The organism is Citrobacter sp. Cb041 (assembly GCF_030336655.1).
GTDB lineage: Bacteria > Pseudomonadota > Gammaproteobacteria > Enterobacterales > Enterobacteriaceae > Citrobacter > Citrobacter braakii.
This window is the reverse complement of the sequence record NZ_JAOWDD010000043.1, coordinates 287526-345196: the sequence shown is the minus strand read 5'-3', so window position 1 is coordinate 345196 and position 57671 is coordinate 287526. Positions and strand designations below refer to the sequence as shown.

Annotated in this window: 47 protein-coding genes, 1 tRNA gene and 3 pseudogenes; 27 read left to right on the top strand and 24 right to left on the bottom strand. The window is 51.3% G+C overall.

The window, feature by feature from the left end:
• Window positions 1-59: 59 nt before the first annotated feature.
• The 3 genes from galS to folE form a co-directional block, all read right to left on the bottom strand.
• The gene (gene galS / locus OGV52_RS22440) at window positions 60-1085 is read right to left on the bottom strand and encodes an HTH-type transcriptional regulator GalS (protein WP_016153720.1); all 1026 of its coding nucleotides are present in this window, start codon (window positions 1083-1085) and stop codon (window positions 60-62) included.
• Between the two features lie 144 nt (window positions 1086-1229).
• Complete coding sequence (gene yeiB, locus OGV52_RS22435) at window positions 1230-2387, bottom strand: DUF418 domain-containing protein YeiB (protein ID WP_049281981.1); 1158 nt, start codon at window positions 2385-2387, stop codon at window positions 1230-1232.
• A 14-nt stretch (window positions 2388-2401) separates the two neighbouring features.
• Entirely contained in the window at window positions 2402-3070 is a 669-nt protein-coding gene (gene folE / locus OGV52_RS22430; RefSeq protein WP_003027410.1) for a GTP cyclohydrolase I FolE, read from the bottom strand.
• Window positions 3071-3391: 321 nt separating this feature from the next.
• Here folE and fghA point away from each other — a divergent pair, with 321 nt between their 5' ends.
• The gene (gene fghA / locus OGV52_RS22425) at window positions 3392-4228 is read left to right on the top strand and encodes an S-formylglutathione hydrolase (RefSeq protein ID WP_016153722.1); all 837 of its coding nucleotides are present in this window, start codon (window positions 3392-3394) and stop codon (window positions 4226-4228) included.
• Between the two features lie 349 nt (window positions 4229-4577).
• Entirely contained in the window at window positions 4578-6563 is a 1986-nt protein-coding gene (locus tag OGV52_RS22420; RefSeq protein WP_016156980.1) for a ligand-gated channel protein, read from the top strand.
• 65 nt (window positions 6564-6628) lie between these two features.
• Here OGV52_RS22420 and lysP read toward each other — a convergent pair whose 3' ends face one another.
• Entirely contained in the window at window positions 6629-8098 is a 1470-nt protein-coding gene (lysP, locus tag OGV52_RS22415; RefSeq protein ID WP_047500979.1) for a lysine-specific permease, read from the bottom strand.
• A 203-nt stretch (window positions 8099-8301) separates the two neighbouring features.
• Window positions 8302-9174, bottom strand: a complete 873-nt coding sequence (gene yieE, locus OGV52_RS22410) for a DNA-binding transcriptional regulator YeiE (RefSeq protein ID WP_016153725.1) — start codon at window positions 9172-9174, stop codon at window positions 8302-8304.
• 244 nt (window positions 9175-9418) lie between these two features.
• On the opposite strand from yieE, the gene OGV52_RS22405 reads away from it, so the two are divergent.
• The 3 genes from OGV52_RS22405 (at window position 9419) to OGV52_RS22395 (ending at window position 12488) form a co-directional block, all read left to right on the top strand.
• Entirely contained in the window at window positions 9419-10468 is a 1050-nt protein-coding gene (locus tag OGV52_RS22405) for a YeiH family protein (protein ID WP_016153726.1), read from the top strand.
• A 71-nt stretch (window positions 10469-10539) separates the two neighbouring features.
• Entirely contained in the window at window positions 10540-11397 is an 858-nt protein-coding gene (gene nfo, locus OGV52_RS22400; RefSeq protein ID WP_046275457.1) for a deoxyribonuclease IV, read from the top strand.
• Window positions 11398-11399: 2 nt separating this feature from the next.
• Window positions 11400-12488, top strand: a complete 1089-nt coding sequence (locus tag OGV52_RS22395; protein ID WP_047416236.1) for a sugar kinase — start codon at window positions 11400-11402, stop codon at window positions 12486-12488.
• Between the two features lie 43 nt (window positions 12489-12531).
• Here the strand turns inward: OGV52_RS22395 and OGV52_RS22390 are convergent, their stop codons facing one another.
• The 4 genes from OGV52_RS22390 to hypT all read right to left on the bottom strand — a co-directional run bounded on the left by OGV52_RS22390 (window position 12532) and on the right by hypT (window position 16958).
• Complete coding sequence (locus OGV52_RS22390) at window positions 12532-13782, bottom strand: NupC/NupG family nucleoside CNT transporter (protein WP_047359178.1); 1251 nt, start codon at window positions 13780-13782, stop codon at window positions 12532-12534.
• Window positions 13783-13878: 96 nt separating this feature from the next.
• Window positions 13879-14814: a pseudouridine-5'-phosphate glycosidase gene (locus tag OGV52_RS22385; RefSeq protein ID WP_016156984.1), complete on the bottom strand. Its 936-nt coding sequence runs from the start codon at window positions 14812-14814 to the stop codon at window positions 13879-13881.
• On the bottom strand, window positions 14802-15743 hold the full coding sequence (locus OGV52_RS22380; protein WP_287109185.1) for a pseudouridine kinase: 942 nt from the start codon (window positions 15741-15743) through the stop codon (window positions 14802-14804). The genes OGV52_RS22385 and OGV52_RS22380 overlap by 13 nt, the downstream gene beginning before the upstream one ends.
• A gap of 303 nt (window positions 15744-16046) precedes the next feature.
• The gene (hypT, locus tag OGV52_RS22375; protein WP_019077233.1) at window positions 16047-16958 is read right to left on the bottom strand and encodes a hypochlorite stress DNA-binding transcriptional regulator HypT; all 912 of its coding nucleotides are present in this window, start codon (window positions 16956-16958) and stop codon (window positions 16047-16049) included.
• 353 nt (window positions 16959-17311) lie between these two features.
• Between hypT and cuyB the strand changes: the two genes are divergently transcribed.
• Together cuyB and OGV52_RS22365 are read left to right on the top strand one after the other, a co-directional pair.
• Window positions 17312-18031 (top strand): cysteate racemase, encoded by a 720-nt coding sequence (cuyB, locus tag OGV52_RS22370; protein ID WP_016153734.1) that lies wholly within the window; start codon window positions 17312-17314, stop codon window positions 18029-18031.
• Window positions 18032-18107: 76 nt separating this feature from the next.
• Entirely contained in the window at window positions 18108-19406 is a 1299-nt protein-coding gene (locus tag OGV52_RS22365) for an anaerobic C4-dicarboxylate transporter (protein ID WP_287109183.1), read from the top strand.
• 79 nt (window positions 19407-19485) lie between these two features.
• Here the strand turns inward: OGV52_RS22365 and fruA are convergent, their stop codons facing one another.
• The 3 genes from fruA to fruB are packed head-to-tail and all read right to left on the bottom strand — an operon-like array spanning window position 19486 to window position 23259.
• Window positions 19486-21174 carry a PTS fructose transporter subunit IIBC gene (fruA, locus tag OGV52_RS22360; RefSeq protein WP_016153736.1) on the bottom strand — a complete coding sequence of 563 codons (1689 nt, stop codon included), beginning with the start codon at window positions 21172-21174 and terminating at the stop codon, window positions 19486-19488.
• Window positions 21175-21190: 16 nt separating this feature from the next.
• Window positions 21191-22129 (bottom strand): 1-phosphofructokinase, encoded by a 939-nt coding sequence (gene fruK / locus OGV52_RS22355; RefSeq protein WP_003834544.1) that lies wholly within the window; start codon window positions 22127-22129, stop codon window positions 21191-21193.
• Window positions 22129-23259: a fused PTS fructose transporter subunit IIA/HPr protein gene (gene fruB, locus OGV52_RS22350; RefSeq protein ID WP_016156988.1), complete on the bottom strand. Its 1131-nt coding sequence runs from the start codon at window positions 23257-23259 to the stop codon at window positions 22129-22131. The genes fruK and fruB overlap by 1 nt, the downstream gene beginning before the upstream one ends.
• Window positions 23260-23627: 368 nt before the next feature.
• Between fruB and setB the strand changes: the two genes are divergently transcribed.
• Window positions 23628-24809, top strand: a complete 1182-nt coding sequence (gene setB / locus OGV52_RS22345; protein WP_016153738.1) for a sugar efflux transporter SetB — start codon at window positions 23628-23630, stop codon at window positions 24807-24809.
• On the opposite strand, the gene OGV52_RS22340 is transcribed toward setB, so the two are convergent.
• On the bottom strand, window positions 24806-25060 hold the full coding sequence (locus OGV52_RS22340) for a YkgJ family cysteine cluster protein (RefSeq protein WP_287109181.1): 255 nt from the start codon (window positions 25058-25060) through the stop codon (window positions 24806-24808). The genes setB and OGV52_RS22340 overlap by 4 nt on opposite strands.
• Window positions 25061-25217: 157 nt before the next feature.
• Between OGV52_RS22340 and yeiP the strand changes: the two genes are divergently transcribed.
• Window positions 25218-25790 (top strand): elongation factor P-like protein YeiP, encoded by a 573-nt coding sequence (gene yeiP, locus OGV52_RS22335; protein WP_287109180.1) that lies wholly within the window; start codon window positions 25218-25220, stop codon window positions 25788-25790.
• Between the two features lie 56 nt (window positions 25791-25846).
• On the opposite strand, the gene torD is transcribed toward yeiP, so the two are convergent.
• Genes torD through torC form a run of 3 tightly spaced genes read right to left on the bottom strand, consistent with a single transcriptional unit; the run spans window position 25847 to window position 30110 of the window.
• On the bottom strand, window positions 25847-26479 hold the full coding sequence (gene torD / locus OGV52_RS22330; RefSeq protein WP_287109178.1) for a molecular chaperone TorD: 633 nt from the start codon (window positions 26477-26479) through the stop codon (window positions 25847-25849).
• Entirely contained in the window at window positions 26469-28967 is a 2499-nt protein-coding gene (torA, locus tag OGV52_RS22325) for a trimethylamine-N-oxide reductase TorA (RefSeq protein WP_287109177.1), read from the bottom strand. The genes torD and torA overlap by 11 nt, the downstream gene beginning before the upstream one ends.
• A 3-nt stretch (window positions 28968-28970) precedes the next feature.
• Window positions 28971-30110, bottom strand: coding sequence for a pentaheme c-type cytochrome TorC (gene torC / locus OGV52_RS22320; protein ID WP_131346415.1), 1140 nt, complete (start codon window positions 30108-30110; stop codon window positions 28971-28973).
• A gap of 165 nt (window positions 30111-30275) precedes the next feature.
• On the opposite strand from torC, the gene pdxR reads away from it, so the two are divergent.
• The gene (gene pdxR, locus OGV52_RS22315) at window positions 30276-31748 is read left to right on the top strand and encodes a MocR-like pyridoxine biosynthesis transcription factor PdxR (RefSeq protein ID WP_200046864.1); all 1473 of its coding nucleotides are present in this window, start codon (window positions 30276-30278) and stop codon (window positions 31746-31748) included.
• Between the two features lie 45 nt (window positions 31749-31793).
• On the opposite strand, the gene uxuA is transcribed toward pdxR, so the two are convergent.
• Window positions 31794-32984: a mannonate dehydratase gene (gene uxuA / locus OGV52_RS22310; protein WP_287109173.1), complete on the bottom strand. Its 1191-nt coding sequence runs from the start codon at window positions 32982-32984 to the stop codon at window positions 31794-31796.
• Between the two features lie 202 nt (window positions 32985-33186).
• On the opposite strand from uxuA, the gene OGV52_RS22305 reads away from it, so the two are divergent.
• From OGV52_RS22305 to yejF, 9 genes are all read left to right on the top strand, one after another.
• Window positions 33187-34653 carry a mannitol dehydrogenase family protein gene (locus tag OGV52_RS22305; RefSeq protein WP_287109172.1) on the top strand — a complete coding sequence of 489 codons (1467 nt, stop codon included), beginning with the start codon at window positions 33187-33189 and terminating at the stop codon, window positions 34651-34653.
• Window positions 34654-34773: 120 nt separating this feature from the next.
• Complete coding sequence (locus tag OGV52_RS22300; protein WP_287109170.1) at window positions 34774-35760, top strand: CobW family GTP-binding protein; 987 nt, start codon at window positions 34774-34776, stop codon at window positions 35758-35760.
• Between the two features lie 35 nt (window positions 35761-35795).
• Window positions 35796-36509 (top strand): phosphatase PAP2 family protein, encoded by a 714-nt coding sequence (locus OGV52_RS22295; protein WP_019077242.1) that lies wholly within the window; start codon window positions 35796-35798, stop codon window positions 36507-36509.
• Window positions 36510-36922: 413 nt separating this feature from the next.
• Window positions 36923-37492, top strand: coding sequence for a bifunctional murein DD-endopeptidase/murein LD-carboxypeptidase (gene mepS, locus OGV52_RS22290; RefSeq protein WP_003027474.1), 570 nt, complete (start codon window positions 36923-36925; stop codon window positions 37490-37492).
• Window positions 37493-37664: 172 nt separating this feature from the next.
• Window positions 37665-39224: a cyclic di-GMP phosphodiesterase gene (locus OGV52_RS22285; RefSeq protein ID WP_235116891.1), complete on the top strand. Its 1560-nt coding sequence runs from the start codon at window positions 37665-37667 to the stop codon at window positions 39222-39224.
• Window positions 39225-39323: 99 nt separating this feature from the next.
• Window positions 39324-41138, top strand: a complete 1815-nt coding sequence (locus OGV52_RS22280; RefSeq protein WP_287109168.1) for an extracellular solute-binding protein — start codon at window positions 39324-39326, stop codon at window positions 41136-41138.
• Window positions 41139-42233 (top strand): microcin C ABC transporter permease YejB, encoded by a 1095-nt coding sequence (locus OGV52_RS22275; protein WP_287109167.1) that lies wholly within the window; start codon window positions 41139-41141, stop codon window positions 42231-42233.
• Complete coding sequence (locus OGV52_RS22270) at window positions 42233-43258, top strand: ABC transporter permease (protein WP_287109166.1); 1026 nt, start codon at window positions 42233-42235, stop codon at window positions 43256-43258. The genes OGV52_RS22275 and OGV52_RS22270 overlap by 1 nt, the downstream gene beginning before the upstream one ends.
• Window position 43259: 1 nt before the next feature.
• The gene (gene yejF, locus OGV52_RS22265; RefSeq protein ID WP_287109164.1) at window positions 43260-44849 is read left to right on the top strand and encodes a microcin C ABC transporter ATP-binding protein YejF; all 1590 of its coding nucleotides are present in this window, start codon (window positions 43260-43262) and stop codon (window positions 44847-44849) included.
• Window positions 44850-44852: 3 nt separating this feature from the next.
• Here the strand turns inward: yejF and OGV52_RS22260 are convergent, their stop codons facing one another.
• The 3 genes from OGV52_RS22260 to rsuA all read right to left on the bottom strand — a co-directional run bounded on the left by OGV52_RS22260 (window position 44853) and on the right by rsuA (window position 47444).
• On the bottom strand, window positions 44853-45197 hold the full coding sequence (locus OGV52_RS22260; protein ID WP_029139605.1) for a YejG family protein: 345 nt from the start codon (window positions 45195-45197) through the stop codon (window positions 44853-44855).
• A gap of 333 nt (window positions 45198-45530) precedes the next feature.
• Entirely contained in the window at window positions 45531-46721 is a 1191-nt protein-coding gene (locus OGV52_RS22255) for a Bcr/CflA family multidrug efflux MFS transporter (RefSeq protein WP_016153755.1), read from the bottom strand.
• Window positions 46722-46736: 15 nt separating this feature from the next.
• Complete coding sequence (gene rsuA / locus OGV52_RS22250) at window positions 46737-47444, bottom strand: 16S rRNA pseudouridine(516) synthase RsuA (RefSeq protein ID WP_016153756.1); 708 nt, start codon at window positions 47442-47444, stop codon at window positions 46737-46739.
• A gap of 150 nt (window positions 47445-47594) precedes the next feature.
• Between rsuA and radD the strand changes: the two genes are divergently transcribed.
• Both radD and rplY read left to right on the top strand, forming a co-directional pair.
• Entirely contained in the window at window positions 47595-49355 is a 1761-nt protein-coding gene (gene radD / locus OGV52_RS22245; RefSeq protein ID WP_287109163.1) for a DNA repair helicase RadD, read from the top strand.
• Between the two features lie 124 nt (window positions 49356-49479).
• Window positions 49480-49764: a 50S ribosomal protein L25 gene (gene rplY, locus OGV52_RS22240; RefSeq protein WP_016153758.1), complete on the top strand. Its 285-nt coding sequence runs from the start codon at window positions 49480-49482 to the stop codon at window positions 49762-49764.
• Window positions 49765-49883: 119 nt separating this feature from the next.
• On the opposite strand, the gene yejK is transcribed toward rplY, so the two are convergent.
• A complete protein-coding gene (gene yejK / locus OGV52_RS22235; RefSeq protein ID WP_016157002.1) occupies window positions 49884-50891 on the bottom strand; it encodes a nucleoid-associated protein YejK in 1008 nt (335 codons plus the stop codon).
• A 134-nt stretch (window positions 50892-51025) separates the two neighbouring features.
• On the opposite strand from yejK, the gene OGV52_RS22230 reads away from it, so the two are divergent.
• From OGV52_RS22230 to OGV52_RS22215, 4 genes and pseudogenes are all read left to right on the top strand, one after another.
• Window positions 51026-51253 (top strand): YejL family protein, encoded by a 228-nt coding sequence (locus tag OGV52_RS22230; RefSeq protein ID WP_003027506.1) that lies wholly within the window; start codon window positions 51026-51028, stop codon window positions 51251-51253.
• A 31-nt stretch (window positions 51254-51284) separates the two neighbouring features.
• Window positions 51285-53045, top strand: coding sequence for an LPS biosynthesis-modulating metalloenzyme YejM (gene yejM / locus OGV52_RS22225; protein ID WP_065554077.1), 1761 nt, complete (start codon window positions 51285-51287; stop codon window positions 53043-53045).
• Window positions 53046-53119: 74 nt separating this feature from the next.
• Window positions 53120-53196: transfer RNA gene (locus OGV52_RS22220), tRNA-Pro, on the top strand.
• A gap of 377 nt (window positions 53197-53573) precedes the next feature.
• Window positions 53574-54222: pseudogene (locus OGV52_RS22215) on the top strand (P22AR C-terminal domain-containing protein).
• Between the two features lie 270 nt (window positions 54223-54492).
• On the opposite strand, the gene OGV52_RS22210 reads toward OGV52_RS22215, so the two are convergent.
• Together OGV52_RS22210 and OGV52_RS23605 are read right to left on the bottom strand one after the other, a co-directional pair.
• Complete coding sequence (locus tag OGV52_RS22210) at window positions 54493-55272, bottom strand: stealth family protein (protein WP_448839126.1); 780 nt, start codon at window positions 55270-55272, stop codon at window positions 54493-54495.
• Window positions 55185-55493, bottom strand: a complete 309-nt coding sequence (locus tag OGV52_RS23605; RefSeq protein ID WP_448839127.1) for a stealth family protein — start codon at window positions 55491-55493, stop codon at window positions 55185-55187. The genes OGV52_RS22210 and OGV52_RS23605 overlap by 88 nt, the downstream gene beginning before the upstream one ends.
• Window positions 55494-56035: 542 nt before the next feature.
• Here OGV52_RS23605 and OGV52_RS22205 point away from each other — a divergent pair.
• Window positions 56036-56143: pseudogene (locus OGV52_RS22205) on the top strand (DinI-like family protein); the annotation flags it as partial.
• A 49-nt stretch (window positions 56144-56192) separates the two neighbouring features.
• Here the strand turns inward: OGV52_RS22205 and OGV52_RS22200 are convergent.
• On the bottom strand, window positions 56193-56702 hold the full coding sequence (locus OGV52_RS22200) for a hypothetical protein (RefSeq protein ID WP_287109161.1): 510 nt from the start codon (window positions 56700-56702) through the stop codon (window positions 56193-56195).
• 307 nt (window positions 56703-57009) lie between these two features.
• On the opposite strand from OGV52_RS22200, the pseudogene OGV52_RS22195 reads away from it, so the two are divergent.
• Window positions 57010-57671, top strand: a pseudogene (locus tag OGV52_RS22195) (IS630 family transposase); the annotation flags it as partial.

Here is a 57671-nt window from a genome sequence, read left to right as displayed (position 1 = left end):
CGCATTGTTAATATACTGTGAATTTACTCACATATTGAAAGCGGTTACATCGCGCAGCGTTATGAGTTAGTGATCGGTGCCGCATTCTGCCGTAGCGCCACTGAATGGCGACGCACCAGCGTCGGCATAAAGCAATGCGTCGCCTCCGGGTCTAACGTGCCTGCAGCCCCCTGCAGCGCAAGCTCCGTCGCCATTTTTGCCATGGAGGCAATGGGATAGCGTACGGTGGTCAGTTGCGGATCGGTGTAACGCGCGATAGGAATATCATCAAAGCCAATGATAGAAAGGTGTAATGGAATAGCGATGCCGTTGTCTTTTAGCGCGGTCAGCGCGCCGGCAGCCATATTGTCGTTATAGGCGAAAACTGCCGTCAGTTGTAAGTTACGTCCCAGCAGTTCTACCATCGCAGACTCTCCGCCCTGCATATCGGGCGAACCGGTGCCGACCCAACTTTCTGCCGCAACAATCCCCTGCTCTTTCAGGGCTGTTAACCACCCTTCTTTGCGCATGGTGTCATCTTCAATGCGATGGCTTGACGCCAGATAACCGATGCGTTGATGACCATTATTCAGCAGCATTCGGGTCGCCATTTTGGCACCGCTGATGTTATCCAGACAGACGCAGCGGTGGGCGTACCCCGGCACCAGACGGTTGATCAGCACCATGCCGGGGATCTGATCCATAAACTCGGCGAGTTCCCGATCGCTCAGTGCTTTAGAGTGTACAATCAGTGCGTTACAGCGCTGACGAATCAACACCTCAATGGCATGACGTTCTTTTTCAGCCTCATGATAGCTGTTGCCAATCAGGACATACTTCTGATGCTGCTGGGCAACCATATCCACGGCTTTTACCAGCGCGCCAAAAAAGGCGTCTGATACATCCATGACCACAACACCAATCGTGTCGCTCACCTGCGTCGCCAGCGCTTGCGCGTTGGCATTAGGTCGATAGCCCAGCAGAGTAACTGCCTTCATTACCGCTTCACGCGTATCGGGACTCACCAGCGCACTGTTGTTCAGTACGCGGGAAACGGTGGCTACAGAAACGCCAGACTGTCGTGCCACATCACGTATGGTGATCATATTCACTGCCCTGTTTTAGATTGCGGTTGCCCGCAGACACCCCAGGCTGGGTATTTTGTCAGCACAACGAAACGCACTGCGTGAGAGATGTCACAGGAATGAAAGCGCTTACATCCGTTTTGTTAATGAATGTGATCCAGATCGTTATCTGGATGTACGCGGCAATGATGTCCCCGCAGCACGCAGGGTTAATTGACGCCACAGCCATTCCACCGGGCCCTGGCGGTAAAAACGTAGCCATATGACGGAGAAAAGTAGGTTAACGGCCCAAACCGGAATGACGAAATACAGCAGCTCCAGTCGGTCAAATTTCATAAATAAGCCGACCTGGTAAAACAGCGCGGTGCAGATTAAGGTTTGTAACAGATAGTTAGTTAATGCCATGCGCCCCACACAGGCGATGGCAATGACCCATTTTAAGCGGCTAAGCTGCGGCCAGAAGCCGAACATCAGCGCGGCGTAACCGATGGTTTGCAACGGCGCGCCCAGCTCTCGCGGGGCTTGTAGCAAGAAGGCACACCAGCGATATGCCCAGTTCAGATGCCACTGAGCGACGATAGCAGGCAGGTTAATCGCCATCCCGAGAATGACCAGCAGTACACCGGTGCGTCGGTAATGCTGTAAGCTGTACTGCCCTTTTAACCAACCGCTGCGCATCAATGCCGCGCCGAGCAGCATCATCCCCGCCAGTTGCCAGCCGTACTGTGCGCCCAGCGCCAGCAAGCTATTGGACATCATATCCACGCGATTGCTGACGGCTTCCATTCCACCGTTTATTTTCCAGTATTTTTCATACAGCAACGCTGAGGCATCCGGCGTCCAGGCACGACTGGTTTCACTCCCGGAGATTACCCCCAGCAGCAGCAATACGCCAACGCCCACCAGATAAAGCAGTACGCCGGTGTTAAATAAGCTTTTTACCGACGGCGCATCACGGATCAACCGCCAACAAATCAGGCCGATTAAGCCATATGCCAGCAGGATATCGCCATCCCAGAAGAGTAAACCGTGAATAAAACCCAATAGAACCAGCAGCGTAAGCCGCGACTGGATCCAGCGTTTGCCGCGCGGGAGCAGCATTTGCAGACCGGCACCGAACAGCAGCGCAAACAGCGTGAGGAATTTTACCTGCGCAAAGAGATCGAGCAGCGCCCAGGTCCAGGCGTCGGATAAGGTGATGTTGCCATACCACGCGGGATTGAGGTATGCCGCCTTTGGCAGGCCAAAGGCGCTAATATTGAGAAGCAGGATACCAAGAATGGCGACGCCACGAATAAAATCCAGCGTGACATTACGCTCCATGGTCCCTGCCCTAATCAGTTGTGATGACGTACTGCGCGCAGGAATTCCTGACGCGTGTTCTGGCTGGACTTAAACAATCCGCCAAGAGAAGTGGTCGTGGTCGCACTGGTCGCATCGCGAATGCCACGCGCTTTCACACAGTAATGTACCGCATCAATCGACACCGCCACATTATTCGTCCCGAGCAGCGTTTGCAGCGCGGTGAGAATTTGCTGGGTGAGACGTTCCTGTACCTGCGGACGCTGTGCGAAAAACTGCACAATGCGGTTAATCTTCGACAGACCAATAACCGAATCTTTCGGGATATACGCCACCGTCGCTTTGCCATCGATAGTAACAAAGTGGTGTTCGCAGGTGCTGGTCAGCGTGATATCGCGGACCGTGACCATCTCGTCCACCTTCATTTTGTTTTCAATGACGGTAATTTTCGGGAAGTTGGCGTAGTCGAGGCCGGAGAAAATCTCATCGACATACATTTTCGCAATGCGATGCGGAGTTTCCATCAAACTGTCATCGCTCAAATCGAGATTGAGCAACTGCATAATCTCGGTCATATGGCCCGAGATAAGACGTTTGCGCGTTTCGTTATCCATCTCTTGCACGGGCGGGCGTAGTGGCGTTTCAAGACCACGCGCGACCAGCGCTTCATGAACCAGGGCCGCTTCTTTACTGAGTGATGACATTTCTTCTTCTCCTGCAGGTGGGGCGCCTCTGCCCTGCATGGGGCAAAGTTTTTAGGCTGTGTCACAGCCAGAACATTGTGCGTGAGGCGGCGCACATAATCCAGTATTCACCGCGATAATTATTGAAATTGGCACAGCCTTTCAGCGTAGCGATTTCACTTGTCGTTCTACCCGGCGACGTCGAGTGTTAATGTAAAGTTATATAGATGATGAAGTATGTTTGCTCAATGCGGAAGTGAAAGTTGCTCACAGTGCCATGAATAATCTGTATTATGGTGAGTTCGCAAACATATTCAGGTTCAACACAACAAGGAGCCCCGCATGGAAATGCTTGAAGAGCACCGCTGTTTTGAAGGCTGGCAGCAACGCTGGCGTCACGACTCCGCCACGTTAAATTGCACCATGACCTTCAGTATTTTTCTTCCTCCCCCGCGCGATAACACCCCGCCTCCGGTGCTGTACTGGCTGTCGGGTCTGACATGCAATGATGAAAACTTCACGACTAAAGCCGGCGCACAACGCATCGCGGCTGAGCTGGGCATTGTACTGGTGATGCCGGACACCAGTCCGCGCGGCGAGCAGGTTGCCAATGATGATGGCTACGATTTAGGCCAGGGGGCGGGATTTTACCTCAATGCTACCCAACAGCCATGGGCAACGCATTTTCGCATGTATGACTATCTGCGTGATGAGCTGCCGGCACTGATTCAATCGCAGTTTAACGTCAGCGATCGCTGCGCCATCAGTGGACACTCCATGGGCGGTCACGGCGCATTGATTATGGCGCTGAAAAATCCCGGGAAATACACCAGCATTTCCGCCTTTGCGCCGATCGTAAATCCTTGCCGCGTTCCGTGGGGGGAGAAGGCTTTTAGCGCGTATCTGGGTGAAGATAAATCACAGTGGGCCGCGTGGGACAGCTGCGAGTTAATGTTGGCCAGCAAGCCCGCAGACGCGATTCCGACGCTTATTGATCAGGGAGACAGCGATCAGTTTCTCGCCGATCAGCTGCAACCCGCGGTGCTGGCCGAAACGGCCCGTCAAACCGCATGGCCAATGACGCTACGCATCCAGCCCGGTTACGACCATAGCTATTACTTTATTGCGTCGTTTATTGAGGATCACCTGCGCTTCCACGCCCAGTATTTGTTGAAGTAACGCCTGAGTGAGGGCGCCAGCCCTCTTCATTTCTCCATCATTCCTTCACTTTTTCTCCTTTTTTCTTTCTCCACTATCCTATTGATTTAAAAAGCATTACCCTCAAAACAAGATCAAACACAAATGATTTCGATTATCATTTGTGTTTACAAACATTCATACTTTTGTACAATCCATTCGCTTCTTTACAGACAAGAGTCCTTAAAAGACAAATACATACAATTGTCATGGCCTTTCACATGACGCGCTGATCGTTGCCCTAAATAATTCGAGTTGTATGAACGCGCGTAGCCAACGCATCTGCAACTTGAAGTATGCCGGGTAAATTCATTTAAATGGAATGATACAAATGACTATACCTCACGTTAAGGCTGTAGCTGCCGCAGTATGCGTCGCCAGTCTCCCATCACTCGGGCATGCCGCTGAACAAGACACCGTGGTGGTTACCGCCACCGGCTTCGAACAGAAAATTCAGGACGCTCCCGCTTCGATATCTGTTATTACCAAGCAGCAGATTGAGGACAAAGCCTATCGCGATGTTACCGATGCGCTAAAAGATGTCCCTGGCGTCGTCGTCACCGGCGGGGGTAGCAGCAGCGATATCAGTATTCGTGGTATGGCTTCGCAATACACGCTCTTCCTGGTCAACGGTAAACGCATCAGCACACGCGGCACACGTCCTAACAGCGACAACTCAGGTATTGAGCAAGGTTGGCTGCCGCCGCTGGAATCCATCGAGCGTATCGAGGTAATCCGTGGCCCAATGTCATCTCTGTACGGCTCCGATGCGATGGGCGGCGTCATCAACGTCATCACCAAGAAAGTGTCGAATACCAAAGCCTGGACCGGCTCTCTGCACGGCGATGCCACTTTCCAGGAAGACAGAGACTCCGGCGATATTTATCAGACCAACGCCTATGCGTCTGGGCCACTGATTGACGGATTACTCGGCGCAAAAGTGACCGGATTATTCTCTCATCGGGCGGAGGACAAAATCCTCAATGGCTACAATGAACAGCGTATGCGTAACGGGGGCTTAACCCTGAACTTTACGCCAGATGATAAAAATGACATCGACTTCGATTACGCACGTGAACTGCAGGATCGCGACAGTACGCCAGGCAAATCCATGGCCGAGGAAAGCTGCCGCAACGGAAGCTGCAAGCCCAACAGTAAAAGCGAAAACAAGTATGTGCACACAACGTATTCACTAACCCACAGCGGTTATTACGACGACTTCAACTCCACCAGCTATGTCCAGCAGGAAGAGACCGAAAACCCAGGTCGCCAGATGAAGTCCTACAACACGATTTTCAATAACCAGAACCAGGTCTTCCTTGGGGCGCACACCCTGACGTTGGGCGGGCAATACCGTTATGAAAAACTGAGTGATAACGGCAACCAGCTGCAAGCTGCTGATGGACTGAACAAACTGACCCGCTGGAGCTGGGCGCTGTTTGCTGAAGATGAGTGGGCCGTTACCGATACCTTCACGCTGACTGGCGGTCTGCGTATGGATAAAGATGAAAACTACGGCGACAACTGGACGCCGCGCGGTTATGGCGTATGGCATCTGAGCGATCAATGGACCTTAAAAGGCGGCGTTTCAGCGGGCTATCGCGCACCGGATCTGCGCCAGTCGTCTGCCAGTTGGGGACAGGTCACCGGCGGCGGTAGACTGAACGGCATCATTGTCGGCAACCCGGACCTGAAGCCGGAGAAAAGCCTCAGCGAAGAGATCGGTTTACTGTGGGATAACGGCAACGATCTCAACGCGGGCGTCACGCTGTTCAATACTGACTTCAAAGACAAAATCACCGAAGTGCGCCGCTGTAACAGCAGCTCCGATCCGGCCTGTACCATCGGCAATACCCACTATGACTTCGTCAGCGATCGCGTTAACGTCGATAAAGCCAATATGCGCGGCGTAGAATCCACTTTCGGCTGGAAGATGACTTCCGACATCAACTGGACGGCGAACTACACTTACACGGAATCTGAACAGAAAAGCGGTCAGTTCTCCGGTCAGCCATTGAACAAAATGCCAAAGCATATGTTCAACACCACGCTGGACTGGCAGGCCACGCAGGATCTCGGTTTCTGGAGCCGTCTGAATCTGCGCGGGAAAACGTCTGAATACCTGAGCCGTACCTCCATGGCGCAGGGCACCCCGTCCTATACTCAGGTCGATGTTGGTTTGCGCTATTATGCAAACAAAGATCTGCTGATGACCGCTGGCGTGTATAACGTGCTGGATAAGCAAATCGATTACGATACCTACGACACTGTTCTCGATGGTCGTCGTTACACGGTTGGCCTGACTTACAGCTTCTAAGTCTGGCGCAATAAAAAAACCCCGGCACTCATCATGCCGGGGTTTTTGTTATGCTTTTTATACTGTTATTTCTTCACGCGATCCGGGAATTTCATTTCGCTGTAGCGAACAAAATGAGTTCCTTTCGCCAGCTTATAGCCAAACCAGATAATCAGGAACAGCGGGATACCGATATAGGTTGCCATCACGCCGCCCCAGTCAATGCTATCTTTCAGGAACGCTTCGTAGTTCTGGCCCAGAGTGATAATCAGGCACAGCACAAAGGCGAAGATCGGACCCAGTGGGAAGAAGCCAGAACGGTACGGCAGATCCTTCACATCGCGCCCCTGCAGCACATAACCGCGACGGAAGCGATAGTGGCTAATCGCGATCCCCAGCCAGGCGATAAAGCCCGTCATCCCGGAGGTGTTCAGCAGCCAGAGGTACACGGTCTGGTTACCAAACATAGAGGTCAGGAAACACAGCCCCGCCACCACAGTCGTCGCATACAGCGCGTTACGCGGTACGCCGCCACGAGACAGTTTGCCGAAAATACGCGGCGCTTTACCGTCGCATGCCAGGGTGTAAAGCATACGCGTGGAGGCATACATCCCGGAGTTACCCGCTGACAGTACCGCCGTCAGGATAACCGCGTTCATTACTGCTGCGGCTGACAGCAGACCCGCATGCTGGAATACCAACGTGAACGGGCTAACGCTGATGTCTTTCACATCGTTGCGCAGCAGGCTCGGATCGGTGTATGGGATAATCAGGCTGATAATCAAAATCGCGAACACATAGAACAGCAGGATTCGCCAAAACACCTGACGCACCGCACGTGGAATGTTCTTTTCAGGATCTTCAGATTCGCCTGCCGCGATACCGATCAGCTCAGTTCCCTGGAAGGAGAAGCCGACGATCATCGCCACACCAATCATAGCGGCAAAACCCCCGGCAAACGGTGCATCACCGGTCGTCCAGTTGCTCCAGCCCACTGGCTGAGTGCCTTTGAAGATACCGAAAATCATCATCACGCCAACCACGATGAAGATAATTACAGTGGTAACTTTGATCAGCGAGAACCAGTATTCCGCTTCACCAAATCCGCGAACGGAAATGTAGTTCAGCAGGAAGATAACGCCGAGGAACAGTGCGCTCCAGATCCAGCCCGGCGTGTCCGGGAACCACCAGCTCATCACCAGCTGTGCGGCCACCAGGTCAACGGCAATCGTTACCGCCCAGTTGTACCAGTAGTTCCAGCCCAGCGCGAAGCCAAAGCCTTCTTCTACGTAGTTTTGACCGTAAGTGGAGAACGAGCCGGAAACCGGCATATAGGCAGCCAGTTCACCGAGGCTGGTCATCAGGAAGTACACCATCAGACCGATCAGGATATAAGAGAACAACGCGCCGCCAGGACCCGCCGCAGAAATAGTTGCACCAGATGCAACGAAAAGACCTGTACCGATGGAGCCTCCAATGGCAATCATCGTCAGGTGACGCGCCTTCAGTTCACGACGTAGCGTGGGCGCTTCTGTGGTTTTAGTTTCGGAAACCATGTGAAAATGCTATCCATCCAAAAAATGAGGCGCGATTGTAGCAGACGAAATGGCATTCTTCCGGCACAAATGCGCTGTTATAAGAGACCTTCATGACTGGCCGCGGATTATAAGTAAAGCAGAAAATGAGCAGCACAAGGCGGTTAAGACGTAACAGCCATTATGGATAGGGTGACCTGACGAGAGTTAGCGCGCTATTCGCCCTACTCAACCTGGTCGCTGTAATATAAAAAACGCGTAATGGCATTGGAGATATGTTTTTGCCGGTGATGAACGCGCCAGAGAGTGCGCACTAAACGCGGCAGTGGCACGGTAACTTCGCTCAGCGTCCCTGCCTGTAACTGCTCCGCAATGACCCGACGCGACAAACAGCTGATCCCGAGACCATGGCGCACCGCATGCTTAATGGCCTCGGAGTTCCCCAACTCCATCGCCATCTGAAATCTTGGCAGATGAGACAACAGCAGGTAATCCACCAGTTCACGCGTACCCGATCCTCGCTCACGCAGGATCCACGGCGAAGCAGCCAGCTGTTCCAGCGTAACGGGCCCCTTTGTGAGTGGTGACGACGGTGCGGCAAACACCACCAGTTCGTCCTCCAGCCACGGTTCAGAGATGATTTCCGTACTGTGACACGGCCCTTCTATCAGCCCGATGTCTACCCGAAAATCCAGCACCGCATTGATCACGTCCTGGCTGTTGCCCACGCTAAGCTCCAGCGGTAAATCGGGGAAGTCCTGGCGGTAACGGGCGATCATGGCGGGCAGAATATAATTACCGATGGTGCTACTGGCATAGACCCGAATGGCGCCATTATCTTTGCGAAAAAGCTGTTCGATTTCGGTCGTTTGCTCAAGTAACGCCAGCGCGCGCGGATAAAGCAAGCGTCCGTGTTCGTTAACCACCAGCCGTTTGCCGACACGGTCAAACAGTTGCACGCCAAGTTGCCCTTCCAGATCGGTAAGCGCCGCACTCACCGCCGACTGCGACAATGCCAGCATGACAGATGCCTGGGTCGTTGAGCCGCTTTTTAGTACCTCAGCAAACACTTCAAGTTGTCGTAGGGTGATATGCATAGTCGTTTTCCACCGGATAGCCGTTACTTATACCCTAAATAATTTGAGTTGCAGGAAGGCGGCAAGAGAGAGCATCCCCCGGAGCGTACTTAAGTACGTGACTGGGGTGAACGAGCGCAGCCAACGCACATGCAACTTGAAGTATGACGGGTATACCACTTATATAGATTAATTATAAATATATAATCAATTTTATTTTTAAACCACTTCGCCTTACTCTTTTACCCAGATAAAGGAGAAGGATATGACAGAACTCACCTTACAGACTCATCGTCGTACAGCGTGGCATTTTATTCCGGGGCTTGCCCTGAGTGCAGTTATCACTGGGGTCGCCTTATGGGGAGGATCCATTCCCGCCGTCGCAGGTGCCGGGTTCAGCGCCCTCACCTTAGCCATCTTATTGGGGATGATTCTCGGCAACACCGTCTATCCGCACATCTGGAAAAGCTGTGACGGCGGCGTGCTGTTCGCGAAACAACATTTATTACGTCTGGGGATTATCCTCTACGGTTTCCGCCTCACCTTCGCGCAAATTGCTGACGTCGGCGTCAGCGGTATCGTGATTGATGTGTTAACGCTAAGCAGTACCTTTATGATTGCCTGTTTCCTGGGGCAGAAAGTATTTGGTCTGGACCGTCACACCAGTTGGCTGATTGGCGCGGGTAGCAGCATTTGTGGTGCCGCCGCCGTGCTGGCAACCGAACCAGTGGTGAAAGCAGAAGCCAGTAAAGTGACCGTCGCTGTCGCCACCGTGGTTATCTTCGGTACTATCGCAATCTTCCTGTATCCGGCGATGTATCCGTTGCTTTCACACTGGTTTAGCCCAGAAACCTACGGCATTTACATTGGCTCCACCATGCATGAAGTTGCACAGGTTGTGGCTGCCGGGCACGCCATTAGCCCGGATGCGGAAAACGCCGCGGTTATTGCCAAAATGCTGCGCGTCATGATGCTGGCACCGTTCCTTATCCTCCTGGCCGCACGCGTTAAACAACTGTCTCCGGCCACGGGCGGTGAGAAGAGCAAAATAACCATTCCATGGTTTGCCATCCTGTTCATTGTGGTCGCAATTTTTAACTCGTTCCACCTGCTGCCACAGTCAGTAGTGAACATGCTGGTAACGCTGGACACCATTTTGCTGGCAATGGCGATGGCTGCCCTGGGGCTGACCACGCACGTTAGCGCGCTGAAAAAAGCCGGTGCCAAACCGTTACTGATGGCCCTGCTGCTGTTTGTCTGGCTGATTGTGGGTGGCGGTGCGATTAACGTCGCTATCCACGCGCTGATGGCATAAACGATCACGACTCACCTCTATTAACCCGCTATACTCTCCCTTTTTGTATTTGAGTATGGCGGGTTAAATTTATGAAATATATCGGAGCGCACGTAAGCGCCGCTGGCGGTCTGGCTAACGCCGCTATTCGAGCCGCAGAAATCGAAGCGACCGCATTCGCCCTGTTCACCAAAAATCAGCGCCAGTGGCGTGCCGCGCCGCTGACGACCGAAATCATTGATGATTTTAAATCTGCCTGCGAGAAGTATCACTATACTGCCGCCCAGATCCTGCCTCACGACAGTTACCTGATTAACCTCGGTCATCCGGTTAGCGATGCGCTGGAAAAATCACGTGATGCGTTTATAGATGAAATGCAGCGCTGTGAACTGCTGGGCTTATCCTTGCTGAACTTTCACCCGGGCAGCCATTTGATGCAGATCCCGGAAGATGAGTGTCTGGCGCGCATTGCCGAATCCATCAACATCGCCCTTGCTCAGACCCAGGGCGTTACGGCAGTTATCGAAAATACAGCCGGACAAGGCAGCAACCTTGGATTTAAGTTTGAGCACCTTGCCGCCATTATCGACGGCGTCGAAGATAAGTCCCGCGTCGGCGTCTGTATTGATACCTGCCATGCCTTCGCGGCCGGTTACGATTTGCGCTCCGTCGAGGAATGCGAAAAGACGTTTGCGGAATTTGAACGTATTGTCGGCTTCAGGTACCTACGCGGTATGCACCTGAACGACGCCAAGAGCGCATTTGGCAGTCGCGTTGACCGTCACCACAGCTTAGGTGAAGGCAATATTGGCCATGATGCCTTCCGTTGGATCATGCAGGACAATCGTTTTGACGGCATTCCGCTGGTGCTGGAAACGATTAATCCGGATATCTGGGCAGAAGAGATTGCCTGGCTGAAAGCCCAGCAAACAGAAAAAGCGGTGGCATAATCATGAACGACAGGGAAAAGCAGATCCTTAAGATCCTGCGTCGCAATCCGTTGATTCAGCAGAATGAAATCGCCGATATTTTGCAGATCAGCCGTTCACGCGTTGCTGCGCATATTATGGATTTGATGCGTAAAGGCATGATCAAAGGTAAAGGTTATATCCTTACCGAACAGGATTATTGCGTGGTTGTTGGGGCGATCAATATGGATATTCGTGGTGTTGCTGACATCCACTATCCTCAGGCTGCCTCTAACCCTGGTAGCATTCACTGCTCGGCAGGCGGCGTGGGACGTAACATCGCCCACAACCTGGCGCTGCTGGGCCGTGACGTCCACTTAATTTCCGCTGTTGGCAGTGATTTCTATGGCGAAACATTGCTAGAACAAACGCGTCAGGCCGGTGTTAACGTTTCCAGTTGCATACGCCTGCATGGACATAACACCTCAACTTACCTGTCGATCGCTAATCAGCAGGAAGAGACCGTACTGGCAATTAACGATACCCATATCCTGCAACAATTGACGCCGCAGTTACTGAACAGTTCGCGAGATTTGATCCGCCATTCCGGTGTCGTACTGGCAGATTGCAATCTGACTGCCGAAGCCATTGAGTGGGTCTTTACTATTGCTGATGATATTCCGGTATTCATTGACACCGTTTCAGAGTTCAAAGCGGCAAAAATGAAGACCTGGTTTACGCGTATTCATACGCTAAAACCAACGCAGAAAGAGCTGGCGATTTTGTGGGGTCAACCTATTCATTCAGATGCCGATCGCGTACTGGCCGTTAATAGTCTCCATCAGCAAGGGGTAAAACGAATCTTTGTTTGCCTGGAAGATGAATCCGTTTTTTGCAGCGAAAAGGACGGAGAACAGTTTTTACTGACGCCTCCTGAGCATACGGTTGTAGACAGTTTTGGCGCCGACGATGCTTTTATGGCGGGATTGCTGTACAGCTTTCTGGAAGGTAGTGAATTTCGTGAAAGCGCTCACTTTGCCATGGCCTGCGCGGCATTATCGCGAGCCAGCGTCAGCATCAACAACCCAACCCTCTCAGCAGATAACGCATTGTATTTGCTGCAAACTGCTTAAATGTAATGCCGGATGGCGCTACGCGTATCCGGCATTATTTTCGCTATGCCAGCCCGATAAAGAAACCGGCTATAGTGGCGCTCATCAGGTTTGACAGCGTTGCTGCTGCCAGCGCGCGCATGCCAAGCTGCGCGATTTCCGGGGCACGCTGTGGCGCTATCGCCGAAAATGCCCCGACGACAACGCCAATCGAACCAAAGTTAGCGAAACCGCACAGCGCAAACGAGATAATCGCAATGGTCTTCACATCCAGCGTTCCACCCGTTTGCAGATACGGCGAGAAGTTGAGATAAGCGACAAACTCATTAATCGCCAGCTTCTGTCCGATCAGGCTGCCTGCCAGCGTCGCATCGCCCCAGTCCACACCCATAATCCACGCCAGCGGGGCTAGCGCATAGCCAAAGATCCCTTCCAGAGTGGCATGACCAAAGCCAAACCACCCACCAATTCCGCCAATAATGCCGTTAATCAGCGCGATAATGGCGACAAATGCCATTACGACCGTCGCCACGCCAGCGGCAATTTTCAGCCCGGTCATCGCTCCGCTCGCCGCTGCTTCGATGATGCTTTTCGGTGGCGTTTCAGTAAATGACAGGTTCTCAAAGGTGACGCGAGATTCTTCAGTTGCCGGACTCAGCATACGCGCGAACAAAATACCGCCAGGGATTGCCATCAACGATGCCGCCAGCAAATAGTCAATCGGAACGCCCATTCCGGCGTAACCGATCATCATTGAGCCAGCAATCGAGGCCATCCCGCTACAAATAGCGGTAAACAGCTCATTGCGATTCAGGCGGTCAATAAACGGCTTCACGATCGCCGGGATCTCGTTTTGCCCGAGGAAAATCGTCGTTACGGCGACAAATGACTCGATCTTACTGATGTTCAGCGCTTTCTGGAAAATACCGCCGAGGATGCGGATCAACAGCCCCATCACGCCAATGTAGTAGAGAAGACTGATCAGTGCGGTCACAAAAATGATGGCCGGAAGCACCCGAAAAGCGAAGATAAACCCGGCTCCGTCAAACAGCACATCCATTTTTGGCCCTACCAGGGAGCCAAAGATAAATGCGCTTCCCGCGTCACTGTATGACATTACCTTGTGGACACCGAGCGCAGCCTGTTCAACCAGCCATTTTCCTGGCGGGAAGTACAGCATAATGCCGCCGATTGCGATTTGCAGTACCAGTGCAGCCCCGACCGTGCGCAGACTGATACGTTTTTTATTTACTGACAGCAGAAACGCGATGGCCAGTAATACCACCATACCCACAACACTTCTCATTATATCCATAATGAAATTCCCTTCATGCCAGGAAACCCGGCGTTATCGCCAGGTTTTGGTAGGTTTGATATTCGCGGGCGACCGCATTCTGCCCGGGAAACTCTGTCAGACGAGGCGCTGATACTCCTTCGCAATTTCACAGGCCAGTACCGCATTGTTGAACACCAGCTGAATATTTGATTTCAGGCTGTCACCACCGGTCAGCTCTGCAACCCGCGCTAACAGGAACGGCGTACTCTCTTTGCCCACGACGCCCTGATCTTCCGCTTCTTTTACCGCCCGATCGATTGCCGCATTAATTTTCTCTTCGGCCATCGCAAACTGCTCTGGGATGGGGTTCGCAACAACCAGACCGCCGTCGAGACCCGTTTGCCATTTCACCGCCATGGCACGGGCAATCTCTTGCGCACTGTCCAGACGGATACTGACCTCAAACGGACTGGTACGGCAGAAAAATGCTGGCAACGCGTTGGTTTGATAACCAATTAACGGCACACCAAAGGTTTCTAAATATTCAGTAGTTAAGCCGAGATCAAGAATAGATTTCGCCCCGGCACAAATTACCGTGACATTGGTATGCGCCAGTTCTTGCAGATCCGCGGAAATATCAAAGGTATGTTCAGCACCACGATGAACTCCACCTATTCCCCCTGTCGCAAATACTTTAATTCCCGCCAGGGCGGCAATAATCATGGTTGAGGCAACAGTCGTTGCACCATTTTTTCCTGCCGCGACCACAAACGGCAAATCACGACGACTTACTTTCGTAACGCTATGACCTTCTCGCCCAAGCAGCTCAATTTCATCTTTGCTTAAACCAACTTTCATTATTCCGCCAATAATGGCAATGGTCGCAGGAACCGCACCGTGTTTACGAATAGTTTCTTCTACTTCAATCGCTGTCTGGGCATTCTGCGGAAATGGCATACCATGAGAAATAATGGTTGATTCAAGTGCAACAATCGGCTTCTTACTGTTTAATGCTTCCTGTACTTCTGGAGATATTTGTAATAATTCAGAGGAAAGAGTTAATTCAGACATTCTGTGTTCTCCACTAATGAGCTTACATTCGCAACAGACAAATCAGGGTTATTGGTATATTCACAGGCTAACGCCATTGATGAACAACCCTGCGCAAATCGAACCGAATCAATAAAGGGCATGCCGTCTACCCAGCAGGAAGCCAGTCCAGCCATCATCGCATCGCCAGCCCCGGTAACATTAATGACGTGAGTTTTAATCGGCAGCGACCAACCACGACTCCCCGCAATATCACTGTAATAAACACCGTCGCCGCCCATGCTGAGCACCAGCCTATTTAAGCCGCGATCATGAAACCAGGCGGCGACTTTACCCACGTCATCACGCCCGGAAAGCGCAATACCGCTTAGCGTTTCGGCTTCAAGCCGGTTGGGTTTAAGAGTGTGAATTTGTCCAAGCCGCTCGCGAATTTTGACGCATTTCCATGCCGATACCGGGTCAACAAACACCGGAAGCTCTCCGGCATTTTCCAGCACCCATGCCAGGGCATCTTCGCTGATATTGCAATCGGCGACGATGACTTTCGCCTGCCGAATAAAATCATGATGCTGTGATAAAAAATCTGCTGAAATATGTTCGGTAATGCTCATATCATTAATGGCAACCAACATTTCACCGGTATTATCAAGCAATGATAAATAACTGGACGTATTCTCTCCGGGAACGATAAGACACTTATCAACATGAACTCCGGATTGATTGGTTTGCGCCAATAACGATTGTCCATAAAAATCATTACCAACCGCCGTCAGTAACCATGAATTTTTCCCCAGCAGCGCGAGATTATGTGCAATGTTACGTCCAACTCCGCCGGGGGTGAATTTTATCTTTCCTGGATTCGAATCCGCATAATTTAGAGAAGCATGCGAATACCCAGCAACATCCATATTGGCCGAGCCAATAGTTACTATGTATTCCTTTTCACGCATAGCACGTCCCCTGGCAATTAACTTGCCACAAATGAGTTCGTTAAAAATAACCAACGCCACACATTAGGTTATTAGAGCACATGTTCACTATCAAACACATGTTCATAGTAAGCGTGTTTTTGACAAAGTAAATCCATATTCAAGATCTAAACTCAATAGATATGAACAGAATCACAATTTTTTATAGATACAGTCTGTAAAGGAAAGAGAAAATGAGAGGTAGTACACAATTCAAGCAGTCTAAAGAGTTTAACTCCGGCATAACCGGAGATTTTTCAGATGCGCCAGGCGAACCGGTTCGTATCAACTGAGCGAAACAAGGTCTTCTGGCATATGGTTGTACAAAATCCGCCAGAAGTGCTCAGCCGTTTTATTCAACCGGGTATCCATTCGGTAAATATAAGCCTGAATAGGCACCATCAGTTCCGGCGTCTGCAGACAAACCAGCCGCTTTTCGCGCAGTTCGTTTACGATTGTCCACGCCGGCAGCCAGGCGATACCATGCCCATCCAATGCCATATTTTTTAATAACTCACTCATCGAAGACATAAACAGCGTACGGGCTGAAATGCCGCCTACTTCCGCCAGATGACGGTTTACCAATCTTCCCATGTAGGATGTGCTGGTATAGTTCAGAATCGGCGCCTGCGACTGATAGATATCAAACAACGCCTTACCCTGCGCATCAGCAGCACACACGGGGTACAGTTCAGACTCAAAAACCTTCAAGCCGCAGAAAGGTGACTGCATTAAGTCTTCATCCCGAAAGGAGATAATAAAATCGCTTTTCCCCTCGCGCAGAGTATTCACCGCCTGAACAACATCAATAGCTTCAACGTGATAGACAAACTCCTCACCCCAGGCCGCCATTGAGTGCACCAATCTGGGCAACATCGTCAGCGACAGAGAATGTGCCGCCGCTATTTTGATATTGGGTACACCCAGTAAATTGTGGCCGCTTAGCTCATCCAGATTACATTCCAGCTGTTGCAACAAACTACGGGTTTGCGAATGAAATAGCTTGCCCTCCTCCGTGAGTTGCAGTGGGCTCGTTGTGCGATCAAAAAGCAGCACACCCACGGCTGATTCGAGCGCCTTGATCCGCCGACTAAATGCCGGTTGGGATATGTTACGCTCCTCAGCTGCCTGGGAAAAATGACGGCATGCCTCCAACGTCAGAAAATCATATAACCATTTTGTCTCAATATTTTTCATGCTTATCACGCGGATATTTAAATATGCCTATTAGCCTTAAAGCATCATGCCTGAATAGTTCCGGAGATGACATTCATCATTAGCGCCTGGTGATTCGTTTTTTGCATCAAGGCTTCATTTTTAACATTAACATACTTCTCTCCCTATCGGTTACGACCGGTTGTCCGCCGCGTAACGCGGAGCCTCTGGCCGAATACCGGCCTGCTGAGGTTACACAATAAACCACAGTCATGCGGTTTTTGCATTGAACCATACATTATTGCATTTCTCCTCACCTCTCACTGCTGTTAAACATTATCAGCAGACACAACCCGGCTCTGAATATTAATCATCGGTGAATTGAGGTATATATCGTGAAAGGTTTAATTGGCGTGCTTGGTGGTATGGGACCTGCTGCAACGGTCGATCTGTTTAATAAATTCGTCACTTTTACCGCTGCGCAACGTGACCAGGAACATATCCCCTTAATTATTTCATCTATTCCTGACATTCCAGACCGAACCGACGCGTTAATGCATCATGGTCATTCCCCACTTCCGGCAATGCGCGATTATATGCATAAACTCGAAGATGCTGGCGCCGAGTGTATTGTGATCCCCTGTAACACCGCCCACTTTTGGTTTAATGAATTAAAAGCGTGCTGCCATACAGAGCTGCTCAGTATCGTTGAAACGACCATCAATGAGGTTAAAAACTGCGGGAAATCGCAAATCGGATTACTCGCCACCAACGCCACTTTATACATGGGCCTCTATCAAAAAGGCATAGAATCTCTTGGGTTAACCTGCATCAGCCCTGACTCATCCAGTCAGGAAAAAGTGATGGAAAGCATTTATTGCTTAAAAGCTGGTGATGCTAAGCGGGCGCAAACGCTGATGAATGAACAGGCTGAAGCACTCTTCTCACGCGGGGCACAAGTCATCGTGCTCGGATGTACTGAAGTTCCTGTCATTCTTGCCGAAGCAGTCAACAAGTCACCTGAGAAATATATTGATTCAACCGGTTCGTTGGTTCGTGCCGGTATTAAATGGTACGAGAAACGCGTGGGTAAAAATCACCTTTTGGCACAATGAATGTCCATACCTGTTTAATTGTTGCATTAAATAAAAATCCATTTTAATTACAAATTACTCTCTGGCGGAGGCCATTATGATTTGGCTAGAAATTATCGTAGTGTTGGGCGCAATATTTTTCGGTATCCGCCTTGGCGGAATTGGTATTGGTTTATGCGGCGGGCTGGGGCTGGCTATTTTAACGCTGGGATTTGGGCTGCAAATTGGTTCACCACCCGTTGACGTTATTCTTATTATTATGACGGTGGTGGTGGCGGCATCGGCGCTACAGGCCGCCGGAGGCATGGATTATCTGGTTCGCATTGCCGGTAATTTTATGCGCCGTAACCCTAAATATATCAATATTATTGCGCCGATTATTACCTGGTCGATGACGATTATGGCGGGAACAGGGTTCATCGTCTTTTCTACTCTGCCAGTGATTGCCGAAGTTGCCAAAGAGTCAGGTATTCGCCCTTCCCGTACGCTCGCAGGCTCCGTAGTCGCTTCTCAGGTGGCGATATCCGGTTCGCCGATCAGTGCCGCAATGGCCGCTATGCTGACTATTATGGAAGGCAACGGTATCAGCTTTATTCAGGTCATGGCGGTTTGTCTGCCTGCCTCATTTGTCGCCGCGATGGTCGCCGCTTTTATCGCCTCACGTCAGGGATGTGAGCTACAGGATGATGAAGTCTATCTGGAACGCCTGCAAAAAGGACTGGTGCGTAAATATGCAGGGCAAAACAGCACAACGCCAGGTGCCAGACTGTCAGTCGCCCTGTTTATGCTGGCAACGGTGGTCATCGTTATTCTTGCCGCATGCCCTCAATTGCGCCCTGGATTCGATGCAGGTACCCCCATGAATACCCGGGATATTATCATTATCTGCATGCTAGCTGCCGCGTGTCTGATGGTGGTGCTATGCAAAACATCAACAGACGCGATTGTCCTGACATCCACGTTTCGGGCGGGTATGAGTTCGTTGGCAGTGATTCTGGGTATTGTTACGCTGGGCACAACTTTCATTGATGCCCACTTAACGGGGATAAAGGATATCGCGGGCGATATTCTACGGGCTTATCCGATGCTGTTGGCGCTGGTGCTGTTTGGTACCTGCGCGCTTCTCTATTCGCAGGGAGCCACCACGCCGCTGATTATCCCTCTTGCCGTCGCGCTCGGCGTACCCACATGGGCCATTCTGGCTTCCTATGTCGCAGTGACCGGCGTGTTTGTTCTGCCAACTTATCCGACTTCGCTGGCGGCAATGGAGTTCGACACCACCGGGACAACGCGCGTGGGTAAGTATGTCTTAAACCATCCGTTTATGTTGCCAGGACTTGGCGGGATCATTGCTGGCGTTGCCTTTGGTTTTATCATCGCGCCAATGATTGCCTGAACCGGTTTAACACTACCTGGCAGATTTAATGGATAAAAAAAGGGGCAGAGAAATCTCTGCCCCGGATGTCAGCGTTAAATCAGGCCGCCTTTGCCACAACCTCTGCTTCCGGGCGTTTCAGCACCGCGTAGGAGAGACCGGCTACCAGCGTACCGGCAATAATCGCCAGCAGGTATCCAACCACCGGAGTGATTGCGCCAGGGATTAACAGCACGAACAGACCGCCGTGCGGCGCCATCAGCTTAGCCCCCACCGCCATCGAGATAGCCCCGGTAATCGCGCCGCCAACGATACAGCAAGGCAGAACGCGCATCGGGTCACGGGCAGCGAATGGGATAGCCCCTTCGGTAATAAAGCACAGGCCCAGTACCAGCGCAGCTTTACCGCCTTCCTGCTGCGCTTTGTCGAACTTACGACGCGCCACCAGCGTTGCCAGGCCCAGGGCCAGCGGAGGCACCATACCCGCCGCCATAATCGCCGCCATCGGCGCATAGGTTTGCGTACTAAGCAGGCCCACACCGAAAGCATACGCCGCTTTGTTAACCGGACCGCCCATATCGGTACACATCATGCCGCCAAGAATCGCTCCAAGCAGCACCGCGTTCGCGGTTCCCATGGTTTGCAGCCAGTGGGTCAGACCTTCCAGAATGCCCGCCACTGGTTTACCGATCAGGTAGATCATGGCCAGACCAACCACCAGGCTTGAGAGCAGCGGAATGATCAGGATCGGTTTCAGCGCTTCCATACTCTGCGGGAGTTTCAGCTTCGTGCTGATGAGCTTCGCCACATAACCGGCAAGGAAACCGGCAATAATCCCGCCAATAAAGCCGGAACCGGTGCTCACCGCCAGCATACCGCCGATAAGACCAGGCGTCAGACCCGGACGGTCAGCGATGGAAAACGCGATGTAGCCCGCCAGAACCGGCACCATCAGCGCGAAAGCTGAACCACCGCCAATCTGCATCAGCGCCGCCGCCAGCGTACCCTGTTCCTTGAACGCTTCGATACCAAAAGCGAATGAGAGTGCAATACACAGACCGCCAGCAACCACCATCGGCAGCATGTAGGATACGCCCGTCAGCAGGTGACGATACGCGCCAGCGCTCTCTTTCTTACCTTCAGTGGTTGCAGACTGCGCTTTGCCGGCAGGCTGGTACGGCGTTGCTTCTTCCAGCGCTTTATCCAGCTCCTGCTTCGTTTTCTTCAGCGCAAGGCCAGTAGAAGTACGGTACATTGGTTTTCCGGCAAACTTCGCCAGATCAACTTCAATGTCAGCCGCCACAATCACCAGATCCGCCTGAGCCACCTCTTCCGGCGTAATGGCATTGCCTGCGCCAACAGAACCACGGGTTTCAACCTTCACCCACCAGCCACGTTTTTTCGCTTCTGTTTCAATAGCTTCAGCGGCCATAAACGTATGGGCAACGCCAGTTGGACAAGCCGTCACCGCCACCACGCGTTTTGGACCACTACTGGCCACGGACGCTGTCGCAACCGGAGCGCTATAAGGTTTTGCGTGGCCTTTCGCTTCACTGAGGAAAAGTTCAGGATGCGCAACCGCACGACCAATATCGCCCAGCCAGACTTTTTTGCCGTTCAGCGAACTGTCGGCAGGAAGCGTGTCGCCCAGAACAATTGCCAGTTCGGCATCATTAGGATTATCAATAATTTCCAGATGTGCTTTCTGCGCCGCCGCTCCAAGCAGGGTTTTCGCCATATAAGCGCGAGCCTGGCCGAGATTAGCGTCAATAATCAGCAGCGTTTTCATTATGCCTCTCCTGCTGTCAGTTAAACGGTTTTAAGTCGACACGCGCCATCATTGCGGCCAACTGAGGACGATCGGTAATGCCCACATTGCTTTGGCTTACCGCCAGGGCGGCAACAGCGGTTGCCAGACGCAGGGTGTGTTCACTGGATTCACGCATCAGCAGGCCGTAAATCAGGCCGCCAACCATTGAATCACCCGCGCCTACGGTGCTTACCACCTCCACTGACGGCGGTTTAGCAATCCACTCACCCGAAGCGTTAACCCACAGAGCTCCTTCCGCGCCAAGTGAAATCACCACGTGAGCAATACCCTGCTCGCGCAACGCATGTGCAGCTTCAATCACATCTTTCATTTCTGGCAGCTTACGGCCTGCCCAGATTTCCAGTTCACGACGGTTTGGTTTCACCAGCCATGGTGCCGCTTTCAGACCGGCCACTAATGCTTCACGACTACTATCAAAGATAATGCAAGGACACTGACTGCGCAGGCGCGTCATCCAGTCGGTGAATGCTTCCGGGCTAACGCCGGTCGGCAAACTGCCGCTGACGCACACCATGTCGAACTGGCCCAACCAGCTCAGCGAGTCATTCACAAAGCGTTCCCAGTCAGCCGGGGTGACTTCAAAGCCGGAGAAATTGAAATCGGACACTTCGCCGTCTTTTTCGGTCAGCTTGACGTTGATACGCGTACGCCCCTGTACAACCTGAAAACGGTTGGCGATACCCAGCTCGCTGAACAACTGCTGAAAACCATCCTGGTTGTCTTTACCGAGGAAACCGCCCACCGTTACATCGATACCTAAATCTTTCAGAACCTTAGCGACGTTAATCCCTTTCCCTGCCGCGTGCAGACCGGTCGTTTTAACCAGGTTCACTTCACCGCGTTCAATTTCCGGGCAGAAACCCACCAGATCGTAGGCTGGGTTAAGGGTGATAGTAGCAACACGTCTGCTCATTACGCGCCCTCCCCAAGACCCGCCGCGATGGCTTCGCCAATCGCTTTCAGCGCCTGTTCAGCATCTTCACCCTGGGCGGTAAAGCGCAGGTGATGTCCTTTCTTCACGCCTAATGCCACAACTTTCATCAGACTGCGTCCATTCGCCGGCTTGCCGGTTCCATCAAGATTTGTCACGGTAATTTCACTGTTAAATTGTTTAATCGTATTCACCAGCATGGTGCCCGGGCGGGCGTGTAAACCATGCTCATTGCGCACAATAAATTCGGCGCTCAGTACATCATCAGTTAAGGCATCATCGCTGGTCAGCAGCGCCAGCACCGTTGCCGCATCGGCTTTCAACAAACGGTCAGCTTTATTATTCAGCAGCAGATCGCCAAGGCGCTTCAGCACCGCAACCGGTTGTTCGTCATTCATGGCGACGGTCACCAGCAGGGCTGCCGCTTCACCTTGTACATCGAACGCTGTTGCTGCGCGGCTGACCGCAACGGCGCTGCGCACATTGCCTTCAGCACAGTCATTCAGCCAGATCCCCTGACCGAGATTCATCGGTTGCTCATTAATGGCTCTGGCCACAAAGGTGGCGTCAACCGCGCCGACCTCTTTCAGCCGTGCGGCGTTGAGCGCCTGCAGCGTGACCAGCGAGTTGGCAACGACGTCCAGCGACAGCGTTTCGTTATCAAGCTTCAGCTGTTCGCTTTGCTTTTCCCCCATCAGCAACGCGCGCAACTCTTCCGCCGTGGTCGCAGATTTCAGCTGTTCAGCGACGGAGTCATCGCTCAGCACATGCGTCAGCTGACGCAGTAAACCGAGGTGCTCATCAGAGCTGGCGGCGATGCCGATTGCCACATAAGCAACCTGCCCTTCACCCCAGATCACACCCTGCGGAAACTGAAACACCTGCACGCCGGTTTTCAGCACCCGATCGCGCGTGTCCGTCGTACCGTGAGGAATAGCAATACCGTTGCCGAGGAACGTGGACGTCTGTTGTTCACGCGCCAGCATGCCATCGACGTAGCCTTCCGCTACGTTACCTGCCAGCACTAAGGCAGCGGCAACCTGGCGAATAGCCTCTTCTTTATTCCCGGCCTGTTCGCCCGGGTGAATATCCTGAACAGATAACTGGAACATGGTTCTCCTCTCCCGCTGATTTGAAACGATTCAGCTAACATGAGAAAAAAGGCGTCACCTGACTCCATCAGTTATGGCGAGATGACGCTGAAACGTTTCAAGAAGTCTTGCTCTTTTTTCTTCAGCACACAAGTAAAGTTGACAAATTACTTGCTGAATTTAGAGATAACGCACATTTTTTCCGCGGAGGAGAAAAAATTGCTGACGCAAAAACGGCGTCAGCCTGTCAGATTCAGCAGCGTCAGCAAACTGCTTTCTCTGACTGAAATGCTATTTTGATTTTTGATGCCGATTTTGATTTGGCTCCCTGTTTATTTTCTGACAAGCAGCGTAAACTCCGCGTCTCTTCACATTATTGATATCAAAACATGCACAACACCCCCGTAGCCGCCACACCCAAGGCGTTTGATTTAACGTCTTCGGCGTTCCTGCTTGTCGCATTTCTGACGGGTATCGCCGGTGCGTTGCAGACGCCAACGCTCAGCCTTTTTCTGACGGATGAAGTCCATGCCCGTCCCGGCATGGTCGGGTTCTTTTTTACCGGTAGCGCCGTGATCGGCATTTTGGTGAGTCAGTTTCTGGCTGGACGTTCAGATAAAAAAGGCGATCGCAAAAACCTGATTGTGTTTTGCTGCGTGCTGGGGATGTTGGCCTGCGTGCTGTTCGCCTGGAACCGTAACTATTTTATTCTGCTGTTTGTCGGGGTATTCCTCAGCAGCTTCGGTTCGACCGCCAACCCGCAAATGTTTGCTCTCGCCCGCGAGCACGCCGACCGTACGGGTCGGGAAGCCGTCATGTTCAGTTCAATATTACGTGCGCAGGTTTCGCTGGCCTGGGTGATTGGCCCGCCGCTGGCCTACGCGCTCGCCATGGGGTTTAGCTTTACGGTGATGTACCTCAGCGCGGCGGTGGCGTTTGTTGTCTGCGGCGTAATGGTCTGGCTGTTCTTACCCTCGATGAGTAAAAACGTGCCTCTCGCGACAGGCGCGGTAGAAGCCCCGCGCCGCAATCGACGCGACACGCTGCTACTGTTTGTTATCTGCACATTAATGTGGGGGACCAACAGTCTCTATATCATTAATATGCCGTTGTTTATTATCAACGAGCTGCATCTGCCGGAAAAGCTGGCGGGCATCATGATGGGAACTGCCGCGGGGCTGGAAATCCCAACCATGTTGATTGCCGGATACTTCGCGAAGCGTCTGGGCAAACGCCTGTTGATGAGAATCGCCGTTGTCGCCGGATTTTTCTTTTATGCCGGCATGCTGTTGGCCCACTCTCCGGCGATATTGCTTGGCTTACAACTGCTGAACGCGATTTACATCGGCATCCTCGGCGGGATTGGCATGCTCTATTTCCAGGATCTGATGCCGGGACAAGCGGGTTCAGCTACAACTCTCTATACAAATACCATTCGCGTGGGCTGGATTATTGCCGGATCGTTGGCGGGTATTGCCGCTGAAATCTGGAACTATCACGCGGTATTCTGGTTTGCGTTGGTGATGATCGTCGCCACCGTCGCGTGTCTGACGCGCATCAAAGACGTTTAAGGTGCGGTCAGCGCCTCAAGCTCGATGAGATAGACCATGGCCTGGTGCGTCGTCTGTCCGCACATTTCCGCACTGGGCTGTAAACCGGTGCACACTTTTGGCCGCAGAGGCGAAGCAAAAATTTTACAACGCAGGGATTCATCCAGCTGAACGCATGGTGTATTAGCGGGCTTGCCATCAGGCATGCCGGGGATGGGACTGGAAATTGAAGGCGCGGTGCAACATGCACCACAATCCGGACGGCATTCCATACAGTACTCTCTTTATCGTAAACCATCGGATTGTGCAGGAAGCGCACAGTAACACCTTTTGGGCACCAGCAAAAGCATCAATTCCGCTTGCCTGAATGCCCCGGCGCGAGTAGTTTTACGCGATATTTTAGACACTCCTCATTACAGGATTTTTTCGATGCCAAGAGCGAACGAAATTAAAAAAGGTATGGTACTGAATTACAACGGCAAACTGCTGATTGTAAAAGATATTGATATTCAATCACCAACCGCACGTGGCGCCGCCACGCTGTACAAAATGCGTTTTTCTGATGTTCGTACCGGTCTGAAAGTTGAAGAGCGCTTCAAAGGTGATGACATCGTTGATACCGTCACCCTGAGCCGTCGTGGCGTTGATTTCTCCTATGTCGATGGCAACGAATACGTCTTCATGGATAAAGAAGACTATACCCCGTATACCTTCACCAAAGACCAGATCGAAGAAGAATTGCTGTTCATCCCGGAAGGCGGAATGCCGGATATGCAGGTACTGACCTGGGACGGCCAGCTGCTGGCGCTTGAACTGCCGCAAACGGTAGACCTGGAAATCGTTGAAACGGCTCCGGGCATTAAAGGCGCGTCAGCAAGTGCGCGTAACAAACCAGCGACCATGAGCACCGGTCTGGTTATCCTGGTTCCTGAATATCTGAGTGCAGGTGAAAAAATCCGTATTCATATCGAAGAACGTCGCTACATGGGCCGCTCAGACTAACTTTTCTGCTGCGACAGCGGTGAAAAGGGACAGCATTTGCTGTCCCTTTGTTCTTTTCAGCCCTGGCTGCTGAGGTAAAAATCATCCATCAACAGAGATTCCAGATACAGCTCATCCTCACGCATAAAATGCGTTATGACGTTAACCGCCTGAGGATAAACCCCCTCTTCGTCCCGCTGTAAACAACTTTCCCGTAGCAGGGGTGCCCAGCACATAATGTGATGATGCAAAAAGTAATATTGCGCCGATAACGTCTCCTTTTTGGTAACCATTCTCGCCATCAGTGCCAGCTGTACAGCAATATGGTCGGCAGGCTCGTTGTCCTGCGGTGTCAGCCCATACTCGACTAACAGCACATTCATTTCCTTGCGTTCATCAGGCGCGGTCGTATGCGGATAATGCCCCGCATAGGGAGAAACGCCGCCGGGAGGTGCCAGCAAAAACAACGAGGCATAGTCCGCCGCCAGCTCCAGCTGTCGGCTTTCACGGCGCAGCGCCCGAACGAGACTACGTTCCAGGTTTTTGACATCAACGGATAACCCAGGGATAGCCGTCAACGACGCCAGCCACTTTCGGCTTTCCCCACTTTCAAGGCGGATGAGTTGCTCCTCGTCCAGCTCACGGAACAGCAGTTGCGAAAACCACTGGTACACCGCCGCCCGCTGTCGATGAATATGATTATGCTGCACTTACCCCCTCCTCTTTCACAACCTCCGGCCCGCCAAAGCCCGTGACCTGTGGGGCATTCTCCTGGTACCGCTCCACCTCGACCAGCACCGTATGCGCCGAAGGCCCCTGCGCCAGTTGCGATGTACCGATATCCGCACTCAGCACATTCGGATCGCCATAAGTGCATAGTGTGCCCGCTTTCCCACCTTCCTGCGGCGAATACCACGCGCCTTCATGAATCCGGACGACGCCAGGCGCGTAATCCGGACTGATCACCACCCCGGCCAGCACCTGGCCTCTGGCGTTAAACACGCGCGCAATATCCCCGGCTTTCAGGCCACGTGCGCGGGCATCCGACTCGCTCATGTACAGCGGCTCTCTTCCTGCCACCGCATAGGTGTTACGAAACGCCTCGCTTGAGCACAGCTGGGAGTGCAGACGTTTATCCGGATGACAGGACTGCAGATGCAGCGGATATTTATCTGTTTTGCTGCCATGGGTACGCTCAAAGGGTTCCATCCACACCGGATGCCCCGGGCAGTCCTCGTAGGCAAAGCCCGCGATGGTTTTGCTGTAAATTTCAATCAGACCAGAGGGTGTTCCTAACGGGTTGATATCCGGCTGTTCGCGAAATTCTCCATGACGCACCCACGGCTTCCCGGCAGGATATTCAATGTATCCTTCGCCCTGCCAGAAGCTCTCGAAGTTCGGCATACTAACGCCAAGGGACGCTCCCGTTTTCGCGCCCTCATCATAAATGGCTTTTATCCACTGCATTTCATCCCGCTTTTCGCGGTATGTCTCTTCCTGACCAAAGCGTTTGCACAGACCGGCAAAGACATCAAAGTCATGTCGCGCTTCAAACTGCGGTTTAACCACCTGATGTATCGCCATCAGCCCTTTATTCGAGTGTGTACCGAACTGCTCAATGTCATTACGCTCAAAGCGCGTGGTCACAGGCAGGACGATATCGGCAAAACGACAGGATGCTGTCCACTGATGATCCAGAACGACCACGGTTTCCAGCTTCTTCCACGCTTCGATCATGCGGTTACGATCCTGCTGCGCATGGAACGGATTGGCGGCGCTGAAAATCGCCATTTTGATATCAGGGAAAGTTAATGTTTCACCGTTGAAAGCGATTTTTTTGCCTGGCGCCAGCAGGCAATCGATCATCCGCGAGGTAGGAATATGCTCTGAAGCGCCGCGGAAATCCGCTTTGTATTTCGCGGCCGGGGGATTGTTGATGCTCCCGAGGCCGGACAGGACGGGACCGCCAGAGGTGACCGTCCCGCCGCCGTTATAGTGCCAGCCAAACCCTACTCCGCCGCCCGGCAAGCCAATTTGGCCAACCATGCTGGCCAGCACCACCAGCATCCACGGATACTGCTCGCCATGGTGCATACGCTGCACGCACCAGCCGCCCATAAACTGTGTCCGGCCTTTGACCAGCAGGCGGGCGAAGTCGCGGATCTGCTCCGCCGTCAGGCCGCAGATTTCCGCCGCCCATTCGGCGTTTTTCGGCTGCTTGTCGCTTTCCCCAAGCAGATACGGCAAGAACTGTTCAAAGCCCACGGTATAATCGTTAATGAACGCCACGTCATACAGTTTTTCTTCGTACAGGGTATGCGCCAGCGCCAGCAATAACGCGACATCCGTTTGCGGTCGCAGCGCCAGCTGCTCACAGCCAAGATAGTTTTGCGACTTGCTACGCACCGGATCAACGCTGATAACGCGCATCTTACCCTGCGCAACCGCTTCTTTAATCTGCTGCCAATAGCCAAACGCATCGTGATCGGGAACCAGGAACTCGATCTGCAGATTCTTGATAGGATCGCAGCCCCACAGCACGATGGTTTGGGTATTTTCGATAACCAGCGGGAGCGACGTTTGCTGCTCGTAAACTTCCAGCGAACCAATCACATGCGGCAAAATCACCTGCGCTGCGGCTGCCGAATAGTCGCCGACGGTCGTTACATAGTTACCGTGCAAGCCGAGTCCCCGATCCATCGCGCCGCCGGCCTTATGATATTTGCCAACAATTTGCCAGTCCGCCAGCCCGGTAAAGACACCTGAAGATCCGTAGGTCTTTTGTACCCGCTCCAGCTCTTCATAAACCAGATCCAACGCCTGATCCCAGCTCACACGGACAAAGCGATTATCGCCGCGCTGGTTGCGATCTGACTTTTCACGCTTGCGCAGCCAGTCCAGCCGCACCATCGGGTAGCGTACCCGCGATGGGTTGTAGACCACTTCACGCACCGCATTCAGCATATCGCAGGGGTATTTGTCATGTTTGAAGGGGCGGGTATCGACCCATTCACCGTTCACGACTTTGGCTTCAAAAGCGCCAAAGTGCGAGCCAGACTGGATCCATTGCTCCGGGTTTTCACCCGCTGCCCAGACCTTTGAGATCAGTGGATTTGGCCCTAAAGCGCTGACGGCACCGACTGCCAGCATTCCGCTTAAAAACCGTCGACGTGACGGATTAAAATCATGAATATCCATAAATTATCCTTTTGAATTGTTAGGTTGAGGTATATCGCTGGCGTGAGTCTGGAGATATTTCAACAACGTACGGTCTTCCACCGGATTAAGCCGGTAGTAGGTGGACATGGATTTCAGTCCGGCGATCCAGCCATTCGCGGAATAACGGGTCGGCGGCGGCGTGCTGTGGCAAGCGCTACAGGTGGATTGCAACATCTGATCGGCGTATTGCCAGAGGGGGTCAATATTGTCGGTAAAACCCTCCGCTGAACTCCAGGCTGTCACGCTTACCTGCTGCCACTCCTGATGTGACTCCGGATCAACCTGTGTTTGCTCAACCTTCACATTGCTCATCAGCGAGGCATCTAATACGGCAGCAAAAACGCGTTTACCCATATACTGGGTAATCACCCGTCCCCGTCCTTTGCTTTCCCGCCAGCCGGTCAGCTCTATCTGAACGTTTTTCCCTTCTCTTTTCAGCACACGCACTTGCGTTGCCGGGTACAGCATGGCTTTACCTGCCGGACTCTCTGCTGTCGCCGTCAGTGATTTTTCGCCTAACGAATACAGCGTCGTCGCCGTGGGTAACTGCTCTCCCTGACGCTGCAGCTGCTGGTAACGATCGCGAAAACCGCTGCTCATATCGGGTTTGTGATGGGCAATGCCTTTGTGACAATCGATACAGTTACTGTCTTTTGCCGCCGCCGCGGTCATTTGCGCCGCTGCATTTGCCGATTGCTTGCCGTGATCCATCGCCTCATAGCTATGGCAGGATTTACACGCCGCTGAATTATTCGCGCTCATGCGCGCCCATTCTCGCTGGGCCAATTCCGCCCGCTTTGCGGCAAATTTTTCCGGGGTATCGATCGAAGGAGAGATAAAGGTGTGGTAGAGGTCGTTTAAGGCTTGCGTTTTACGAACCAGCGTTGGGACGATGCCTGGCGGAATATGACAATCCTTACACTCCGCACGCACACCTGAAGCATTACGAAAATGCACGCTGGTTTTATACTCCTCGCCAGATGTGCGCATCGAGTGACACGATAAACAAAACTCGTTAGAACTGGTGTAATGAACGCCTTGCCACGTTCCCCAAATAGCCAGGGCCATTGCTACCGCCCCGGCGAATGCGCACCATAGTGCGTTTTTTCTTATCCACGACATGCTTGCCTCCATTTTTTTAATAGCGACACGCTAAGGGATAATAAAAATCAAAAATAGAGACAGCGAAGGCAGATTATAGGAACAGCATCCACTCTATGAGGTTCGTCAAATAGTAAAGAGCAGAAGTCCGTAATATAATCACCATCTATAAATAAGGAATTTATCATGCTCAAACTGACTCTCGATAGAGAAAGCCGGACTCCGCTGCAGTTGCAGATATTTCAATTTTATTTACAGGCCATTCAGCGGGGGGATTTGCTGTGTGGAGATAAACTCCCCTCTATTCGCGAGCAGGCTCAGGCATTGAACAGTGCCAAAATAACGGTAGTGATGGCCTATGATAAGCTAGTGGCGGCTGGATTAATTAAGAGCCGACACGGCATTGGCTATGAGGTGATATTCACCACGCCTGTACGTGTAACCCCAGCGCATGTGTCCGTACCCCAGGGCTCTCCGCCAGTAACACCAAAAGCGGCCGGGGTCTCTACCGATGTTTACGCAGAGCCTGGGCGGGAGTGCTACTGCCGGATGGGCGTCCCCGATCCCAATGCTTTTCCCTGGGCAAGCTGGCGAAAATGGAATAACGCGCCAAGCGTACTTAAAGAGCAATTGTTTACCCGATATCATTCATCAAATGGATTATTTTCACTGCGTGAGCAACTAGCCAGGTACCTTAATTTATCTCGCGGCATTAATACCCGGGCGGAGAACATCATCATTACCAATGGGATTCAGGAAGGATTGTCGCTGCTCAGTCAAATATTTATTGTTCATCATGCCGTCAGTCAGCAAAAAAAGTGCCACGTTGTGACCGAATCCCCTTGTTATTCTGGCGCATGGCATCTGTTTAATTATTACGGTGCAGACATTACGTCAATTGCTGTAGATAACCACGGGCTGCAAACAGATAAATTACCCGAATATGAAACCCAGCTTTGCTATGTGACTCCGGCTCACCAGTATCCAATGGGAAGCGTCCTTTCGCTGGAACGCCGTCAGTCATTATTGACGTGGGCGCAGCGCGTCGGCGCTTATATCCTTGAAGACGACTACGATGCTGTTTTTACCTATGGCGAGAACCCCCTTCCTGCCCTGAAAGCTATGGATTATCACAACCGGGTTATCTACATGGGGACATTTTCCAAAACGCTGGGGCCGGGAACGCGTCTTGGCTATCTCATTTGTCCTGATGAACTGCTCCCGGCAGTAAAGAATATGAAAGCGCTCAACAACAACGGCAGTCAGTGGCTATTGCAGCAATTTTTAGCCGAATTAATGCAAAATCAGGTGTTTTATTCGCACATCAGCAAGCTGGCCTGCAACTATGCGGCGCGCCTCAATCTGTTACGTGATGGCCTTTCTGTTCTGTTTCCGTCAGGGAAAATCGCTGGCGCAACGGCGGGTCTGCACCTCTCGTTACGCGTTGACAGACACCCAGATATGATAGCCAGGCTGCAACAGCGCTGCCTGCTGGCAGGGATCCGCTTTGACACTCTGCCAGATATTGAAAATGGGTCAGGAGCCGCATGGCGTAGGGAGAACAGCGATGCTGTTATGTTTTTCGGGTTTGGCGGATTGCAGATACAGCAGATCAAAAAGGTGCTGTCGGTACTGGAGCAGGCGCTAGCGCAGCCTTGATGAATTTCAGGGATCGCGCCTGCGGCACAATCCCTGTTGTTAACCTTACAGCAGATCGCGGAACTGCGTTTGTTTTAACGCCATCTCAACGCCGCGAACTTCCGCCAGTCCTTTCAGGCGACCAATCGCGGAGTAGCCTGGGTTGGTTTTCTTGTGCAGGTCGTCAAGCATCTGGTGTCCGTGATCCGGACGCATCGGAATAGGACGCAAATCGCCCGCCTTTTTACGGCGCTGTTCTTCGCTCAGGATGGCAGCAACCACCGATACCATATCCACATCGCCTTGCAGGTGCGCACCTTCGTGGAAGGTTTTCGGGTTATCTTCACGGCAGGTGGAGCGCAGATGCGTGAAGTGGATTCGATCGCCAAAGGTTTCGATCATTTTCACCAGATCGTTATCGGCGCGCACGCCGTAGGAACCGGTGCACATGGTGAAACCGTTATTGATGCTGTCGACGGTTTCTTTCAGCCACTGCATATCTTCGATAGTCGAAACAATGCGCGGCAGGCCGAGGATCGGACGCGGCGGATCGTCAGGGTGGACAGCCAGACGCACGCCGACTTCTTCCGCCACAGGCACAATCGCCCGCAGGAATACCGCCATATTATCGCGCAGATCGTCTTTGCTGATGCCGTCATATTCAGCGAGGCGCGCACGGAACTGATCCAGCGTATAGCCCTCTTCCGCACCGGGCAGGCCGGCAATGATATTGCGGGTCAGCTTTTCGATATCGGCATCGCTCATAGCATTGAAGTAATTCAGCGCCTGGCGTTGTTCTTCTGCGGTGTAATCCGCTGCGGCGCCAGGGCGCTGAAGAATATGCAGTTCGAAGGCTGCAAAAGCAATCTGGTCAAAACGTAGCGCTTTGGAGCCGTCCGGCAGCTGATATTCGAGGTCGGTACGCGTCCAGTCGAGGATCGGCATGAAGTTATAGCACACGGTATCGATGCCGCAGGTCGCCAGATTACGGATACTCTGCTGATAATTGGCAATCCACGTTTGGTACTGGCCTGAACGCGTTTTGATATCTTCGTGGACAGGAATACTTTCCACCACCGACCAGGTCAGCCCTTTTTCAGCCAGAATAGCCTGACGCTGTTGAATCTCTTCTACCGGCCACACTTCACCGTTGGGAATGTGGTGCAAGGCGGTCACAACACCCGTTGCGCCAGCCTGACGCACATCATCAAGCGATACCGGATCGTTAGGTCCGTACCAACGCCAGGTTTGTTCCATTGTTTCACCCCACAAGTTGTTATACCAAATTAAACTACCTGAATGACGACTACCATACAGCCATCCCGTAGATGTTCAACAGATGGCCTATCATTGATTGATCCAGCTCACATTCCCCGGATAAATGAGGCACACCAATTCAATTTGCTGTCATATAACTTTATACTGCCATTGTTAATTAATGGTTAATCAGGTGTATTTAATGAAAACTATTGCCTCAGCGCCACTGGCGGAAAATGTCATGATGCCGCAGTACGACCGCCAAAAATTAAAAACGCGGATTGTACATTTTGGTTTCGGTGCTTTTCATCGCGCCCATCAGGCGTTATTAACCGACAGGGTGCTGAATGCGCAGGGCGGAGACTGGGGGATTTGCGAGATCAGCCTGTTCAGTGGCGATCGGCTGATGCGTCAGCTTCGCGAACAGGATCATTTATTTACCGTGTTAGAAAAAGGGGCTAACGGCAACCAGCCTATTGTTATCGGTGTCGTTAACGAATGCCTGAACGCCACACTGGATTCGCTGGCGGCCATTATTGAAAAATTCTGCGAGCCTCAGATCGCGATTGTCTCGTTGACCATCACGGAAAAAGGCTACTGCATCGATCCGGCGACGGGTTCGTTAGATCTCTCTAATGCGCGTATTATTCACGATCTGCAGACACCGGCTGAACCGCACTCCGCCCCCGGTATTATCGTTGAAGCGCTGCACCGCCGACGTGAACGTGGACTGCAGCCGTTTACCGTCCTTTCCTGCGATAACATCCCGGACAATGGTCATGTGGTAAAAAATGCCGTACTGGGGATGGCGGAAAAACGCTCTCCTGAGCTGGCGCACTGGATCCAGGAACACGTCAGTTTCCCGGGTACTATGGTGGATCGGATTGTTCCCGCCGCCACCGAAGAGTCGCTGGCTGAAATCGCCCACGAGCTGGGCGTTGCCGATCCTTGCGCAATCAGCTGCGAGCCGTTTATTCAGTGGGTGATTGAAGACAACTTTGTCTGTGGTCGTCCGCAATGGGAAACCGCGGGTGTCCAGATGGTCGAAAACGTCTTGCCGTGGGAACAAATGAAACTGCGGATGCTGAACGGCAGCCATTCGTTTCTCGCTTATCTCGGCTATCTGGCCGGATTCCAGCACATCAGCGACTGTATGCAGGATAGCGCATTTCGTGAAGCCGCTTACCGGCTGATGCTCACCGAACAGGCCCCCACGCTGCAAATTACCGATGTTGATTTAAATCAGTATGCCTTAAGCCTGCTGGACCGCTTTGCCAATCCGGCGCTGAAACACAAAACCTGGCAAATCGCGATGGATGGTAGCCAGAAATTACCCCAGCGAATGCTGGAAGGGATCCGCGTGCATTTAGCACGTCAAAGCGAGTGGCCGCTGTTGGCGCTCGGCATCGCAGGCTGGATGCGCTACGTGAGCGGTGTGGATGATTCAGGCGCTACGATTGATATTCGTGACCCGCTCAGTGAGAAAATTGCCGCTCTGGTGGCACAGAGCACTGAATCAGAACGCGTCAGCGCCCTGCTTTCGCTGCATGAGATTTTCGCCGCCGATCTCGTACAGAATCCGCAGTTTGTCGCGGCCATTCAACAGGCCTGGCAACGTATTACCCAATACGGTGCGCATCAGGCTGTCATTGAAACGTTAAAAAATTAACGATTTCTGCCATTAAACAGGACGAAGCACGTCTTCGTCCCCTCCCCCCCTTCTCTTTTTCCCCATTTTTCGCCAGGATTGTTAAATGCCATTACGGTAATTTATGATTCTGGAGTAATTGTGACTAAAACCAATCTCGTCACTGGTTTTCTCGGCAGTGGCAAAACCACCTCTATTCTTCATCTATTGGCGAATAAGGATCCCGCAGAGAAGTGGGCCGTGCTGGTCAATGAGTTTGGTGAAGTAGGTATTGATGGCGCCCTGTTAGCCGACAGCGGCGCATTGCTAAAAGAGATCCCCGGCGGCTGTATGTGCTGCGTTAACGGTCTACCGATGCAGGTTGGCCTCAATACGCTACTGCGTCAGGGAAAACCCGATCGATTGCTGATTGAACCTACTGGCCTCGGACACCCTAAACAAATTCTGGATTTACTCACCGCACCGGTTTACGAACCGTGGATCGATCTGCGCGCGACCCTCTGTATTCTTGACCCCCGGCTGTTACTGGATGAAAAAAGCGTCGCCAATGACAATTTCCGCGATCAGCTGGCCGCCGCAGATATCATTGTTGCCAATAAAGCCGACCGCGCCACAGCGGAAAGCGAAAACGCCTTGCAAACCTGGTGGCAACACTACGGCGGTAATCGCCAGTTGGTTCATGCCGACCATGGGCAAATTGACGGGCAGTTACTGGATTTACCCCGACTAAACCTGGCAGAGCTTCCTGCAAGCGCAGAGCACGCCCATAGCCATGCAGACAAAAAGGGACTGGCGGCATTGAGTCTGCCGTCACAGCAGCGCTGGCGGCGCAGCCTGAACAGCGGCCAGGGCCATCAGGCCTGCGGTTGGATTTTTGACGCCGATACGGTGTTCGATACCATCGGTCTGCTGGAATGGTCCCGTCTTGCCCCCGTGGGGCGCGTGAAAGGTGTCATGCGTATAAAGGAAGGGCTGGTGCGCATTAACCGCCAGGGAGACGACTGGCATATTGAGACGCAAAACGTCGCGCCACCGGATAGTCGTATTGAACTCATCGCCGATACTGAGACCGACTGGAATACGCTACAGAGTGCATTGTTGAGACTTCGTTTAGACGCTAACGCGTAAGGTTGCCTTCGTTTTTATAGCAATGGTAAACGATGATGAAAACCCGATACCCTCTTATTCTCCTACTCAATATTGCGGGGCTGGCGCTGTTTCTGTCCTGGTATCTTCCTGCCGGACATGGGATCTGGTCTTCATTGGATACGGGCGTTTTCCGCTTCTTTAACCAGAAACTGGTGGAAAGCCCGCAGTTCTTGTGGATTGTTGCTATTACCAATAACCGAGCATTTGATGGTTGCTCATTGCTGGCAATGGGCGCCTTGATGCTGCATTTTTGGCTGAAAGAAACGTCGGAAGGTCGCCGACGCATTGTCGCTATTGGCCTGGTTATGCTGCTCACCGCAGTGGTATTAAATCAGTTAGGCCAGGCGCTTATTCCCGTTAAACGCGCCAGCCCTACTCTGATGCTGGATAATATTTATCGCGTCAGCGAACTGTTGCATATTCCGACTAAAGATGCGTCCAGAGACAGTTTCCCCGGCGATCACGGTATGATGCTGCTTATTTTTTCCGCATTTATGCTGCGTTATTTCGGAAAAGTCGCCGGAATAATCGGCCTTATTATCGCTGTGGTTTTTGCCTTTCCACGCATAATGATTGGCGCTCACTGGCTCACCGATATCGTGATCGGTTCCATGACTGTCGTCTTGATTGGTCTGCCCTGGTGGCTAATGACACCGTTAAGCGACCGATTAGTCACTCTGTTTGCGAATTATCTGCCCGGTAAAAACAAACATTTTTTAAACAAATAACGCACAGTAATTAACATCATCAGGGAAAACTCTGATTCCCTGATGATGCTTGTCAATATTTCATCATTCTGGCTGTCATTCTCCCGTCATCTTATTCATCTTTAAAATGATTGGGTTGCGTCTTTTTTATCCCGATTGTTCTTAATTTAGGCAATGCCGGTTATTCACTTTCTGTATCAATTTTTCTTATAAGAAATCACGTAAATTCACTCGCAATGACCGGACCGATCGGGTAATCTCGAACTCGTTTTGCCTCGCGGGATAATTATTCTCTTCAGGAATAAATTTGTGCGTTCTGCCACAGATTTGACCTTAAAGAATTGTCTCATCGTGCGATGGTAATTAGTCTCGTCACGTTTGGCATTTTTTATAACGATATTTATCGTTAAGGACTTCAAGGGAAAACAAACAAAATGGTCAAATCTCAACCGATTTTGAGATATATCTTGCGGGGCATACCCGCGATAGCAGTTGCGGTTCTGCTTTCTGCATGTAGCACAACGAACACCGCCAGGAATATGCATTCTGAGACGCATGCTGTGGGCAATGGAGATAACTCTTCACTGCAAGCCTCTCAGGATGAATTTGAAAATATGGTCCGTAATATCGATGTTAAATCACGTATTATGGACCAGTATGCTGACTGGAAAGGCGTGCGTTACCGCCTTGGCGGCAGCACCAAAAAAGGTATTGATTGTTCAAGCTTCGTACAACGTACGTTCCGCGAGCAATTTGGTTTAGAGCTTCCTCGCTCAACCTACGAACAACAGGAAACGGGTAAATCCGTTTCGCGCACTAACCTGCGCACAGGCGATCTGGTTCTGTTCCGTGCTGGCTCCACTGGCCGTCACGTCGGTATTTATATCGGCAACAACCAGTTCGTACACGCCTCGACCAGCAGCGGCGTTATCATTTCCAGCATGAACGAACCTTACTGGAAAAAACGTTACAACGAAGCTCGCCGGGTCCTGAGCCGCAGTTAATTTCGTTTGGCAGCTATCCCTTGGCTATCCTGATGAGACATTTTGAAAAGCACTGCTTCGGCGGTGCTTTTTTTTTGCTTTGTCTTGTGACTAAGAAAAATCTCACAAGGTGAGTCATTTCAGGTTATATTCATACAGAATAAGCGGTTAACTCAGGTAAACATAAGGAACTATGTTTAAACGCTCCTCTTCATCCAATCAGAAAATCCTGCTTTCCTGTATGTTAACGGGGCTTATCGTCGCGCTCCTGGTGAGTACCCTGCAATTTTTCGTGACCTGGCATAAACGAGACATTAAGTACGACACGCTCCTTTCCGATATCCAGAATTATGTCAGCAGCTACTTCGCCGATCTCAAGTCCACCACAGATGACCTTCAGCCACTGGTCGCCAACAGTTGCCAACAAGTCGCTGCTCAACTGACCTCCAGCGCGGCCTTTAGCCTCAACGTTCGCGCATTTTTACTGGTCAAAAACGGCATTGCTTTCTGCTCCTCCGCAACGGGAGCAATGTTCACCCCGATTTTAGATCTGGTCCCAAGCCTCGATATCAGCAGAAATATTGATGTGGAATTACTCCCCGGTACGCCCATGATGCCGAACAAGCCGGCGATAATGATTTGGCACCGGAACCCATCGTTCACTGATAGCGGCGTGTTTACCTCACTGAATATTAATCTGGCCCCTTATCTGCTTTATACCGCCCGACAGGATGATTTTAACGGCATTGCCATAGTCGTCGGTGATAACGCGATTTCAACATTTTCATCACGGATTATTGATGCCTCCGCTCTGCCCCACTCTCACTGGCGGCAGGCGACCGTGGAAGGTATTCCGCTACAGATTCGTTTATATGCCGATGAGTGGACCTATACCGATGTCTGGTATTCGATTATGTTGGGATGCATGGCGGGGATTATTGCTGCGCTTCTTCTCTGGTACTACATCTACACCATCCGTTTACGTCCGGGCAAAGATATCCTCAACGCTATCAAACATAACCAGTTTTATGTGGTGTACCAGCCCGTGGTAGAGGTGCAGACACTGGAGGTGAAAGGTGTAGAGGTGTTATTACGCTGGAATCATCCGACAACGGGTGAGATCCCACCGGATGCTTTTATTCACTACGCCGAATCCCAGAAAATGATTGTCCCGCTGACCCAGCATCTCTTTAAGTTGATAGCCCAGGACGCACCGATGCTGCAAAAAGTGTTACCCGCTGGTGCAAAATTGGGGATCAATATCGCGCCAACGCATCTGCACGGCGAGACGTTTAAAGACGACATTCATCACCTGCAGACCTCGCTTCCCGCAAACCATTTCCAGATGGTGCTGGAAATCACCGAACGGGATATGCTTAATCAACACGAAGCCACAAAGCTTTTTGAATGGCTTCATTCCGCAGGTTTTGAAATTGCCATTGATGATTTTGGCACCGGTCATAGCGCGCTGATTTATCTGGAACGCTTTACCGTTGACTACCTGAAAATCGATCGCGGCTTTATTAACGCCATTGGAACAGAGACCCTGACCTCTCCGGTTCTGGACGCCGTGTTGACACTCTCTAAGCGTCTTAATATGCTGACGGTGGCTGAAGGGGTTGAAACGCCTGAGCAAGCCCGTTGGCTGCGCGATCGTGGAGTGCATTTTTTCCAGGGATACTGGATTAGCCGACCATTAAAACTTGCTGATTTCGTGCGTTGGATGGCGCAGCCCAATAAGCCGACGTGGTGATCGCAGTATGCGAATCATATACTCTCACTCGCCGCCACATCCCTTATCTTTCAGGCATGATGCCCGTCGGGTTGTGGCAGGAAAAGGAAATCGCTTTTAATGATCCCTCGCGTATTGCTGCTGTTTATCGCCCTCATCGGGTTTAGCGCCGAGGCGCAGTCCATCAAAGAAAGCTATGCTTTTGCCGTACTGGGCGAACCGAAGTACGCGTTTAACTTTAATCACTTTGATTATGTCAACCCTGCGGCTCCCAAAGGCGGGCAAATCACCCTCTCCGCCATCGGCACGTTCGATAACTTCAACCGCTATGCGATGCGCGGTAATCCCGGAGCACGTACCGAAACGCTTTACGATACGCTGTTTACTACCTCTGACGATGAACCTGGCAGCTATTATCCGCTCATCGCCGACAGCGCACGCTATGCTGATGACTATTCCTGGGTAGAAATCGCCATCAATCCGCGAGCGCGTTTTCACGATGGCTCCCCCATTACTGCCAGCGATGTCGCATTCACCTTCCACAAATTTATGACTGAAGGCGTGCCGCAATTTCGCCTGGTCTACAAGGGAACAACGGTAAAAGCGATCGCGCCATTAACTGTACGTATTGAATTAGCCAAACCGGGTAAAGAGGACATGCTCAGCCTGTTTTCATTACCCGTGATGCCAGAGAAGTACTGGAAAGATCATAAGCTCAGCGATCCCTTATCATCGCCTCCGCTCGCCAGCGGTCCTTATCGCATCACGAAATGGAAGATGGGTCAGTACATTGTCTATTCGCGCGTCAACGATTATTGGGCCGCTAATCTGCCCGTCAACCGTGGCCGCTGGAACTTTGATACCATCCGCTACGACTACTATCTGGATGACAACGTCGCCTTTGAAGCGTTTAAGGCCGGAGCGTTTGACCTGCGTCTTGAAAACGATGCCAAAAACTGGGCGACACGTTATACCGGTAAAAATTTCGCGAATCATTACATCATCAAAGATGAGCAAAAAAACGAATCCGCCCAGGATACGCGTTGGCTGGCGTTTAATATTCAGCGCCCGGTGTTCAGCGACCGACGGGTGCGAGAAGCCATCACCCTGGCCTTTGATTTTGAATGGATGAATAAAGCTCTGTTCTATAACGCCTGGAGCCGGACCAACAGCTATTTTCAGAATACCGAGTATGCCGCTAAAAATTACCCCGATGCGGATGAACTGGTAATACTTGCGCCCTTGAAAAAAGATCTCCCCCCTGAGGTCTTCAGCCAAATTTATCAGCCGCCGAAATCAAAAGGCGATGGCTACGATCGTGACAACCTGTTGAAAGCCGATGCCTTACTGGAGCAGGCCGGATGGGTACTTAAGGGACAACAGCGCGTAAACAGCGCCAACGGTAAACCTCTGAGCTTTGAACTGTTGCTCCCGGCGGGCAGTAACAGTCAGTGGGTGCTGCCGTTCCAGCACAACCTGCAGCGCTTAGGCATTACAATGAACATCCGCCAGGTTGATAACTCACAAATCACAAACCGGCTGCGCAGTCGTGACTATGACATGATGCCGAGATTGTATCGCGCAATGCCGTGGCCAAGTTCGGACCTGCAAATTCTCTGGACCTCTGAATATATTGACTCCAGCTATAACGCCCCGGGCGTGCAAAGCCCGGTGATTGATAAACTGATCAACCAAATCATCGCGGCGCAGGGTGATAAAGCCAAACTAATCCCACTCGGTCGGGCACTGGACAGGGTATTAACCTGGAACTACTACATGTTGCCGATGTGGTTTATGGCAGAGGATCGCATCGCCTGGTGGGATAAGTTTTCGCATCCAGCTATTCGCCCCATTTATACCATTGGTCTCGACAACTGGTGGTACGACGTTAACAAAGCGGCGAAACTGCCAGCAGCCAGACGGCAGGGAGAATAAATGGGCGCTTATCTGATTCGACGTCTGCTACTGGTGATCCCAACGCTTTGGGCCATCATCACCATCAACTTTTTTATCGTGCAGATTGCCCCCGGTGGTCCGGTTGAGCAGGCCGTCGCCGCTATTGAGTTCGGACAAAGCGGGGCATTACCCGGCGCGGGTAGTGAAGGCATTCGCGCCAGCCACGCGCAAACCGGCGTCGGCAATATCAGCGACAGTAATTACCGAGGTGGCCGTGGTCTTGACCCGGAAGTGATCGCCGAAATCACTCGCCGTTACGGGTTCGATAAGCCCATTCATGAGCGTTATTTCAAAATGCTCTGGGACTATATTCGTTTCGATTTCGGCGACAGCCTGTTTCGTAGCGCCTCAGTGCTGACGCTTATCGAAGACAGCCTGCCTGTTTCCGTCACACTGGGGCTATGGAGTACGCTCATTATCTATCTGGTGTCGATACCGCTTGGGATCCGCAAAGCCGTTCACAACGGCAGCCGATTTGATGTCTGGAGCAGCGCATTCATTATTATTGGCTATGCCATACCGGCCTTTTTGTTTGCGATTTTACTGATCGTCTTTTTTGCCGGGGGCAGCTATTACGACCTGTTCCCGCTTCGCGGACTGGTTTCCGCCAATTTTGATTCCCTGCCCTGGTATCAGAAAGTGACCGACTACCTTTGGCATATTACCCTGCCAGTGCTGGCGACGGTGGTTGGGGGTTTTGCCGCGCTAACCATGCTGACCAAAAACTCATTTCTGGATGAGGTACGCAAACAGTATGTCGTCACCGCGCGCGCCAAAGGGGTCAGCGAGAAAAACATTCTGTGGAAACATGTGTTTCGCAATGCCATGTTGCTGGTAATCGCTGGCTTCCCGGCAACATTTATCAGCATGTTTTTTACCGGTTCGCTGCTGATTGAAGTGATGTTTTCGCTTAACGGTCTGGGACTACTGGGTTATGAATCCACCGTATCACGTGACTACCCGGTAATGTTTGGCACGCTCTATATCTTCACCCTGATCGGTCTGCTGCTGAATATCCTCAGCGACATCAGCTATACGCTGGTCGATCCCCGTATTGATTTTGAGGGACGCTAATGTCGCGATTAAGCCCCGTCAATCAGGCCCGCTGGGCGCGTTTTCGCCATAACCGTCGCGGCTATTGGTCGCTGTGGATTTTTCTACTGCTCTTCGGCCTTAGCCTGTGTTCAGAACTGATTGCCAATGATAAGCCGCTACTGGTGCGCTACGACAGTAGCTGGTATTTCCCCCTGTTCAAAAACTACAGTGAAAGCGACTTCGGCGGACCATTGGCGACCCAGGCTGATTATCAGGATCCGTGGTTACAGCAGCGCCTGGAAAACCGGGGCTGGATCCTGTGGGCGCCGATACGCTTTGGAGCCACCAGCATTAACTTTGCCACTGATAAGCCCTTCCCTTCCCCGCCTTCTGCACAAAACTGGCTGGGAACGGACGCCAACGGTGGTAATGTGCTGGCACGGATCCTCTACGGCACACGTATTTCTGTCCTGTTCGGATTAATGCTAACCCTGTGCTCCAGCGTGATGGGGATCATGGCTGGCGCAATCCAGGGCTATTATGGCGGCAAGGTGGATCTGTGGGGGCAACGATTCATTGAGGTTTGGTCAGGTATGCCAACGCTGTTTTTGATCATACTGCTGTCGAGCGTGGTCCAGCCAAACTTCTGGTGGCTACTGGGCATTACCGTGCTGTTTGGCTGGATGAGCCTGGTTGGCGTGGTACGCGCGGAATTTTTACGTACCCGAAACTTTGATTACATTCGTGCCGCTCAGGCGCTTGGCGTGAGCGATCGCAGTATTATTCTGCGCCATATGCTGCCCAATGCGATGGTCGCCGCCCTGACCTTTTTACCGTTTATATTATGCGCCTCGATCACCACTCTGACCTCGCTGGATTTTCTTGGCTTCGGCTTACCGCTTGGCTCGCCATCGCTGGGAGAACTCCTGTTACAGGGTAAAAACAACCTGCAGGCACCGTGGCTTGGCATCACCGCGTTCATCTCCGTTGCCCTGCTATTATCGCTACTGATATTTATTGGTGAAGCGGTACGCGACGCGTTCGATCCCAACAAGGCGATTTAAGATGACACAACCACTGTTAGCTATTGAAAATTTATCGGTAGGTTTTCGCCAACAGGAGACCGTGCGCACCGTGGTCAATACCCTCTCACTGAGGGTTGAAGCCGGGCAAACTCTGGCGCTGGTGGGCGAGTCCGGTTCGGGTAAAAGCGTGACCGCACTTTCTATTCTACGGTTATTACCGACCCCTCCCGCAGTCTACCTTTCCGGCGACATCCGTTTTCATGGTGAATCATTGCTTCATGCCGATGAGCAGACGCTTCGCGGCGTTCGCGGGAATAAAATCGCCATGATTTTCCAGGAACCAATGGTGTCGCTAAACCCGCTTCACAACCTGGAAAAACAGCTGTATGAAGTGCTGTCGCTGCATCGGGGAATGCGTCGGGAGGCCGCGCGGGCAGAAATACTGACCTGTCTGGATCGGGTCGGCATCCGTCAGGCGGCCAAACGTCTCGCAGACTATCCGCACCAGCTGTCCGGCGGCGAACGCCAGCGCGTGATGATCGCCATGGCGCTGCTTACGCGACCGGAGCTGCTTATTGCCGATGAACCGACCACCGCGCTGGATGTCTCCGTACAGGCGCAAATCCTACAGCTGCTGCAGGAGCTACAGCGCGAGCTGAACATGGGATTACTGTTTATCACCCACAACCTCAGCATTGTGAAAAAACTCGCCGATACCGTTGCGGTGATGCAAAACGGCCAGTGCGTTGAGCAAAATCGAGCAGCACAGCTGCTCACTGCGCCAACACATCCCTACACGCAGAAATTGTTAAACAGCGAACCTTCCGGCGATCCGGTGCCTGTACCTGCCGGGCAAGCGCCATTGCTGGAAGTGGAAAAACTCTGCGTTGCCTTCCCCATCCGTAAAGGTATCCTGAAGCGCGTGGTGGACCATAACGTTGTGGTTAACAACGTCAGTTTTTCCCTCCGGCCCGGTGAAACGCTGGGGCTGGTCGGGGAGTCAGGATCGGGGAAAAGCACTACCGGGCTGGCGCTACTGAGGTTAATCACCTCACAGGGAAGCATTGTGTTCGATGGCCTGGCGCTGCATACCTTAAATCGCCGCCAGCTGTTACCGGTACGTCACCGCATTCAGGTTGTTTTTCAGGATCCCAACTCCTCGCTGAACCCGCGCCTGAGCGTGCTACAGATTATTGAGGAGGGACTGCGCGTTCATCAGCCAACCCTGTCAGCCGAACAGCGCGAAGCGCAGGTGAAAGCGGTAATGGCGGAAGTGGGACTGGATAGCGAAACGCGGCATCGTTACCCGGCGGAGTTTTCCGGCGGTCAACGTCAACGCATAGCCATTGCCAGAGCCTTGATTCTCAAGCCTTCCCTGATCATTCTGGATGAACCAACATCGTCGCTCGACAGAACCGTACAGGCGCAAATCCTGACGTTGTTAAAGTCTTTACAGGAAAAGCATCGCCTGGCTTATATCTTTATCAGCCATGATTTGCACGTAGTACGCGCGTTATGCCATCAGGTTATTGTGCTAAGGCAGGGAGAGGTCGTGGAGCAAGGACAATGCGAGCACGTATTTAACGCGCCACAGCAGGCATATACGCGTCAGCTGCTCGCGCTAAGCTGACGCTCAAAACGGATTGTTATTTGAAAACGGCTCTGCGATGGCCACGCCGAAATTTTTCAGTCTGCAGGTCGCGGCAAATTCATCCTGGCGATTCACAAACAGGCACGGCTCTCCTTCGCATTCCAACACGGAACAAGGTACCTCAATGTCGCTGAGGGCCTGGCTGAGTTTATGCATGACTGACCACGCACTGTCGCCATCAGGGCTAAGCAATTTGAGCGCCACCAGGCTGTTCTCATTGCTCTGACCGTTTTGCGGAATCGGTTCAACCTTTGAACCTGCGAAACCCACCGACCAACGATAGCACTGTGGCAGACGATGAACGATTGAGAGTTGTAATGTCATCACTTTCTTTCCCTGGAAGTACAATCACTTCACAATTATTTTACATCAATATTAACACATCATTGACAATACGTCTTTAAACAGTTCGTAAACGTTTACACCCTGACTTTATGCCACTTTCCGAACCAAATATTTAAATTTATTCAACGGTTCTGGCATATTTCCGCGCTATATGTACTCGTTTCTGCGATCTAACTCAACCTTTTTAACTACAATGATGTGACTTTTTACATAAATTGATTTTACATAAAATAAACATAAGCGGGGAAATTGATAGATTTTCGGTTGATGTACATCAACTCTGGAGGCCCTATCGCCCCCAGGTTGTGTAATAGATCACCGTTTTTTGGCGCGGCTGGCGTAGAGATAGAAGAGAATTGAGCAGGTAGCGCAAAATGCTATCGACCAGATCATCGGCCAGGCCGAGTTAAAAGTCGCCAGTGACAGCAGCGCCCCAACGATGGCGCCAATGCCAAAACGGAACGTCCCTGCCAGCGATGACGCCGTTCCCGCCATATGCGGAAATTCATCCAGAATGACCGCCATGGCGTTGGATGACACCATCGACACGCAGCCAACAAACGCCGCAACGCCCACCACCAGCGCCCAGAAACCAACCCCGAACAGCGCGCTAAAGACCATCCAGCCCGCCATCACGAACTGGATCCACAGGCCAGTACGGAACATATTCAACGCCCCAACCCGACGAACAAAGCGGCTGTTGATGATGGTCATCACGAACAGGAAAACAATGTTCAGCGCGAAGTAATAGCCGAAATGCTGCGGTGAAACGTGGTTGATCTCAATGTAAACAAAAGGTCCGGCGCTCAGGAACGAGAACATCCCGGCAAAACTAAACCCACTAGCCAGCATATAGCTCAGTACACGCTTGTGGCGAAACAGCGAGGCAAAGTTGCCGAGAGTAGTACGCAAGCGAAACGGCTGGCGGCGCTCAACCGGCAAGGTCTCTTTGATCAGCGTAAAGATCATCACCGACGCCAGAATAGCCGCCACGGCGAGGATCCAAAAGATGTAGTGCCAGCTCAGCCATACCAATACCCAGCCGCCCACGATGGGTGCCAGTAAGGGTGCAATTGTCGTGACCAGCATGACAAATGACATCATGCGCGAAAACTCTTCCTTCGGATAGATATCGCGCATCAGGGCGTTGATAACCACGCTCGCCGCTGCCGCAGCCAGACCATGGAAGAAACGCATCACGATCAGTTGATCGATAGTTTGTGCCAGCGCACAGGCAACTGCCGCCGCCGCAAACACCAGCGTCCCGCCCAGAATCACCGGCTTGCGCCCAATGCTGTCAGCCATTGGACCATAGAGTAACTGCCCCACCGCGAACCCAAGAATATAGGTACTGAGGGTCATCTGCGCGCTACCTGCAGGCACACCAAACTGTTCAGAGATAACAGGTAGTGCCGGAAGATACATATCAATCGACAACGGCATCAGCATGGCTAACAAGCCAAGGATAAAGACAATGGCAATTGACGAGTTCTGCCGGGTGGTCACATTTAGCTCCTGAAATTAACGCGGGGTTAAGTTAACGCTGGCGATTTCTTCTTCGGTCAATGGACGGTATTCACCCGGCTCCAGATCCTCATCAAGCTTGATGTCACCAATCCGTTCACGGTGCAGTTCCACAACGTGGTTACCTACGGCGGCAAACATACGTTTAACCTGATGATAGCGCCCTTCGCTGATGGTCAATCGCACCTGAGTTGGCGTAATAACCTCCAGCACGGCCGGTTTGGTCAGGTCTTTCTCATTATGCAGTTGTACGCCATGGGCAAACTGTTCAGCGGTATCATCTGCCACCGGCGACTCCAGCGTCACCAGATAGGTTTTCTCACAATGGTGACGTGGCGAAGTGATGCGATGCGACCACTGTCCGTCATCGGTCATCAGCACCAGTCCGGTGGTGTCGATATCCAGACGCCCTGCCGCATGCAGTTTGTAGGCAACCGGCTCATCAAGGAAATAGAGCACTGTCGGGTGATCCGGGTCATCCGTTGAGCAAACATAGCCCTGAGGTTTATTCAGCATAAAATAGCGCGGGCCATTTTGTTGAATCAGGGAATTGCCGTCATATTCTACGTCGTGTTCTGGCAGCAGCTTAAAGGCACTGTTTTTGACGATTTCACCGTCGACGGTAACGCGGTTAGCACGGATCTCACGCCCGGCAATAGCGCGGCTGACGCCGAGTTGCTGAGCGATAAATTTATCAAGTCGCATGAGTGTGATTTTTGCCTGTAAAAAACAAGAAGCGGGATTGCGCCCGAAAAGTGGGACGATTATCCGCCCAGTATAGCGGCGTTACACCATCCCTCAAGGGAAATGATTCATGGCATACTATACATTGTTGCTGCTTACCTTAATGAGCCCATGATTTTTACTCTTCGCCCGTACCAAAAAGAAGCCGTGGATGCCACGCTCAACCATTTCCGCCACCATCGCACGCCAGCGGTTATCGTCCTGCCAACCGGTGCGGGAAAAAGCCTGGTGATTGCTGAACTGGCCCGCGTGGCGCGTGGTCGCGTGCTGATACTGGCGCACGTTAAAGAACTGGTCGCGCAAAACCATGCCAAATATCGCGCGTTGGGGCTGGAAGCCGATATTTTTGCCGCAGGACTGAAGCGTAAAGAGAGCCACGGGAAAGTGGTATTTGGCAGCGTACAGTCGGTGGCGCGTAATCTTGACGCCTTTCAGGGAGAGTTCTCGCTGCTTATCGTCGATGAATGTCACCGTATTGGTGATGATGACGAGAGTCAATATCAGCAAATCCTCACTCACCTGACCAAAGTAAATCCCCACTTACGCCTGCTCGGGCTTACTGCCACTCCTTTTCGTTTGGGCAAAGGCTGGATTTATCACTTTCATTATCACGGTATGGTGCGCGGCGATGAAAAAGCGCTGTTTCGTGACTGCATTTATGAATTACCGTTGCGTTACATGATTAAACACGGCTACCTGACGCCGCCAGAACGCCTCGACATGCCGGTAGTGCAGTATGACTTCAGCCGCCTGCAGGCGCAGAGTAACGGCCTGTTTAGCGAAACGGATCTGAATCAGGAACTGAAAAAGCAGCAGCGAATAACGCCGCATATCATCAGCCAGATTGTCGAGTTTGCCCAGACGCGCAAAGGGGTGATGATTTTCGCCGCCACAGTGGAGCACGCCAAAGAAATTCTGGGCCTGCTGCCTGCTGACGATGCCGCGCTAATCACCGGAGACACGCCTGGCGCTGAGCGTGATGTGCTGATTGAAGAGTTCAAAGCCCAGCGCTTTCGCTATCTGGTGAATGTGTCGGTCCTGACCACTGGCTTCGATGCCCCGCACGTCGACCTTATCGCCATTCTGCGCCCGACGGAGTCAGTTAGCCTTTACCAACAAATTGTCGGTCGCGGCCTGCGCCTGGCGCCGGGTAAAACCGACTGTCTGATCCTCGATTATGCCGGTAACCCGCACGATCTTTACGCGCCGGAAGTGGGTGCGCCGAAAGGGAAAAGCGATAACGTTCCGGTGCAGGTGTTCTGTCCCGCCTGCGGGTTTGCAAACACCTTCTGGGGCAAAACAACGGCAGACGGCACGCTGATTGAACACTTTGGCCGCCGCTGTCAGGGGTGGTTTGAAGATGATGACGGCCATCGCGAACAGTGCGATTTTCGTTTTCGTTTTAAAAACTGCCCACAATGCAACGCGGAAAATGATATCGCCACCCGCCGCTGTCGGGAGTGCGACACGGTGCTGGTTGACCCGGATGACATGCTGAAAGCCGCGCTCAGGCTCAAAGATGCGCTGGTCCTGCGCTGTAGCGGCATGGTGTTACAAAACGGCCAGGATGAAAAAGGCGAATGGCTAAAAATCACCTATTACGATGAAGATGGTGCCGACGTTAGCGAACGCTTTCGCCTGCATACTCCCGCGCAACGTACGGCTTTCGAGCAACTGTTTATTCGCCCGCACACCCGAACGCCCGGCATTCCCTTACGCTGGATAACCGCCGCCGATATCCTCGCCCAGCAGGCGCTGTTACGTCATCCTGATTTCGTGGTGGCGCGCATGAAAGGTCAGTACTGGCAGGTCCGTGAAAAGGTCTTCGATTATGAAGGACGCTATCGTCGGGCACATGAATTACGCGGTTAATCGTACTTTTGATTGATGTACCAGCCGTTTAAGTATAGAATCTCGCCCGCTTTTGCATACGCAAAGCAGATCACTTACCTGTTGCTGGGTCGCCTGTAGCAGGAATTATTAAAGAGAGATTTAAATGTTTACTATCAACGCTGAAGTACGTAAAGAGCAGGGTAAGGGTGCGAGCCGCCGCCTGCGTGCCGCTAACAAGTTCCCGGCAATCATCTATGGTGGCGCAGAAGCCCCGGTTGCTATCGAACTGGATCACGATGCAGTTATGAACATGCAAGCTAAAGCTGAATTCTACAGCGAAGTTCTGACCATCGTTGTTGACGGTAAAGAAGTGAAAGTTAAAGCTCAGGCAGTACAGCGTCACCCGTTCAAGCCGAAGCTGGCACACATCGACTTCGTTCGCGCGTAATCGCTTACAAGTTGAAGAAAACCCCGCCTCGGCGGGGTTTTTTTATGGGATTTTGTTGGCGGTAAAGATGAATCACGCAGGCCGGATAAGGCGTTAACGCCCCCATCCGGCAAACGGCTTTATTTCCCGCCCGAGGTACGACGCTGTAGCTGATCGCGCAGGTTCGGCGGCGTACCTTTGATGGTCAAAGTATCTGTGGCTGGATCCCAGAAAATACGCTCACCCAGTAACATGGCGTCGAAGTTGATGGTTAACCCGCCGCCGCTTCCGGCAAATTTGGTTAACTGGCGCAGCGTGCTGCGATCTGCCGGGAAGCTCTCTTCCAGTTCGTAGCCTTTATCAGCGGTAAATTCGCTGAAGCTGACTTCACTGACGCCGGAAAGCTCTTTGGACAGCGACTCCAACTCGATCTCTTCACCGGCCTGCAGTTGCTCGTTGCAGTAGCTGTACACCTGCTGACGCACGTTCTGGCGTTCAGCTTTATCGAGTTGCGCCTCGGCGGTAAAGTCATCGACCGCCTGCAACAGGCCGCGGTTTTGCGCTTTGGCGTTAAGCCCCTCGCTGGCACCCAGGAAGTCCATAAAGAAATCGGCGACTTTGCGCCCTACCCGCCCTTTCAGGAACGTCAGATAGCGCGTGGACTCCGGGTTGGTTTCCCACTCGGTTAAATCAATACGCGCCACGATATCCGCATGATTGATATCCAGATAGTGCGTCGGGTTGATATCCAGATTTTCATTGACGCGCATACTGCTTAAATTGTTCAGCACGGCGACCAGCAGATACTCTACCGCCAGATAGCGGTAATGGCAGAACAGGACAATGCCGCCATCGGCAAAAGGATATTTCGCCAGTTCGTCCCGCAAGCGACCTGTCGCTGCACGACTAAAGGCCAGAAAATCCTCTTCGCCCTGACGCTGTAAACGCAGCGTTTGCGCCAGTTCACTCTCTGCGCTAAACAGGCCATAAGCTTTATTCTTGGCGCTGTATACCCGATGCAACTCAGCCATCATATCGACAACGGTCGCTGTCGGTTCCAGTAATGAATCGCGCAAGACCAGCTCAAGGTTCTGCTCGTCACGTTTGATAAGCTGGTGCAGGGCAATCTGGTTGATATCCAGACTCATGATAAACTCTCCTTTTAGACCGGGCGGTATTCAACCACCTGCCGGGCAGTGACGCAATAGAAGATAAAAAAGCAGAAAAAAAACTGTCTGTACGGTAATATGTTGCCCTTTCATGAACAGACTGATTTCGATTTATGCCACAAATTTCCCGCTATAGTGACGAACACGTTGAACAACTGCTGAATGAGATGCTCAACGTACTGGAAAAACATAAGGCGCCGACCGACCTTTCCCTGATGGTACTGGGAAATATGGTGACTAACCTTATCAATACAAGCATCGCACCGGCCCAGCGCCAGGCGATTGCCAACTCTTTTGCCCGCGCATTGCAGTCTTCGGTAAACGACGACCAAGCGCATTAAGAGCCTGCTCCGGGGAAACGAACAACAGTTTATGGTAACTCATCGTCAACGCTACCGTGAGAAAGTCTCCCAGATGGTTAGCTGGGGGCACTGGTTTGCCTTGTTCAACATTCTGTTGGCCATGGTGCTCGGTAGCCGTTACCTGTTTGTCGCCGACTGGCCGACAACCCTTGCAGGTCGTGTTTATTCCTACCTGAGCGTTGTCGGGCATTTTAGCTTTCTGGTGTTCGCCACCTATCTGCTGATCCTGTTTCCCCTGACGTTTATCGTCATGTCCCAGAGGCTGATGCGATTCTTATCAGCTATTCTGGCGACGGCTGGCATGACGCTGTTGCTAATCGACAGCGAAGTTTTCACCCGCTTCCACCTGCATCTCAATCCGATCGTCTGGGAACTGGTCATCAACCCAGACCAGAATGAAGCGGCGCGTGACTGGCAGCTGATGTTTATCAGCGTACCGGTTATTCTGTTAATTGAAATGCTGTTTGCGACCTGGAGCTGGCAAAAGCTGCGCAGCCTGACGCGTCGTCGCCATTTTGCCAAACCGTTAGCAGCATTCTTCTTCGTTTCCTTTATCGCCTCGCACGTGGTGTATATCTGGGCGGATGCCAATTTCTATCGCCCGATTACCATGCAGCGTGCGAATCTGCCGCTCTCCTACCCGATGACGGCACGTAAATTCCTGGAAAAACATGGCCTGCTGGATGCGCAAGAGTATCAGCGACGCCTGATCGAACAGGGCAATCCGGAAGCGGTTTCCGTGCAGTACCCGCTTAGCGAACTGCGCTATCGCGATATGGGCACCGGTCAGAACGTGCTGCTGATTACCGTCGACGGTCTGAACTACTCACGCTTTGAAAAACAGATGCCTGCGCTGGCTGAATTCGCCGGGCAGAATATCTCGTTTACGCGTCACATGAGCTCAGGCAACACCACGGATAACGGGATCTTTGGCCTGTTCTATGGTGTCTCGCCAAGCTACATGGACGGCATTTTGTCGACCCGTACGCCTGCGGCGCTGATTACTGCACTGAACCAGCAGGGTTACCAGTTAGGGCTATTCTCCTCGGATGGCTTTACCAGCCCGCTGTATCGCCAGGCGCTGCTGTCAGACTTCTCCATGCCAAGCGTACAAACGCAATCTGACGAACAAACCGCAAGCCAGTGGATTAACTGGCTGGGACGCTACGCGCAGGAAGATAACCGCTGGTTCTCGTGGGTCTCCTTTAACGGGACGAACCTTGATAACAGCAACCAGAAGAACTTTGCCAAACGCTATGCCAGCGCAGCTCAGGATGTGGATGCCAATATTAACCGTGTTCTTAGTGCCCTGCGCGACTCCGGTAAACTGAACAACACGGTGGTGATTATTACCGCAGGTCGGGGCGTGCCGCTGACTCAGGAAGAGAACAATTTTGCCTGGTCGCGTGGTCATCTGCAGGTTCCGCTGGTTATTCACTGGCCGGGAACGCCTGCCCAACGCATCAATAGCCTGACCGATCATACAGACCTGATGACAACGCTCATGCAGCGCCTGCTGCACGTCAGCACGCCTGCTAACGAATACTCGCAGGGTCAGGATCTGTTCAATGCAAACCGCCGCCATTACTGGGTTACCGCCGCCGACGGCAGCACGATGGCCGTTACCACGCCAGAGATGACGCTGGTGCTGAACAACAACGGTAATTATCAGACCTATGATTTACGCGGCGAAAAAATAAAAGATCAGAAACCGCAGCTAAGCCTGCTGCTACAGGTTCTGACGGATGAGAAACGATTTATTGCTAACTGATTAATTATAAATCACTTAGCGATGCTTCCCCTTGCATTCGCAGCGGAAAGCAGTAGTATTAGCAGCCATAGAGTCGGCACGTAGCGCAGCCTGGTAGCGCACCGTCATGGGGTGTCGGGGGTCGGAGGTTCAAATCCTCTCGTGCCGACCAAAAATCCCAGAAAAACCAACCCCTTACGGTTGGTTTTTTTATGGCCAAATTTTGGACGGGGAAGCATTGAGGAATAATGGGGGAATAACTCCTGACAGATTTCCACTTATTGACCTTTGTTAGGATCCGGATCTATAGTCTCGACGCAGCCGCAAAATCGGTTGTCGGGATTGACCTCTCGGATTACTAAAAGGGCGATAATGGCGCTCCTGCGTCTTTTTTATTTTCGTTTGTAAGCCACACCTTCGCATTATGGTGGGCTGGCGGGGGCGCTTAGGCGCGCCGGGTACCTTTTAGCCGGTAAGGTCAACTCCGTCAGTTCACCACCCTATGATTGACCTCAGTCGGTGGTGATTACCTAACTAAAAGGAAATCATATGACTACCCAGCTTATTCCTGTCTTTAACGGCAACATTTCCGACGAAACCACCCAGCTTTGTAATGCTCGTGATCTTCACAAATTTCTCTGTGTTGGAAAACGATTTGCATCCTGGATGCACTGAGCGTATTGCTGAGTATGGTTTCGTTCAAAATCAGGATTATGTGATTGCTTCCCAAAATCGGGAAGCAAAGAGTAGAGGTGGGCACAATAGAAAAGATTATCACCTCACCCTCGACACAGCCAAAGAACTGTCCATGGTCGAACGCAACGAAAAAGGCCGGCAGATCCGACGCTACTTCATCGAGTGTGAAAAGCAGCTTCGCCAGAAAGACCACCAGCCTTTATCAACCGAAGAAACCTATACTCTGAATATCACCGGCTCAGAGCTGTGTTCGCTTTGCTGGGTCTGGTCAGTTGCTGAATACATGCGTGAGAAGATCGAACTGGTTTATCCGGCACTAAGAACACTTAACTCCAACTACGCGCCAAGTTTCTATTCAATGGCTTCTGAGTACAAGCGGACACTGGAAGTTGGGAGAAAGGTTCTCGAACGGGAAACCCGACATATTAAGACAAGCGCCTCTGTTGTTGAAGATGCCAACTGGCGCTCAGTGCTGCGCAGACTCCAGGCTACCGAGTTATAGCCGTGGATAGTAGAAAATGAAAAGCCGGGGACTGCTGACATCATCAGGCCCCGTAATCACACAGCAGTGCATATTGGAAACGCTATTTCCGTAGCGAATAGATAACTTATAATCATTTTCAATGACGTTGTCACCAGCACCTTTGTGATTGATATCAAAGAAACTTAACCAAAATTACACCACCTCCAACCAAACTCTACCGCCCTTTCTGGTGCAGTACCCACACAGCACCTTTTTTACGGGTACTGCACCGAATCCTTTTCAGCACCGTTAGAGTTCAAAAGTTGATTTACTACTTAGTGTTACATCAAAGGCATTTTTTAAGATATGTGTTACTTTGTCAAAATCAGTTAACCTTTCCGTATCATTAAAACATACTTGTGCTGTACCATCAGATAATTTTTTTATAGCATCATTTATATTTTCAGATGTTAAATTAAAATAAACACCTCTTTCCTTTGGTTTCGTCGGGTTAAATCTACCCTTAGCTAACTGCCAATATCTAAACAAATATTGTGTAACGTATGATGGTGCTCTAAATTTTTCTTTTGAAGATTCTTCTAATAAAAACCTTTCGCGATCCCACAATTCTTCAAAAGTACTTTTCAAAAAAGGCTGAGGAAGATGTCGACTATAAAAACCTTCAAAGACATTTTCTTTTCTACTCAAAAAATTTTTCAGCACGCGTCTTCCATATTGCAGGTTATAGTACTTCCACTTTGAGCATCTCATTTTATCATTTTTATTAAAGTGACTATTTATAACAATTAAATTCATAAAGTCAGCCGTTCCCATTATAATATTACTTTTATTTTTTGGAAGGCTTTTCTTTATAATCAAAAAATCATTAGGTTCGCCATTCTCAAAGTAGAAAGTTTCTTTTAATGGAGATGTAATGAAGGTATCATCATTGTACAAAACAAATTTATTGCTTAACCCTTTTATTCTATGGATATTTAATTCTATGGCATTGGAGTTAAATGTTGGCAGATATTCCTCTGGAATAAAATCTTTATGGAATACAATATTTGGTTTTTTGTATCTATCCATGATGGAATTTGCCCGCAAGTAACCAGGTGAATCTTTCTTACCCACGGTGCATACTTTTCTACACATCTAAACCAATAATTAAAGACCCCCATATCTCTAAATCTCACTGGGTGGGCAGAACCATCCCCTAGATTATGATTTCGCTTACATTCTGAAAAACTTTGTTGCCAAGTAGGATCGCATGAATCAACCCACAAAACGACAAAATCAATATCACTCATTTCTATTACCCCAGGTAATAATATTCACGCGACAATACCAAAACATGGAGTAATCGTTTGAGCTAATTGAGGCACAAAACTAATATCATTGATTTAATGTGATAAACACCTCATACATATAAATAAATTTAGTGATATTAATTATCACTATAAAGCAACGTATTCACATTTATCATGATTCATTATTAAATTATTCACTAAATAAATAACCACAACAAAAATGGTATGTAATCTCCAGCAACAATGATTGTTTCACCATTAACTTCATCAGCACCTGCATTTTTGAGAAGTATATCTATTAACTATAACAAGCCCTCACACTGGAACGTTGAGGGCTTTAGCGCTTCAGATCTGCATGATTACCCTCATCATGCAGGTCTGGACGCCCAGTGTAGGAACAAACACTGCCAGAATTAATTCAGCTTCATGAAGCCACCGAGAATCGTGTATTCAGTACGAAGGGATAATCCAGCAACCCCGGTGTAGCATCCGGGTATACCAGTGCCAACCATTCCGCCACCGCTCAGAACTGTGTTCGTTTTGATGTTGAAGTTAGGATTAAGCCGATGCAAGCGAACGACTTGAATAGCAATGCCTGCAAAAATGATCGAGAAAAGCTGAACCGCATGCTGGAAGATCTATGCGGCTAATAATTCAAGAGGTGATGCTATTTTCACATCACCTTTTTATATTGAGCCTTCAGTCAGATTTAGGTGCTACTTTGGAATATCTAACCTGCGTCCATGCTTCTGCTACTTGTATTTTGTCGGTGTATTTTGAAACTACAGATGTCATGCCAGGTATTGTAGTTAAAACTCTATGAAAATAATCCGACTTCGCACTAGAGAAAACCTCTTGTAAACTTACACCGATCTCCATTATTGCAATTAAATCCATACCAGGATCTCGAGGGGAAGTCTTTTTAGGTGAAAACTGCACACATATACACATTAACTTTTCATAAGAAACATTGAGACTGTATATTTGCACTGAATCTTCTGGCTCAGACCGTGGTTTAAAGAGTTCATCAGGGCATTCTTTTAAATCAAAACCGGTTTCTTCACAAAACTCATTTTTTATTGTGGCAATATCACTTCCTTTATCCCTCACCCAATCCTGAGTGCCACCAGGAAATGTACCAACCCCATGTTCAGCGTGTCTTCCTACAAGAAGACATAGTTTCTTATCAGCACCAAGAGCATGTACCATGACATATGCTTTCTTTTTCGGGGCCCTGGCTTTAGGTTTTGCCCCTCCAAAATCACTGGTTTAATCCCACATACCTTCATCTCCTTATGATTATGTAAGCATAGAAAATATCATGTTGATGAAGAAAAAACCGTTAATTGGATGAAAGAATCAGAGTGGGACTAAATAGCTGCGCCGAAAAGTAGATCACTTAAAGGGAACTCAGTCCGGATTGTGCGATCTGATCAATCGCTGAATATCTCAAATCACTAACCGGACTGAGCGATGCCGATCATAGCACCAATCCCCCGAGCAGAACGACGCCTGAACGCTCTGCTGCGCCCGTTTATCCATTGGACGCTGGATTAACTGGTTTACGCTGTCGGGTATTGAAGGCCTGAAATCGTTACCTGCCGGACGTTCCCGTCGCTGGCCATTTGAGCATATCTGCACACTGTTACGTGAACTGATAAAGCATTCTCCCGGTGATTTTGGTTATCAACGTTCACGCTGGAGCACTGAATTATTGGCAATAAAAATCAATGAGATAGCAGGTTGCCAGTTACATGCAGGAACCGTTCGTCGTTGGCTACCATCTGCAGGGCTTGTCTGGCGAAGGGCCGCCCCAACGCTGCGTATCCGTGATCCACATAAGGATGAAAAGATGACGGCAATCCACAAAGCGCTGGACGAATGCAGTGCAGAACATCCGGTATTTTATGAAGATGAAGTGGATATCCACCTTAATCCCAAAACCGGCGCAGACTGGCAACTGCGCGGACAGCAAAAACGCGTGGTAACGCCCGGTCAGAATGAAAAATACTATCTGGCTGGTGCGCTACACAGTGGAACAGGCAAAGTCAGCTACGTTGGTGGAAACAGTAAAAGTTCGACGCTGTTCATCAGCCTGCTAAAACACCTCAAAGCCACGTCCCGGCGGGCGAAAACTATCACGCTAATCGTGGACAACTACATTATCCATAAAAGCCG

What these genes read in the sequence shown, in the direction of transcription:
- yejK (WP_016157002.1), bottom strand. Translation starts at nt 50,891, where the DNA reads ATGAGTCTGGATATCAACCAGATTGCCCTGCACCAGCTTATCAAACGT.
- OGV52_RS22280 (WP_287109168.1), top strand. Translation starts at nt 39,324, where the DNA reads ATGATCCCTCGCGTATTGCTGCTGTTTATCGCCCTCATCGGGTTTAGC.
- rsuA (WP_016153756.1), bottom strand. Translation starts at nt 47,444, where the DNA reads ATGCGACTTGATAAATTTATCGCTCAGCAACTCGGCGTCAGCCGCGCT.
- rplY (WP_016153758.1), top strand. Translation starts at nt 49,480, where the DNA reads ATGTTTACTATCAACGCTGAAGTACGTAAAGAGCAGGGTAAGGGTGCG.
- OGV52_RS22210 (WP_448839126.1), bottom strand. Translation starts at nt 55,272, where the DNA reads ATGGATAGATACAAAAAACCAAATATTGTATTCCATAAAGATTTTATT.
- OGV52_RS22365 (WP_287109183.1), top strand. Translation starts at nt 18,108, where the DNA reads ATGATTTGGCTAGAAATTATCGTAGTGTTGGGCGCAATATTTTTCGGT.
- OGV52_RS22385 (WP_016156984.1), bottom strand. Translation starts at nt 14,814, where the DNA reads ATGTCTGAATTAACTCTTTCCTCTGAATTATTACAAATATCTCCAGAA.
- OGV52_RS22305 (WP_287109172.1), top strand. Translation starts at nt 33,187, where the DNA reads ATGAAAACTATTGCCTCAGCGCCACTGGCGGAAAATGTCATGATGCCG.
- fruB (WP_016156988.1), bottom strand. Translation starts at nt 23,259, where the DNA reads ATGTTCCAGTTATCTGTTCAGGATATTCACCCGGGCGAACAGGCCGGG.
- OGV52_RS22295 (WP_019077242.1), top strand. Translation starts at nt 35,796, where the DNA reads ATGAAAACCCGATACCCTCTTATTCTCCTACTCAATATTGCGGGGCTG.
- OGV52_RS22390 (WP_047359178.1), bottom strand. Translation starts at nt 13,782, where the DNA reads ATGGATATAATGAGAAGTGTTGTGGGTATGGTGGTATTACTGGCCATC.
- OGV52_RS22230 (WP_003027506.1), top strand. Translation starts at nt 51,026, where the DNA reads ATGCCACAAATTTCCCGCTATAGTGACGAACACGTTGAACAACTGCTG.
- yieE (WP_016153725.1), bottom strand. Translation starts at nt 9,174, where the DNA reads ATGCATATCACCCTACGACAACTTGAAGTGTTTGCTGAGGTACTAAAA.
- yejF (WP_287109164.1), top strand. Translation starts at nt 43,260, where the DNA reads ATGACACAACCACTGTTAGCTATTGAAAATTTATCGGTAGGTTTTCGC.
- OGV52_RS22405 (WP_016153726.1), top strand. Translation starts at nt 9,419, where the DNA reads ATGACAGAACTCACCTTACAGACTCATCGTCGTACAGCGTGGCATTTT.
- yejM (WP_065554077.1), top strand. Translation starts at nt 51,285, where the DNA reads ATGGTAACTCATCGTCAACGCTACCGTGAGAAAGTCTCCCAGATGGTT.
- galS (WP_016153720.1), bottom strand. Translation starts at nt 1,085, where the DNA reads ATGATCACCATACGTGATGTGGCACGACAGTCTGGCGTTTCTGTAGCC.
- setB (WP_016153738.1), top strand. Translation starts at nt 23,628, where the DNA reads ATGCACAACACCCCCGTAGCCGCCACACCCAAGGCGTTTGATTTAACG.
- torA (WP_287109177.1), bottom strand. Translation starts at nt 28,967, where the DNA reads ATGGATATTCATGATTTTAATCCGTCACGTCGACGGTTTTTAAGCGGA.
- folE (WP_003027410.1), bottom strand. Translation starts at nt 3,070, where the DNA reads ATGTCATCACTCAGTAAAGAAGCGGCCCTGGTTCATGAAGCGCTGGTC.
- yeiP (WP_287109180.1), top strand. Translation starts at nt 25,218, where the DNA reads ATGCCAAGAGCGAACGAAATTAAAAAAGGTATGGTACTGAATTACAAC.
- OGV52_RS23605 (WP_448839127.1), bottom strand. Translation starts at nt 55,493, where the DNA reads ATGAGTGATATTGATTTTGTCGTTTTGTGGGTTGATTCATGCGATCCT.
- OGV52_RS22395 (WP_047416236.1), top strand. Translation starts at nt 11,400, where the DNA reads ATGAACGACAGGGAAAAGCAGATCCTTAAGATCCTGCGTCGCAATCCG.
- OGV52_RS22420 (WP_016156980.1), top strand. Translation starts at nt 4,578, where the DNA reads ATGACTATACCTCACGTTAAGGCTGTAGCTGCCGCAGTATGCGTCGCC.
- fghA (WP_016153722.1), top strand. Translation starts at nt 3,392, where the DNA reads ATGGAAATGCTTGAAGAGCACCGCTGTTTTGAAGGCTGGCAGCAACGC.
- fruK (WP_003834544.1), bottom strand. Translation starts at nt 22,129, where the DNA reads ATGAGCAGACGTGTTGCTACTATCACCCTTAACCCAGCCTACGATCTG.
- radD (WP_287109163.1), top strand. Translation starts at nt 47,595, where the DNA reads ATGATTTTTACTCTTCGCCCGTACCAAAAAGAAGCCGTGGATGCCACG.
- fruA (WP_016153736.1), bottom strand. Translation starts at nt 21,174, where the DNA reads ATGAAAACGCTGCTGATTATTGACGCTAATCTCGGCCAGGCTCGCGCT.
- pdxR (WP_200046864.1), top strand. Translation starts at nt 30,276, where the DNA reads ATGCTCAAACTGACTCTCGATAGAGAAAGCCGGACTCCGCTGCAGTTG.
- OGV52_RS22270 (WP_287109166.1), top strand. Translation starts at nt 42,233, where the DNA reads ATGTCGCGATTAAGCCCCGTCAATCAGGCCCGCTGGGCGCGTTTTCGC.
- hypT (WP_019077233.1), bottom strand. Translation starts at nt 16,958, where the DNA reads ATGAAAAATATTGAGACAAAATGGTTATATGATTTTCTGACGTTGGAG.
- lysP (WP_047500979.1), bottom strand. Translation starts at nt 8,098, where the DNA reads ATGGTTTCCGAAACTAAAACCACAGAAGCGCCCACGCTACGTCGTGAA.
- OGV52_RS22275 (WP_287109167.1), top strand. Translation starts at nt 41,139, where the DNA reads ATGGGCGCTTATCTGATTCGACGTCTGCTACTGGTGATCCCAACGCTT.
- OGV52_RS22380 (WP_287109185.1), bottom strand. Translation starts at nt 15,743, where the DNA reads ATGCGTGAAAAGGAATACATAGTAACTATTGGCTCGGCCAATATGGAT.
- OGV52_RS22285 (WP_235116891.1), top strand. Translation starts at nt 37,665, where the DNA reads ATGTTTAAACGCTCCTCTTCATCCAATCAGAAAATCCTGCTTTCCTGT.
- yeiB (WP_049281981.1), bottom strand. Translation starts at nt 2,387, where the DNA reads ATGGAGCGTAATGTCACGCTGGATTTTATTCGTGGCGTCGCCATTCTT.
- nfo (WP_046275457.1), top strand. Translation starts at nt 10,540, where the DNA reads ATGAAATATATCGGAGCGCACGTAAGCGCCGCTGGCGGTCTGGCTAAC.
- uxuA (WP_287109173.1), bottom strand. Translation starts at nt 32,984, where the DNA reads ATGGAACAAACCTGGCGTTGGTACGGACCTAACGATCCGGTATCGCTT.
- OGV52_RS22200 (WP_287109161.1), bottom strand. Translation starts at nt 56,702, where the DNA reads ATGGTACATGCTCTTGGTGCTGATAAGAAACTATGTCTTCTTGTAGGA.
- mepS (WP_003027474.1), top strand. Translation starts at nt 36,923, where the DNA reads ATGGTCAAATCTCAACCGATTTTGAGATATATCTTGCGGGGCATACCC.
- OGV52_RS22340 (WP_287109181.1), bottom strand. Translation starts at nt 25,060, where the DNA reads ATGGAATGCCGTCCGGATTGTGGTGCATGTTGCACCGCGCCTTCAATT.
- torC (WP_131346415.1), bottom strand. Translation starts at nt 30,110, where the DNA reads ATGTCGTGGATAAGAAAAAACGCACTATGGTGCGCATTCGCCGGGGCG.